Genomic DNA, 57,671 nt, shown 5'->3' with positions numbered 1-57,671 from the left:
CGATCCCGTGATATCCCCAATGCACTCTGCCCGCCCTCGGCGAGTTCGACCTGCCCGAATACCGTACACGCCAACTGCTCGTACTGAATGACCGGCAACAAGCGGGTGCTACGAAACGAACGGGCGAGCCCCAGCAAGTGGATGGCTTCCAGAACACTGGTTTTTCCGCTGCCGTTGGCGCCGTAAAGAATATTGATTCGGGGGGAGGGGGAGAAGGTCACCGGGTGCAGATTGCGCACCGCGGTGACCGAGACGCGACTTAAGGACATCTAGCTTCTGCTGAACATGATTACAGACGCATCGGCATGACAACGTAGGCCGAGTCGTCGTTGTCGGACTCTTGGACCAGCGCGCTGCTGTTGGAGTCGGACAGGATCAGACGAACCTGCTCAGTGGTCATCACGCCCAATACGTCGAGCAGGTAGCTCACGTTGAAGCCGATTTCCAGGGAGCCGCCGTTGTACTCAACGCCCACTTCTTCTTCAGCCTCTTCCTGCTCCGGATTGTTCGCCTGGATTTTCAGCTGACCCGCCGCCAGTTGCAGACGGATACCGCGGTACTTCTCGTTGGACAGAATCGCAGTACGGCTGAACGCTTCACGCAATGCCTGACGGTCGCCCAGTACGAGCTTGTCGCCACCCTTCGGCAGAACGCGCTCGTAGTCCGGGAATTTACCGTCGACCAGTTTCGAGGTGAAGGTGAATTCGCCGGTGGTGGCGCGAATGTGATGCTGACCCAGCACGATGCTGACGTTGCCATCGGGCTCGGTGAGCAGGCGTGCCAGTTCAAGGATACCTTTGCGCGGCACGATGACCTGGTGACGATCCGGCTGACCGATATCCGCCTGCATCGAGCACATGGCCAGACGGTGACCGTCGGTGGCCACGGCACGAATCACGCCAGCGGAAACTTCCAGCAGCATGCCGTTGAGGTAGTAACGCACGTCCTGCTGGGCCATGGCGAAGCTGGTGCGTTCGATCAGGCGGCGCAGCTTGCTTTGCTCAAGGCTGCACGTCAGCGAACCCGGGCCTTCTTCCACCGTCGGGAAGTCATTGGCTGGCAGGGTCGACAGGGTGAAACGGCTACGACCGGCTTTCACCACGAGCTTCTGCTCATCGACCTTGATGTCGATCAGCGCATCATTTGGCAGGCTCTTGCAGATGTCCATCAGCTTGCGCGCCGGCACGGTGATGGAACCTGGATCTGCCGGCTCTTCGAGTTGAACACGACCGACCAGCTCGACTTCCAGGTCGGTACCGGTCAGCGACAATTGCTGGCCTTCGACAACCAGCAGCACGTTGGAGAGCACCGGCAAGGTCTGTCGGCGTTCGACGACGCCTGCGACCAGTTGCAGGGGTTTCAACAGGGCTTCGCGTTGAATGGTGAAATGCATGGTCTAGTCCCTTGCCTTAATAAGCTGCGCTGGTCATCAAGTGGTCAGCGTGCGCAGCAGGTTCTTGTAGTCCTCGCGGATGTCCGCGTCGGATTCCTTAAGTTCATTGATCTTGCGGCAGGCGTGCAAAACCGTCGTGTGGTCTCGCCCACCAAACACATCGCCGATTTCCGGCAGGCTGTGGTTGGTCAGTTCCTTGGACAACGCCATGGCGACCTGACGCGGACGGGCGACCGAACGCGAACGGCGTTTGGACAGCAAGTCGGAGATCTTGATCTTGTAGTACTCGGCGACGGTGCGCTGAATGTTATCCACAGAGACCAGTTTATCCTGTAGCGCCAAGAGGTCCTTCAGGGATTCGCGGATCAACTCGATGGTGATGTCGCGACCCATGAAGTGCGAGTGGGCGATCACGCGTTTCAGCGCGCCTTCCAGTTCACGGACGTTGGAACGAATGCGCTGGGCAATGAAGAACGCGGCGTCGTGAGGCAGTTCGACTTTGGCCTGGTCGGCCTTCTTCATCAGAATCGCTACGCGGGTTTCCAGCTCCGGCGGCTCGACGGCGACCGTCAGGCCCCAGCCGAAGCGGGATTTCAGGCGCTCTTCAAGGCCTTCGATTTCTTTCGGGTAGCGGTCACTGGTGAGAATGACCTGCTGACCACCTTCAAGCAGGGCGTTGAAGGTGTGGAAAAACTCTTCCTGGGAACGCTCCTTACGGGCGAAAAACTGAATGTCATCGATGAGCAATGCATCCACCGAACGGTAGAAGCGCTTGAACTCGTTGATTGCGTTCAGTTGCAGGGCCTTGACCATGTCCGCAACGAAACGCTCGGAGTGCAGGTAAACAACCTTCGCGTTCGGGTTCTTCTTTAACAGGTGGTTACCCACAGCATGCATCAAGTGGGTTTTACCCAGACCGACGCCGCCATAAAGGAAGAGCGGGTTGTAACCATGCTTCGGGTTGTCCGCCACTTGCCAGGCTGCGGCCCGGGCCAATTGGTTGGACTTGCCTTCGACGAAGTTCTCGAAGGTAAAGGTGCGATTCAGGTAGCTGGTGTGCTTGAGCGCACCCTCAACCTGCACCGTGCGCTGTTCCGAACGGACAGGGGCCTGTTGCGAGCTCGCACCAGCCATCGGGTCGAAGCTGTCACGGGAAGGTTCTTCCTCGGCGACCTGAACGACTTTCGCCGGGGCGCGCTTCGCCGCAGCAGCGGGAGCGGGCGTTGGCGGACTGGCAGATGCCTGGGCCTGGGAAGCGGCTGCAGCCAAGGGAGCGTTAGGCGCAGCACGCGGTGCCGAACTGCGTTTGCTGCCTATTAATAAGGAGAGCGCAGGCGCCATGCCGTTGCCGTGCTCATCAAGCAGTTCAAGGACGCGACCCAGGTACTTTTCGTTGACCCAGTCCAGCACGAAGCGATTCGGTGCGTAGACACGCAACTCGTCGCCTTCGGCTTCGACCTGTAGTGGACGGATCCAAGTGTTGAATTGTTGGGCAGGCAGCTCCTCGCGCAAAAGCTCCACGCACTGCTGCCAAAGTTCCACTGACACGGATATCCCCTAAGTTGAAAGCCGGTGAGGCAAAAACAAGCGGCCATTGTAGCGACCAGACGCCGACTTATCCACATGAAGGTGGGCTCTCCTTAGGGAAGAATCTGTGCTCCATGCTCAAAAAAGACGACCAATGGTCTGTGCATAAGCTCTGTGGATAACCGAGGTTAAGATCGTTGCACAAGTGGGGGCGAAACTCGGTGGATAACCAGCCTGTGGATAACAGCCCATTCCACACACAGGTTATCCGACAGCGCAGCACAGGCTGAACACTGTTTTCCACGGTAGTTGTCATTCTCTGTACATCAGGTAAAACAAGGCCTGAATTGAGTTATCCACAGCAGATGGCGTGCCTAGCTTTTATAAGCTTTACAGAAAAGCTTTAAATACTTTCCTTTCTAATTCTTATATCTAGGTCCGGATCAAACGCTGAAAAACCTCAGGAATCTATTTATAAGGAAACGTTGGTTGGAAATTGACCTAGAGGCTTGCTTTCTCTAGAATCCCCGGTCTCTTAAAACGGGGGCCATTCCGGCCCGTTGTGGACGAACCAGGTAACACGACAATGAAACGTACTTTCCAACCAAGCACTATCAAACGCGCTCGTACCCACGGTTTCCGTGCTCGCATGGCTACCAAGAACGGCCGTGCCGTTCTGTCGCGTCGCCGCGCCAAAGGTCGTGCGCGTCTGGCAGTTTGATAAGCCGGCACTGGAGGTGAGTCAGGACTTCAGTCGGGAAAAGCGTCTGCTTACCCCCCGGCATTTCAAGGCAGTCTTTGACTCCCCTACCGGCAAGGTTCCGGGGAAAAATCTCCTGCTCCTTGCGCGCAACAACGATCTTGATCACCCCCGTCTCGGGCTGGTTATCGGGAAAAAGAGCGTAAAGCTCTCCGTCGAGCGCAATCGCCTCAAACGTCTGATGCGCGAATCGTTTCGCCTGAACCAGGATTCACTGGTCGGTTGGGACATTGTTATCGTCGCGCGCAAAGGTTTGGGTGACGTAGAAAACCCCGAATTGATTCAGCATTTCGGCAAACTCTGGAAACGTCTGGCTCGCAGCACGCCGGTACCAGCAGTCAAATCCGAAACTGTAGGGGTAGACAGTCCAGATGCGTAAACTGGCACTCGTTCCGATCCAGTTTTATCGCTATGCCATTAGTCCCCTGATGGCCAACCACTGTCGTTTCTACCCCAGTTGTTCCTGCTACGCGTTAGAAGCCATTGAAAATCATGGCCTTCTTCGCGGTGGCTGGCTGACCTTTCGTCGTTTAGGTCGCTGTCATCCGTGGAATCCCGGTGGTTATGACCCGGTTCCACCTATCCCTACCTCCCGTTCTTCTTCGATGGCCGAGTAATCATGGATATCAAACGCACGATCCTGATCGTCGCCCTGGCAATCGTGTCCTACGTTATGGTTCTTAAATGGAACCAGGACTATGGCCAGGCTGCCCTGCCGACTCAGAATGTTGCTTCCAGTACGACTACATCCGGTTTGCCGGACACCGCCACTGGCAATAACGCTTCCGCCAATGACGATATTCCGCGTGCCGCAAGTGATACCAGCGCACCTGCCGAAACGCCGGTGGCCGCCAGCAAGGACCTCATCCAGATCAAAACGGATGTACTGGAACTCGCTATCGATCCACAGGGTGGTGATGTTGCCCAGTTGATGCTGCCGCTGTATCCGCGCCGCCAGGATCATCCGGAAATTCCGTTCCAGCTGTTCGATAACGGCAGCGAACGTACTTATCTGGCGCAAAGCGGTCTGATCGGCACCAATGGTCCGGATGCAAATCCAGCCGGTCGTCCGGTTTATTCCTCGGAGAAGAAGGTTTATCAACTGGCTGACGGTCAGGACCAATTGGTCGTGGACCTGAAGTTCAGCAAGGACGGCGTCAATTACATCAAGCGTTTCACCTTGAAACGCGGCCTGTATGACGTAACCGTTTCTTACCTGGTCGACAACCAGAGCGCTCAGCCCTGGTCCGGTGCGATGTTCGCGCAACTCAAGCGTGACGCCAGCGCCGATCCATCTTCGACCACCGCCACCGGCACCGCGACTTACCTGGGCGCTGCCCTGTGGACAAGTTCCGAGCCGTACAAGAAAGTGTCCATGAAGGACATGGACAAGGCGCCGTTGAAAGAAACCGTTACTGGCGGTTGGGTTGCGTGGTTGCAACACTACTTCGTGACGGCGTGGATTCCGGCCAAGGGCGAAAACAATATCGTCCAGACCCGCAAAGACAGCAAAGGCAACTACATCATCGGTTACACCGGTCCTTCGCTGACCGTTGCTCCGGGTGCCAAAGCGGAAACCAGTGCTGTTCTGTACGCCGGCCCGAAAAGCCAGGCTGTGCTGAAAGAGTTGTCCCCAGGTCTGGAACTGACTGTCGACTACGGCATTCTGTGGTTCATCGCTCAACCGATCTTCTGGTTGCTGCAACATATCCACGCCATTGTGGGTAACTGGGGCTGGTCGATCATCTTCCTGACCATGCTGATCAAAGGGATTTTCTTCCCGCTGTCGGCTGCCAGCTACAAATCCATGGCGCGCATGCGTGCAGTGGCACCAAAACTGGCTGCGCTGAAAGAGCAACATGGCGATGACCGGCAGAAAATGTCGCAAGCCATGATGGAGCTGTACAAGAAAGAGAAGATCAATCCGCTGGGTGGTTGCTTGCCAATCCTCGTGCAGATGCCGGTTTTCCTCTCGCTGTACTGGGTTCTGCTGGAAAGCGTTGAAATGCGCCAAGCGCCATTCATGCTGTGGATTACTGACCTGTCGATCAAGGATCCGTTCTTCATTCTGCCGATCATCATGGGTGCAACCATGTTCATCCAGCAGCAGTTGAACCCGACACCGCCGGATCCGATGCAGGCCAAGGTGATGAAGCTGATGCCAATCATCTTCACCTTCTTCTTCCTGTGGTTCCCGGCCGGTCTGGTGCTGTATTGGGTAGTGAACAACTGCCTGTCGATCGCCCAACAGTGGTACATCACACGTAAGGTCGAAGCCGCCGCTAATGCAGCTGCCTGATTTACACTGTGGATAACCACTCAAAACGCCCCCTAGTGGGGCGTTTTGCTATCTGTCACTTTTGTCTGGATACCGGTTTATGAGCGCTCCTCGTGAAACCATCGCCGCTGTCGCGACTGCCCAAGGTCGTGGTGGTGTGGGCATCGTCCGTATTTCCGGGCCGTTGGCCAGCGTTGCGGCCAAGGCCTTCAGTGGTCGCGAACTCAAGCCGCGATACGCCCATTACGGCCCTTTTCTCAGTGAAAACGACGAGGTGCTTGACCAGGGCATCGCGCTGTATTTTCCGGGACCGAACTCGTTCACTGGCGAAGATGTGCTGGAACTGCAGGGCCATGGCGGCCCGATTGTTCTCGATATGTTGCTCAAGCGTTGCCTGGAATTGGGTTGCCGTCTGGCCCGGCCAGGTGAATTCAGTGAACGCGCCTTCCTGAATGACAAGCTCGATCTAGCCCAGGCCGAAGCCATCGCCGACTTGATCGAAGCCAGTTCTGCACAGGCTGCGCGCAATGCGCTGCGCTCACTGCAGGGCGCGTTCTCGACACGTGTGCATAACCTCACCGAACAACTGATCGGTCTGCGCATCTACGTCGAGGCTGCGATCGACTTCCCGGAAGAAGAAATCGACTTCCTTGCCGATGGCCATGTCCTGAGCATGCTCGACAAAGTACGCGACGAGTTATCCACCGTGATGCGTGAAGCCGGACAGGGCGCCTTGCTACGTGACGGTATGACGGTAGTGATTGCCGGTCGTCCGAATGCCGGGAAATCCAGCCTGCTCAATGCCCTGGCCGGGCGCGAAGCGGCGATCGTGACAGAAATTGCCGGGACTACCCGGGATGTACTTCGCGAACATATCCACATCGACGGCATGCCGTTGCACGTGGTTGATACCGCCGGTCTGCGCGATACCGATGATCATGTGGAAAAAATCGGCGTCGAACGTGCATTGAAAGCCATCAGTGAGGCGGATCGCGTGCTGCTGGTCGTTGATGCCACGGCTCCTGAAGCGCTCGATCCCTTCGCATTGTGGCCGGAGTTTCTCGAAACCCGCCCGGATCCTGCGAAAGTCACCCTGATCCGCAACAAGGCTGACCTGACCGGCGAAGCCATCGCCCTGGAAGTCAGCGATGACGGGCACGTCACTATCAGCCTGAGCGCAAAATCAGGCGGTGACGGCCTGGATCTATTGCGTGATCACCTCAAGGCCTGCATGGGTTATGAACAGACATCGGAAAGCAGCTTCAGCGCACGCAGGCGTCACCTGGACGCACTGCGTCATGCCAGTGCAGCCCTTGAACATGGTCGCGCTCAGCTGACTCTGGCCGGTGCCGGCGAGTTGCTGGCGGAGGATTTGCGACAGGCTCAGCATTCCCTGGGGGAAATTACCGGCGCATTCAGCTCCGATGATCTGTTGGGGAGGATTTTTTCCAGCTTCTGCATCGGTAAATAACGCCCTCCGTTGTCCACAGACAGGCCATTCGAGCCTGTCTGTTTTCTCCTTTTCTTGATCAAACACCGAGTGCCGAGCGAATTCTTTCTGCTTGAGCGGCATTTGTGTGCCCGGATTTTGATCATTCCGACGCTATTCTGTGGATTAAGCCCTGTGAATAACAGCGGTTAAGGTCAGTTGATAACAGGGCTCGAAAACTGAATATAATTGCCTCTGTGGATAACCACCCCTTTCATCCACAGGCTTACACCGGTTATCCAAGGGCCTCATTGGCACATGAACACAGGGTTTTGAATCTCTGTACACATTGAAAACAAAGGGCTGCATCAATCTATCCACAGAAATGTAGCTACATAGAAATAAACATAAAAACAAAGATTTAATAAATTTCTCTCTTTTTAATTTCTATAACCCCGACTTTTCCACAGCTGGTTAATTTTTGTGCAAAGGGTTCTTTAGGAACGGCGAAGTCCCTATACTTGTCGACCAGGTCCAAAAACCTGAGCTCAAACTATTCCTGAATTACCTACTTAAGCAGGCACGAGGTGCGTGGTGGATTTCCCTTCCCGTTTTGAAGTGATCGTCATCGGCGGCGGTCATGCCGGTACCGAGGCAGCACTGGCCTCAGCACGTATGGGGGTGAAAACCCTGTTGCTGACGCATAACGTGGAAACCCTCGGTGCCATGAGCTGCAACCCGGCTATTGGCGGGATCGGCAAAAGCCACCTGGTCAAGGAAATCGATGCCCTCGGCGGCGCGATGGCCATGGCTACCGATAAAGGCGGCATCCAGTTTCGCGTATTGAACAGCCGCAAAGGCCCCGCCGTGCGTGCAACCCGCGCCCAGGCAGACCGGATTCTGTACAAGGCCGCTGTCCGCGAAATCCTGGAAAACCAGCCGAACCTGTGGATATTTCAACAGGCTGCTGATGACCTGATCGTCGAGCAGGAACAAGTCCGTGGTGTTGTCACGCAAATGGGTCTGCGTTTCCTCGCCGATTCCGTGGTGTTGACCACCGGTACGTTCCTCGGTGGACTTATCCACATCGGTTTGCAGAATTTTTCCGGCGGTCGCGCCGGTGATCCGCCGTCGATCGCCCTGGCTCACCGTCTGCGTGAACTGCCATTGCGTGTGGGCCGTTTGAAAACCGGTACTCCACCGCGTATCGACGGCCGGTCTGTGGATTTCTCTGTGATGTCCGAACAAGCGGGCGATACGCCGATCCCGGTGATGTCGTTCATGGGGTCCAAAGAGCAGCATCCGAAGCAAGTCAGCTGCTGGATTACCCACACGAATGCGCGCACCCACGAAATCATTGCCGCGAACCTCGACCGTTCGCCGATGTATTCCGCTGCCGGTGAGATCGAAGGCATTGGCCCGCGTTACTGCCCGTCGATTGAAGACAAGATCCATCGCTTTGCCGACAAGGAAAGCCATCAGGTGTTTATCGAACCGGAAGGTTTGACCACCCATGAGCTGTATCCGAACGGGATATCCACAAGCTTGCCGTTCGACGTGCAATTGCAGATCGTGCAATCGATTCGCGGCATGGAAAACGCGCACATCGTGCGTCCGGGCTACGCGATCGAGTACGACTACTTCGATCCACGGGATTTGAAATACAGCCTGGAAACCAAAGTCATCGGCGGCTTGTTCTTCGCCGGGCAAATCAACGGCACCACCGGTTACGAAGAAGCCGGCGCCCAGGGTTTGCTTGCCGGGACCAACGCGGCGCTGCGTGCACAGGGCAAAGACGCCTGGTGCCCGCGTCGCGATGAAGCGTACATCGGCGTGTTGGTCGACGACCTGATTACGCTCGGTACCCAAGAGCCCTACCGGATGTTCACGTCCCGTGCCGAATACCGTCTGATTCTGCGCGAAGACAACGCCGACCTGCGCTTGACCGAAAAAGGTCGCGAACTGGGCCTGGTGGATGACGCGCGTTGGGCGGCTTTCTGCAAAAAGCGCGAAAGCATTGAGCTGGAAGAGCAGCGTCTGAAAAGTACCTGGGTACGCCCGGGCACCGAGCAAGGCGATGCGATCGCCGAAAAATTCGGCACGCCGCTGACTCACGAATATAACCTGCTCAACCTCTTGAGCCGTCCGGAAATCGACTACGCTGGTCTGATCGCCGTGACCGGTGGCGGCGCAGAAGATCCACAGGTCGCCGAGCAGGTCGAAATCAAGACCAAGTACGCCGGTTACATTGATCGTCAACAGGATGAAATCGCCCGTCTGCGCGCTAGCGAAGACACGAAACTGCCTGTGGATATCGATTACACGAATATTTCCGGTCTCTCCAAAGAGATCCAGAGCAAACTCGGCGCGACCCGACCAGAGACTTTGGGCCAGGCGTCACGTATCCCGGGTGTTACGCCGGCAGCCATTTCGCTGTTGATGATTCATTTGAAAAAACGCGGCGCGGGCCGTCAGTTGGAGCAAAGCGCTTGAGTTCGTTGGTCACTTCGCAACACGCAGAAGAGTTATCCACAGGTGCTCGCCAGCTTGGTGTCACGCTGACAGAAACCCAGCACGCGCAGCTGCTGGGTTACCTGGCCCTGTTGATCAAATGGAACAAGGCTTACAACCTCACCGCCGTGCGTGATCCGGACGAAATGGTGTCCCGTCATTTGCTCGATAGTCTGAGCGTCATGTCGTTCATCGAAAATGGCCGCTGGCTGGATGTTGGCAGCGGTGGCGGCATGCCGGGTATTCCGCTGGCCATCCTGTTTCCAGAGTCCCAGGTGACTTGCCTGGACAGCAACGGCAAGAAAACCCGCTTCCTGACCCAGGTCAAACTCGAACTCAAACTGGATAACCTGCAAGTTATCCACAGTCGCGTCGAAGCCTTCCAGCCTGAACTGCCATTCAACGGGATTATTTCCCGGGCGTTCAGCAGCATGGAGAACTTCAGCAACTGGACTCGCCACCTCGGCGATACCGAAACACGTTGGCTGGCAATGAAGGGCGTTCATCCCGCCGATGAGCTGGTAGCATTGCCGGCAGACTTCCACCTCGATAGCGAACACGCCCTGGCCGTACCCGGTTGCCAAGGCCAACGCCATCTGCTGATACTGCGCCGCACGGCATGATTGGGAACACAAGCAAGAATGGCTAAGGTATTCGCGATAGCGAACCAGAAGGGTGGTGTGGGCAAGACCACCACCTGCATCAACCTCGCAGCATCCCTGGTTGCAACCAAGCGCCGGGTGTTGTTGATCGATCTCGATCCACAGGGCAACGCCACCATGGGTAGCGGTGTGGATAAACATGGCCTGGAAAACTCGGTCTACGACCTGTTGATCGGTGAATGTGACCTGGCCCAGGCCATGCACTACTCCGAACACGGTGGTTACCAGCTGTTGCCGGCCAACCGCGACCTGACCGCGGCCGAAGTGGTTCTGTTGGAAATGCAGATGAAGGAAAGCCGTCTGCGCAGCGCGCTGGCGCCGATCCGGGAAAACTACGATTACATTTTGATCGACTGCCCGCCGTCGCTGTCGATGCTGACATTGAACGCGCTGGTGGCCGCCGATGGGGTGATTATCCCCATGCAGTGCGAGTACTTCGCGCTGGAAGGTTTGAGCGACCTTGTGGATAACATCAAGCGCATCGCTGAACTGCTGAACCCGAACCTCAAGGTCGAAGGCTTGCTGCGTACGATGTACGACCCGCGCCTGAGCCTGATGAACGACGTGTCCGCGCAGCTCAAGGAACACTTCGGCGAGCAGCTCTACGACACCGTCATCCCGCGCAACATTCGTCTGGCCGAAGCCCCGAGCTACGGTATGCCGGCGCTCGCATACGACAAAGCATCGCGGGGCGCCATCGCCTATCTGGCATTGGCTGGCGAGATGGTTCGCCGCCAACGCAAAAACTCACGCATCGCCGCCGCTCAGGCAACTTAAGGAATCCCCATGGCCGTCAAGAAACGAGGTCTCGGACGTGGACTGGATGCACTGCTGAGTGGTCCGACAGTCAGCTCGCTGGAAGAACAGGCGGCGCATGCCGACCACCGTGAGCTGCAGCACCTGCCACTGGACCTGCTCCAGCGCGGTAAGTATCAACCGCGCCGTGATATGGATCCTCAGGCGCTCGAAGAGCTGGCGCAGTCGATCAAGGCACAAGGCGTTATGCAACCGATCGTGGTTCGCCCGATCGGTGGCGGTCGTTTCGAGATCATCGCCGGTGAGCGCCGCTGGCGCGCCAGCCAGCAAGCCGGGCAGGAAACCATCCCGGCAATGGTGCGCGATGTGCCGGATGAAACCGCGATCGCCATCGCACTGATCGAGAACATCCAGCGCGAAGACCTGAATCCGATCGAGGAAGCGGTCGCCCTGCAGCGTTTGCAGCAGGAGTTCCAGCTGACCCAGCAACAGGTGGCCGAAGCCGTGGGCAAGTCGCGGGTTACCGTGGCGAACCTGTTGCGCCTGATTTCGTTACCGGAAGTCATCAAGACCATGTTGTCCCACGGTGACCTGGAAATGGGCCATGCCCGTGCTTTGCTCGGGTTGCCGGAAAATCAACAGGTTGAAGGGGCGCGACATGTTGTCGCACGCGGGCTCACCGTGCGCCAGACTGAAGCACTGGTTCGCCAGTGGTTGAGTGGCAAACCGGAGCCTGTCGAACCCACAAAACCGGACCCGGATATCGCCCGTCTCGAACAGCGTCTGGCCGAGCGCCTAGGCTCTGCGGTGCAGATTCGCCATGGGAAGAAGGGTAAAGGGCAACTGGTGATTGGCTACAACTCCCTGGATGAACTCCAGGGCGTACTCGCACATATTCGCTGAAACATTTACTCATGTAGCGCGCAGTCGGAAATCACTACCTGACAGTTGAATAGGGGCTGAACCGCCCCTATACTCTGCGCGCATTTTGTCGGCACAAATTATGCCAAGTTATTGCATTTCGGCAGCCGACCATTGGAGAGTAAAAGTGATGGAAACCCGCACGCCAAACCGCTTGCCCTTCCATCGTCTGGCAGTTTTTCCGGTGTTAATGGCTCAATTTGTCGTGTTGCTGATCGCCGCTTTGGCGCTCTGGTACCGATATGGAGTCGTTGCCGGGTACTCGGGACTCTGCGGAGGCCTGATAGCCTTGCTACCCAATGTTTATTTTGCTCACAGGGCATTTCGGTTTTCCGGCGCCCGAGCAGCCCAGTCCATCGTCCGGTCATTTTATGCCGGCGAGGCAGGCAAACTGATTTTGACGGCAGTGCTGTTTGCACTGGTGTTTGCAGGTGTGAAGCCACTGGCGCCGATTGCAGTATTCGGTGCCTTCGTGCTGACTCAGTCGGTCAGCTGGTTCGCTCCCCTGCTGATGAGAACAAGACTTTCGAGACCTTAGGGCGTTTGAGGCAACCATGGCAGAAACAACCGCTTCGGGCTATATCCAGCACCACTTGCAGAACCTGACCTTCGGTCAGCACCCTACCGGCGGCTGGGGCTTTGCCCACACCGCAGCAGAAGCCAAGGAAATGGGCTTCTGGGCTTTCCACGTCGATACCCTCGGCTGGTCGGTCGCATTGGGTCTGATCTTCGTTCTTCTTTTCCGCATGGCGGCGAAGAAAGCGACCTCCGGTCAGCCAGGTGCTTTGCAGAACTTCGTTGAAGTATTGGTCGAATTCGTCGATGGCAGCGTGAAAGACAGCTTCCATGGCCGTAGCCCGGTGATTGCACCGCTGGCACTGACCATCTTCGTCTGGGTGTTCCTGATGAACGCCGTCGACCTGGTACCGGTCGACTGGATTCCTCAGCTGGCCATCCTGATCTCCGGCGATGCACACATCCCGTTCCGCGCCGTGTCGACCACCGACCCGAACGCGACTCTGGGCATGGCCATCTCGGTTTTCGCACTGATCATTTTCTATAGCATCAAGGTCAAGGGCATCGGCGGCTTCATCGGCGAACTGACCCTGCACCCGTTCGGCAGCAAGAACATCTTCGTTCAGGCCTTGCTGATCCCGGTGAACTTCCTGCTGGAATTCGTGACCCTGATCGCCAAGCCGATCTCCCTGGCTCTGCGTCTGTTCGGCAACATGTATGCCGGCGAGCTGGTCTTCATTCTGATTGCTGTGATGTTCGGCAGCGGTCTGCTCTGGCTTAGTGGCCTGGGCGTTGTTCTGCAGTGGGCGTGGGCTGTGTTCCACATCCTGATCATCACCCTGCAGGCGTTCATCTTCATGATGTTGACCATCGTTTACCTGTCGATGGCACACGAAGAAAACCATTAAGACCAGTCTCGACTAGTCTGATGTCCTTCCCGGTAAAACGGGAAGGTGCTCCTTACGGGGCATCTGAAACGATTTGTTTTACCGCTTTAATCTAAAAAACCTAAACCATACGACGTAAAAGTCGGGAGGAAAGATGGAAACTGTAGTTGGTCTAACCGCTATCGCTGTTGCACTGTTGATCGGCCTGGGCGCACTGGGTACCGCAATTGGTTTCGGCCTGCTGGGCGGCAAGTTCCTGGAAGGCGCAGCGCGTCAGCCAGAAATGGTCCCAATGCTGCAAGTTAAAATGTTCATCGTTGCCGGTCTGCTCGACGCCGTAACCATGATCGGTGTTGGTATCGCTCTGTTCTTCACCTTTGCGAACCCGTTCGTTGGTCAAATCGCTGGCTAATTACTCGGATCTTCCGGGTAATTTGGTGTGATGGACAACGTAACTGCGAGGTGTTGGCGTGAACATTAATGCGACCCTGATTGGCCAGTCCGTTGCGTTCCTGATTTTTGTACTGTTCTGCATGAAGTTCGTATGGCCTCCGGTCATTGCGGCACTGCACGAACGTCAAAAGAAGATCGCTGATGGTCTGGACGCTGCCAGCCGTGCAGCTCGCGACCTGGAGTTGGCCCAAGAGAAAGCGGGTCACCAACTGCGCGAAGCGAAAGCTCAGGCAGCTGAAATCATCGAGCAAGCCAAGAAACGCGGTAACCAGATTGTCGAAGAGGCTGTTGAAAAAGCCCGTGTCGACGCTGACCGTGTGAAGGTTCAGGCTCAAGCCGAGATCGAACAGGAACTGAACAGTGTCAAAGACGCGCTGCGTGCCCAAGTGGGCTTGCTGGCAGTCGGCGGCGCCGAGAAGATCCTGGGTGCCACAATCGATCAAAACGCGCACGCAGAGCTGGTTAACCAACTGGCTGCTGAAATCTAAGCGAGGGCGATCATGGCAGAACTGACCACGTTGGCCCGACCTTACGCTAAGGCGGCCTTCGAGCACGCTCAGGCCCACCAGCAACTGGCCAATTGGTCAGCCATGCTCGGCCTGGCTGCAGCGGTGTCGGAAGACGACACCATGCAGCGCGTGCTCAAGGCCCCGCGACTGACGAGCGCAGAAAAGGCCGCCACGTTTATTGACGTGTGCGGCGACAAGTTTGATGCCAAGGCACAGAACTTCATCCACGTCGTTGCCGAAAACGACCGTCTCCCGCTATTGCCGGAGATTGCCGCTCTTTTCGACCTGTACAAGGCCGAGCAAGAGAAGTCGGTAGACGTTGAAGTCACCAGTGCTTTTGCATTGAACCAAGAACAGCAAGACAAACTCGCCAAGGTTCTCAGTGCACGACTCAACCGGGAAGTGCGCCTGCAAGTTGCGGAGGACGCTGCCCTTATTGGTGGTGTCGTCATCCGCGCCGGCGACCTGGTTATCGATGGCTCGATTCGCGGCAAAATCGCGAAACTTGCCGAAGCATTGAAATCTTGAGTTTGAAGGGGCAGCAGAGCAATGCAGCAACTCAATCCTTCCGAAATAAGTGAAATTATCAAGGGCCGCATCGACAAGCTCGATGTGACCTCCCAAGCCCGTAACGAAGGCACTGTCGTCAGCGTATCTGACGGTATCGTGCGGATTCACGGTCTGGCCGACGTAATGTACGGCGAGATGATCGAGTTTCCGGGCGGCGTCTTCGGTATGGCACTCAACCTGGAGCAAGACTCCGTAGGTGCCGTTGTATTGGGCGCATACCAGTCTTTGGCTGAAGGCATGAGCGCCAAGTGCACCGGCCGCATCCTGGAAGTTCCGGTTGGTAAGGAACTGCTGGGTCGCGTAGTCGACGCACTGGGTAACCCTGTTGACGGCAAAGGTCCACTGGGCAACACCGAGACCGACGCGGTCGAGAAAGTTGCTCCAGGCGTGATCTGGCGTAAGTCGGTAGACCAGCCTGTACAGACTGGCTACAAGGCTGTCGATGCCATGATCCCTGTCGGCCGTGGCCAGCGTGAGCTGATCATCGGTGACCGTCAGATCGGTAAAACCGCTCTGGCGATCGACGCGATCATCAACCAGAAGAACAGCGGCATTTTCTGCGTCTACGTAGCCATCGGTCAGAAACAATCGACCATCGCCAACGTGGTTCGCAAGCTGGAAGAAAACGGCGCCCTGGCCAACACGATCATCGTGGCTGCCAGTGCTTCGGAATCTCCTGCACTGCAATTCCTGGCACCGTACTCCGGTTGCACCATGGGTGAATTCTTCCGCGACCGCGGTGAAGACGCGCTGATCGTTTATGACGATCTGTCCAAGCAAGCAGTGGCTTACCGCCAGATTTCCCTGCTGCTGCGCCGTCCACCAGGCCGTGAAGCTTACCCAGGCGACGTGTTCTATCTCCACTCCCGTCTGCTGGAGCGCGCATCCCGCGTTTCGGAAGAATACGTAGAGAAGTTCACCAACGGCGCAGTGACCGGCAAAACCGGTTCCCTGACCGCACTGCCGATCATCGAAACCCAGGCTGGCGACGTTTCCGCGTTCGTTCCGACCAACGTGATTTCCATCACCGACGGTCAGATCTTCCTGGAATCGGCCATGTTCAACTCGGGCATCCGTCCTGCAGTGAACGCCGGTGTTTCGGTATCCCGTGTGGGTGGTGCCGCTCAGACCAAGATCATCAAGAAGCTCTCCGGTGGTATCCGTACCGCTCTGGCTCAGTACCGTGAACTGGCGGCATTCGCCCAGTTCGCTTCTGACCTGGACGAAGCGACCCGTAAGCAACTTGAGCATGGTCAGCGCGTTACCGAGCTGATGAAGCAGAAGCAATACGCACCAATGTCGATCGCTGACATGGCGCTGTCGCTGTATGCCGCTGAGCGTGGGTTCCTGACTGACGTTGAAATCGCCAAAATCGGCAGCTTCGAGCAAGCGCTGATTGCTTTCTTCAACCGCGATCACGCCGATTTGATGGCGAAGATCAACGTGAAAGGTGACTTCAATGACGAAATCGACGCTGGCATGAAAGCCGGTATCGAGAAGTTCAAGGCCACCCAAACCTGGTAAGCCGCAGCGGGAGCCGCAAGGCTCCCGCTTGCTAACCTGATAGGTGTTACATGGCAGGCGCAAAAGAGATTCGCAGTAAGATTGCGAGCATCAAAAGCACGCAAAAGATTACCAGCGCCATGGAAAAAGTGGCGGTCAGCAAAATGCGCAAGGCACAAATGCGCATGGCTGCTAGCCGTCCTTATGCGGAGCGTATCCGCCAGGTAATTGGGCATCTGGCCAACGCCAACCCGGAATACCGCCACCCGTTCATGATCGACCGCGAAATCAAGCGCGTTGGTTATGTCGTAGTGAGCAGTGACCGTGGTTTGTGCGGCGGCTTGAACACCAACCTGTTCAAGGCCCTGGTCAAGGACATGGCGGTAAACCGCGAAAACGGCGTCGAGATCGATCTGTGTGTCGTTGGTAGCAAGGGTGCGGCCTTTTTCCGCAACTTCGGCGGTAACGTCGTTGCAGCTATCAGCCACCTGGGTGAAGAGCCGTCGATCAATGATCTGATCGGCAGCGTCAAGGTGATGCTGGATGCCTACCTGGACGGCCGTATTGACCGCCTGTCCGTGGTGTCCAACAAGTTCATCAACACCATGACGCAACAGCCTACCGTGGAGCAATTGATTCCACTGGTGGCAACCCCGGATCAGAACCTCAAGCACCACTGGGACTATCTCTACGAACCGGATGCCAAGGAGCTGCTAGACGGCTTGATGGTCCGTTACGTGGAGTCGCAGGTCTACCAGGCGGTGGTCGAGAACAACGCGGCTGAACAAGCTGCGCGGATGATCGCGATGAAGAACGCTACCGACAACGCCGGTGATTTGATCAGCGATTTGCAGCTGGTCTACAACAAGGCGCGTCAGGCTGCGATCACCCAAGAGATCTCGGAAATCGTCGGCGGCGCTGCCGCGGTTTAACGGTTCAAATATTCAGAGGATCCAGCTATGAGTAGCGGACGTATCGTTCAAATCATCGGCGCCGTTATCGACGTGGAATTTCCACGCGACAGCGTACCGAGCATCTACAACGCGCTGACTGTACAAAGCGCGGCCGGGACCACCCTGGAAGTTCAGCAGCAGCTGGGCGATGGCGTGGTTCGTACCATTGCGATGGGTTCCACCGAAGGCTTGAAGCGCGGTCTGGACGTTATCGACTCTGGCGCAGCCATCTCCGTACCGGTCGGTAAAGCGACTCTGGGCCGGATCATGGACGTTCTGGGCAACCCGATCGACGAAGCTGGTCCAATCGCTACTGAAGAGCGTTGGGGCATTCACCGTCCAGCGCCTTCGTTCGCTGAACAGGCAGGCGGCAACGACCTGCTGGAAACCGGCATCAAGGTTATCGACCTGGTTTGCCCGTTTGCCAAAGGCGGTAAAGTCGGTCTGTTCGGTGGTGCCGGTGTAGGCAAAACCGTAAACATGATGGAACTGATCCGTAACATCGCCATCGAGCACAGCGGTTATTCCGTGTTCGCCGGTGTGGGTGAGCGTACTCGTGAGGGTAACGACTTCTACCACGAGATGAAGGATTCCAACGTTCTGGACAAAGTGGCACTGGTTTACGGTCAGATGAACGAGCCGCCGGGTAACCGTCTGCGCGTAGCACTGACCGGCCTGACCATGGCCGAGAAGTTCCGTGACGAAGGTAACGACGTTCTGCTGTTCGTCGACAACATCTATCGTTACACCTTGGCCGGTACTGAAGTATCCGCACTGCTGGGCCGTATGCCTTCCGCAGTAGGTTACCAGCCGACCCTGGCTGAAGAGATGGGCGTTCTGCAAGAACGTATCACTTCGACCAAGGAAGGTTCGATCACTTCGATCCAAGCGGTATACGTACCTGCGGATGACTTGACCGACCCGTCGCCAGCGACCACCTTCGCCCACTTGGACGCTACCGTCGTTCTGTCCCGTGACATCGCTTCCCTGGGTATCTACCCAGCGGTCGATCCACTCGACTCGACTTCGCGCCAGCTGGACCCGAACGTAATCGGCCAGGACCACTACGACACCGCTCGCGGCGTTCAGTACGTTCTGCAGCGTTACAAAGAACTGAAGGACATCATTGCGATCCTGGGTATGGACGAGCTGTCGGAAGCCGACAAGCAGTTGGTAAACCGTGCTCGTAAGATCCAGCGCTTCTTGTCGCAGCCGTTCTTCGTGGCTGAAGTCTTCACCGGTGCATCGGGTAAATACGTTTCCCTGAAAGACACCATTGCTGGCTTCAAAGGCATCCTCAACGGTGACTACGACCACCTGCCAGAACAAGCGTTCTACATGGTTGGCGGCATCGAAGAAGCGATCGAAAAAGCCAAGAAACTGTAATCCCGGCGCCCGGCAACGGGCGCTAATTTAGGTTGAGGCAATCAGATGGCTATGACAGTCCATTGCGATATCGTCAGCGCGGAAGGGGAAATCTTTTCCGGTCTGGTCGAGATGGTGATTGCGCACGGTGCACTGGGTGATCTTGGTATCGCTCTGGGTCACGCGCCGCTGATCACTAATCTGAAGCCAGGGCCGATCCGCCTGGTCAAGCAGGGCGGGGAAGAGGAGGTGTTTTACATCTCCGGTGGTTTCCTCGAGGTTCAGCCGAACATGGTCAAGGTTCTTGCCGACACCGTGCAACGTGCTGCCGACCTGGATGAAGCCTCCGCTCAGGAAGCCGTCAAGGCTGCCGAGAAGGCCTTGCATGAACGTGGCGCAGAATTCGATTACGGTTCTGCTGCCGCACGTCTGGCCGAGGCCGCAGCTCAGCTGCGCACCGTCCAGCAGATCCGCAAGAAGTTTGGCCACTAAGGCTGCGCTTGTTGTGTGATTGATTAAAAAGGGTAGCCTCGGCTACCCTTTTTTCTTTTCCGATTTTTAAACCCGGTCGCAGCCGCTGACCACCCAGGATTGGTAGCCAGTCATGTCTCTTGAAATCGTTATCCTCGCTGCTGGCCAAGGCACGCGCATGCGCTCGGCTTTGCCAAAAGTATTGCACCCGATTGCCGGCAACTCGATGCTGGGTCATGTTATCCACAGCGCCCGGCAACTTGATCCACAGCGCATTCATGTGGTGATCGGTCACGGCGCCGATGCTGTGCGTGAACGTCTGGCAGCGGATGATCTGAATTTCGTTCTGCAGGACAAGCAGCTGGGTACAGGCCACGCGGTGGCTCAAGCGGTGCCATTTATTGAATCCGACACGGTGCTGGTGCTCTACGGTGACGTGCCGTTGATCGAAGTCGAAACGCTTCAGCGTCTGCTCAAGCAGGTAAGCCCACAACAGCTGGGTCTGTTGACCGTCGATCTGGATGATCCGACCGGGTACGGCCGTATCGTTCGTGATGGCGATGGCAAGGTCACCGCCATCGTCGAGCAGAAAGATGCCAACGAAGCCCAACGCAAAATCACCGAAGGCAACACCGGCATCCTGGCGTTGCCTTTCGCACGCCTCGGCGACTGGATGAGCCGCTTGTCCAACAACAATGCGCAGGGCGAGTACTACCTGACCGACGTGATCGCCATGGCGGTGAGTGACGGTCTGATCGTCGCCACCGAACAACCCCACGACGCGATGGAAGTGCAGGGCGCCAACGACCGCAAGCAGCTGTCCGAGCTGGAGCGGCATTATCAACTGCGCGCCGGTCGCCGTTTGATGGCGCAAGGTGTGACGCTGCGCGATCCGGCACGTTTCGATGTTCGCGGCGACATTACGGTAGGCCGTGATGTGCTGATCGATATCAACGTCATCCTCGAAGGCAAAGTGATCATCGAAGACGACGTGATCATCGGCCCGAACTGCGTGATCAAGGACAGCACCCTGCGCAAAGGTGTGGTCATCAAGGCCAACAGCCATATCGACGGTGCGATTCTGGGCGAAGGCAGCGATGCCGGTCCGTTCGCTCGGTTGCGTCCGGGCTCCGTGCTGGATGCCCGAGCGCATGTGGGTAACTTTGTCGAGCTGAAGAACGCGCACTTGGGAGAAGGCGCCAAGGCTGGTCATTTGTCGTATCTGGGCGATGCCGAAATCGGCGCGCGTACCAACATTGGTGCCGGCACCATCACTTGCAACTATGACGGCGCCAACAAGTGGAAAACCGTGTTGGGCGAAGATGTGTTCATCGGTTCCAACAACTCATTGGTGGCGCCTGTGGATATCTTGGACGGTGCAACCACGGCGGCCGGTTCGACGATTACCTCAACTGTGGATAAAGCGCAGTTGGCAGTCGGGCGTGCTCGGCAGAAGAACATCGACGGCTGGAAGCGGCCGGAGAAAATCAAGAAGTCGTAAGTTATACACAGCCCTCTTGCTCGCGATGGACGTGAACGATGACGCTATTTTTCTGAATAGATGCATCGCTTTCATCGCGAGCAAGTTCGCTCCTACAGGTTATCCACAGCTCTTTTTATCGCCTCGCCCTTGACGAAGTTTCACCGATAGGTTTTTATTGCTTTCGTTATCTTTCGAATCGAAACTTATCCAGCATGTCAAAGCGCAATACACCTCAACGCCGCCACAACATCCTCACCTTGCTCAACGAGCAGGGTGAAGTGAGTGTGGACGAGTTGGCCAAGCGTTTCGAAACGTCTGAAGTTACGATTCGCAAGGATCTGGCGGCACTAGAAACCAACGGCCTGTTGCTGCGTCGTTATGGCGGGGCGATCACCATGCCTCAGGAACTGGTGGCCGATGTCGGCGAGCCAGTCTCCAAATACAAACAAGCTATTGCCCGCGCTGCCGTTGCGCGAATTCGCGAACATGCGCGCATCATCATCGACAGCGGCAGTACAACCGCCTCCATGATTCCCGAGCTCGGCCAACAACCGGGTCTGGTGGTGATGACCAACTCCCTGCATGTCGCCAATGCTTTGAGCGAACTTGAGCACGAGCCGGTGCTGTTGATGACCGGCGGCACCTGGGATCCGCATTCCGAGTCCTTTCAGGGGCAGGTGGCGGAGCAGGTTCTGCGCTCTTACGACTTCGACCAGTTGTTCATTGGTGCCGATGGCATCGATCTGGTTCGCGGTACCACCACCTTCAATGAATTATTGGGGCTTAGCCGGGTCATGGCTGAAGTGGCCCGTGAAGTGGTGGTGATGGTCGAGGCCGACAAAATCGGCCGCAAAATTCCCAACCTGGAGCTGCCCTGGAGCAGCGTCCATACCCTTATTACCGATGATCGCCTGCCCCTTGAGGCACGGGATCAGATTCAGGCCCGCGGTATCACGTTGATTTGCGCGGCTGTCAGTCAGGAGAAATAGTATGTGTGGCATTGTCGGGGCAGTCGCAGAACGTAACATCACCGCCATCCTGGTCGAAGGCCTGAAGCGTCTGGAATACCGTGGGTATGACAGCGCCGGTGTGGCGGTCTATTCCAATGATGAAAAGCTCGAGCGTCGTCGCCGCCCGGGCAAGGTCAGCGAGCTGGAGCAGGCTCTGGCCGAAGAAGCGCTCGTCGGTCGTCTGGGTATTGCTCACACCCGTTGGGCCACCCATGGCGCGCCGTGCGAGCGCAATGCGCACCCACATTTCTCGGGTGATCTGGCCGTAGTGCACAACGGCATCATCGAAAACCATGAAGCCCTGCGCGAACAACTCATAGCCTTGGGTTATGTCTTCACGTCGGACACCGACACTGAGGTCATCGCGCACCTGCTGAACCACAAGCTCAAGGACCTGCGCGACCTGACCGTGGCCCTCAAGGCAACCGTCAAAGAACTGCATGGCGCGTATGGTCTGGCGGTCATCAGTGCACAACAGCCTGATCGGCTGGTGGCGGCACGTAGTGGCAGCCCGCTGGTCATCGGGCTTGGCATGGGTGAAAACTTCCTCGCGTCCGACCAGTTGGCCCTGCGCCAGGTCACTGATCGCTTCATGTACCTGGAAGAAGGCGATATCGCCGAGATTCGTCGTGACAGCGTGCAGATCTGGGACGTGACCGGCAAAGCGGTCGAGCGCCAGTCGGTGCAATACAGCGATGGCGCCGAAGCCGCCGACAAAGGCGAATACCGTCACTACATGCTCAAGGAAATCCACGAGCAACCGTCCGTGGTGCAACGCACCCTGGAAGGTCGCCTGAGCCAGAGTCAAGTCTTGGTGCAGGCGTTCGGTCCACAGGCGGCCGAGTTGTTCGCCAAAGTGCGCAATGTACAGATCGTGGCCTGCGGCACCAGCTATCACGCCGGTATGGTTGCCCGTTACTGGCTTGAAGAGCTGGCTGGCATCCCGTGCCAGGTCGAAGTGGCCAGCGAGTTCCGCTATCGCAAGGTGGTGGTGCAGGCAGACACCCTGTTTGTGACCATTTCCCAGTCCGGCGAAACCGCCGACACCCTCGCAGCGCTGCGTAACGCCAAGGAACTGGGCTACCTCGCCAGCCTGGCCATCTGCAACGTGGGTATCAGTTCGCTGGTGCGTGAATCCGACCTGACCTTACTGACCCAGGCCGGGCGCGAAATTGGCGTGGCGTCGACCAAAGCCTTTACCACTCAACTGGTTGGCTTGCTGTTGCTGACGCTGTCCCTGGGCCAGGTTCGCGGCACACTGGCCAAAGGCGTCGAAGCTACATTGGTCGAAGAGCTGCGTCGCTTGCCGACTCGCCTTGGCGAGGCATTGGCGATGGACAGCATCGTGGAAAAAGTTGCCGAGCTGTTCGCCGAGAAGAACCACACACTGTTCCTCGGTCGTGGTGCGCAGTTCCCGGTCGCAATGGAAGGGGCGCTCAAGCTCAAGGAGATTTCCTACATCCACGCTGAAGCTTATCCGGCCGGCGAGCTGAAACATGGCCCGTTGGCGCTTGTGGATAACGACATGCCGGTGGTTACCGTGGCGCCGAACAACGAGCTGCTGGAAAAGCTCAAGTCCAACCTCCAGGAAGTCCGCGCCCGTGGCGGCCAGCTTGTCGTCTTCGCTGACGAGAAGGCCGGCATGACCAATGGTGAAGGCACCCACGTCGTACAGATGCCGCACATCCACGACATCCTGTCGCCGATCCTCTACACCATTCCGCTGCAATTGCTGTCGTATTACGTTGCCGTGCTCAAAGGCACCGACGTTGACCAGCCGCGTAACCTGGCGAAGTCGGTGACTGTGGAATAAGTTATCCACAGGCCAGTTCATGCATATGAAAAACCCCCGATCAACGGGGGTTTTTTGTTTTCAGAGAACAGGCTCGTCAGTTGCGTTCGGTATTAACGTTGAGGGACCTGGCGCTTTTCCCGCCGTGTATCGAGCAAATGCACCATCGCACAGGCATACAAGGTGACCAGAATGAACAGGCCCATGCGGATGGCGAATGCGGTGTAGACATCTTTGCCCGCTGCGCTGTCTTGTACCGATTGGCCGAGCAGAATGATCAGCGTCGCCAGGCTATTGAGCCAGAAACTCGGCGGTTGCCGGGTGATGGCCAGGCCATAGAGCTTTCGGGCCACCAGCAAGCCGAACAGCAGCATCCACAGAAAGTACATCCACAAGTTGACGAACAGGCTCAGCGCGCACCAGAACAGTATCGCCATCAGGCCGCCCAACAGGGTCGAGCCGAGCAATTCCTGGCCGGCGTTGCGGGCGTTGGTCGCGCAGCTCTGCTGGCCGAGACCGACCGCTTTCATGATGATTGGCATGTAACTGGCCGGGTCAATCATGGCCAACAGGAAGGCTGGCAGCACCACCAGAGTGGCGCGCATTGCCAGCCAACCGCTTTCGGTGGGCGTGAGGGCTGGCTTGGGTTTTGGCGGGGGAGCACTGGCGGGCTCTGGAAACAGAAAGTGGCTGATCGTCAACGTCGTCACGGCCAGGAACAGTCCCTTGACCAGGGCGACGATCACCTCAAGCGCCAGGCCGAATTCAGCGGTTCCGGCTGAACTGATCAAAGTCAGCCCCACCACCAGAAAAGTCGCTACCAGCGGGTTGCCGCCGCGCAAGCCATAACCGAAGGCCATGAACAGGCAGAGTCCGACCAACAACACGCCGCTGAACGGGTAATAGCGCAACAGGGGAATCAGCAGCAGGCCGCTCCCGGTGGTCAACATCAGTATCAGGATCAGACCCAGGCTGGCCTTGAACGGCAGTGGCCGGTTCATTGCCGCCAGCATCATCATCGCCAACATCGGCGCGAGGAACGGGATAGGCAGGGCCAATCCATAACTCGCCGCCAGGCACAGCGCCGTGCCGAAGCTCAGGCGCAGGGCGCGCTGGACTCGGGGCGAGCGCTCAATAGGCATAGGACAGCCAGCTCATCATTCGCAGGAACACGCGCCCAAGAAGGTTCAGCGGGCTGTTGTCGCTAGGGAACGCCATGATTTCGGCCTGACCGCCAGAGCGGATGCCCTGGGGACCGGTCAACTCACCGGGCTCGAATTCGATGATGACTTGAAACCGCTGTGCCGGACGCAGCCAGTCGCGGCTGTTCTCTACCGTTGGCAGGCTTCCGGGCGGGGTGGTCTGGCCAACATCGACGCCATAGCCGACGCTGCGAACATGGCCTTTGAAAATTTCCCCCGGGATTGCGTCGAGGATGATCGACACCGGTGTGCCTGGCTTGACGTCGCCCAGGTTGTTTTCGGTCATGTCGGCGCTGATCCAGACATCGTGGATAGCGATCAGGGTCATCACCGGCGCCCCAGCGGCGGCGAACTGGCCGACGTCGGTGCGCAGATCGGTGATCAGGCCGGCCGAGCGGGCGTGGACCTTCGTATTGCTCAAGTCCAGTTCGGCTTTTTCCAGGTTACTGGCGGCGCTGAGCAATTGGGCGTTTTCGTCTCCGCTACCGCCCTGTGTTTCGCGCGCGCGTTGTACTTCGGCCTTGGCGGCGGCGACCTGGCTGATGGACTCTGACAGCGTGGCGCGGGAGATTTCCAGACGACGCAGAGAGATAGTGCCAGGGTCTTCGCTGTACAGGCGTTCAAGCCGCTGGATGTCCTGACGTGCCTTGAGCTCATTGGCCTGGGATGCACGCAGTGACGCTTGCTTGGAGTCGACGCCGGCCGTGTTGGCCCCGACCTGGCGACGCGTCGTCTCGAGGTCGGAGCGGGCACGATCAACCGCAATCTGGTACTGCTCCGGATTGACCTCAAACAGCAATTCGCCGGCCTTGACGTCCTGGTTATTGCGAACGTGCACCTTGGTCACCCGACCGGACACCTCCGCCGCCACCGGCACCACGAAGGCCTGCACCCGGGCCTGCTGCGTGTAGGGCGTGTATCGATCGGCCAACAGGTACCAGACCAGACTCAGGATGATCAGCAATACCACCCAATTGACCGCTTTTTTGGCCGGGTCGGCAGCGGGCTCGGTGGCGTTCACATCGGCCTGTTGTGGGCTGTCACTCATGGGGTACCTTCCTTCGGTTCATCGAGCAGATCGCCCCAATCGGTTCGTTGCTGCATCTGTTGGCGGGTCGCCGCATCAATCATCGGTCTGTCGCTGTACCAGCCTCCGCCCAACGCCTTGTACAGGGCGATCAGGTTGTTGACGGCGGTGCCGCGATTGACCAGATAGATATCCTGCTGGGCAAACAAGGCGCGCTGGGCATCCAGCACGCGCTGGAAATCTGAATAGCCTTCGCGATATTGAGCGTTGGCCAGGGTCACCGAACGGTCGGCTGCGATTGATGCTTCGCTGAGGATACGGTCGCGTTCCAGCGCCTTGATCAGGCCGGTTGCGGCATCGTCGGCCTCGCGCGCCGCCTGGCGCACGCTGTCCTGGTAAACAACGATCAACTGCTGCAGGCGCGCGTCCTGCACGCGCACATTGTTGGTGATTCGGCCATGGTCGAAGATGTCCCAGCGAAAGCTCGGACCGCCCACCAGGTCGAGGGTGTCGGAAGCGCCCTTGAGCGAACTGGCGGACCAGACGATGCTGCCCACCAGGCTGACCGAAGGGTACAGATCGGCTTCGGCCACACCGATCAACGCCGACTGTGCCGCCACTTGCAGCTCGGCCGCGCGAACATCCGGGCGTCGTACCAGCAAGTTGGCGGGCACATCCTGCAGCACGGCCGTGTCGAGCAGTGGCACCAGCCCCGTGTTGTTGTTCAGCTCGGGGAATGCACCGGGTGGTCGGCCGACCAGGGTGGACAACGCATTGCGAAAGCTTGCGACCTGGCTTTCAAATTCGGGGATGGTGCTCAGGGTGCCCAGGTACTGGGTCTTGGCCTGTTGCAGGTCGAGTTCGGCTTCGGCCCCGCTTTTGAACAGGCGTTCGGTGATCTCGTAGCTGCGTTTTTGTAATTTGGCATTGTTACGCGCGATGTACAGGCGTGCTTCGGCGGTGCGCAAGGCGTAATAGGTTTGCGCCAATTGCGCGTGCAACAGCACCAGGACGTTTTCATAGTTGGCCTGGGCGGCAAACCAGGATGCGTCGGCCGACTCGATGGCACGGCTGAAACGACCCCAGAAATCCAGTTCCCAGCCGATATCGACACCGGCGCTGTGTTGCCAGAAGTTCGTGTCCTGAGGGTTCGTACCACCCGATTGATTACGGTCCAGGTACAGGCTGTCGGCGCTGGCCTGTTGCAGTTGCGGATAGCGACCGCTCTGGGCGATACCCAGTTGTGCGCGGGATTCCATGACCCGCAGGCCGGCGACCAGCAGGTCGGCGTTGTGGGCGTCGGCCTCGGCGATCAATTGATTGAGCACCGGGTCTTCGAACACTTGCCACCATTGACGGCTGTCGGGTTGCGTGTGTTTCTGGTTGGTGAGCTCCAGGGCCGGAGTGTTCCAGTGCTCAACCCAAGGTTGGGCTGGCGACTGGAAATCCGGACCCAGCTGTACGCAACCGCCGAGAACGGCGGTGCTACACAGGAGCAACCGGTTGATGCGAGCAAGGCAAGGCATCAAACGCAAACTCCTCAGACAGGATGTTGATCGTTCATTGCCTCGAGTTGCACAGTCTCGCTTACGACCTCGGCCGGTTTGTCATCGACCCACTGCCAGAACAGTTGGTAGCCCACTGCGAGCGCAACCGGCCCGATGAACAAACCGATGAAACCGCCACTGACCATGCCGCCCAGCGCGCCAATCAGAATCACCGGCATAGGCACATCGACACCGCGTCCCAGCATGAGTGGCTTGAGGATGTTGTCGGCCATGCCGGCGATCAGGCTGTAGATACAAAATATGATAGTACCCAGGGTCGTACCGTCGACAGCGAAGACATACGCGATCACCGGAAGGGTTATCAGCACCACCGGTAACTGCATGATGCCCATCAACAGGGCAACCATGGCCAGCAGCCCGGCACCCGGGACGCCCATGAGTACGAAACCGACACCCACCGCGAGCATCTGGATGAAGGCGATACCCACCACGCCCTGAGCAACAGCGCGGATGGTGGCGGTGCACAGTTCGGTGATGCGCGGCCCACGTTCAGGACCGGAAAGACGCGAGGTGATGGCCAGGGCGCTTTTTTCACCGTTTTCGCCATAGGCCATCAGTACACCGGCAATGATCAAGGCACCGATGAACAACAGGAAGCCCACGCCCACGTCGGCCATTTTACCCAACAGGGTCAGCCCGATGGACTTGATGTAGGGCATCAACTTCATCAGTACGCTGCTCATGTCGGTGGCAGCTTGCATCCAGTAGGTGTAAAGCGGCTTGCCGATGAGCGGCAGGGACGCGATTTTTTCGTTTGGCAGCGGAACCTCTAGCGTTTCGGACTTGAGGATCGCCAGGGTGCCTTCAATCGACTCGCTGATCGAGGTACCCAGCAGGTAGATCGGCACCATCAGCAAGGCCAGGGCGACGACCACGATCAGGGTGGCGGCACGACCGTCCTTGTTGCCAACCTTGCGCTTGATCATGGTGTGCAGTGGGTAAAGGGTGATGGCCAGGATCACTGCCCACAGCATGAGGTTGAGGAAGGGGTTGAAGATCTGGAAGCAGAACAGTACCAGCACCGCAATCAACCCGGCGCGAATCAGTACATCAAGAAAACCACCGGACAGTGCTCTAGCGGATATGTCTGTGCGTAACATTGTCGAACTCCTCGCGGTGTCACCAGGCTTGGCCATCTTGCTGCTGAAGTTTCAATTCATCCTTAACAAGTAAATCTTGTAAGTAAAAAGGATGTAAATCCGTTCAGATACCCACGACCAAGAGGGATTGATTTCATCTAGGGAAACAAAAATGGCACCTACTGAAGTTCAATAGGTCTAAGGGTGGTTTTGAGTATAGGGGGCAGTCTAGTTTTCTGCCTCACGAGATAGGCGAAATCGTGATTCCCATGGATAGCGATGCCGAAACCACCCTGTGGAGCGAGCTTGGCGCTGTACCAGGTTCATTTTCTTTCAGGTGGAAGCCCATGGCAGTGGGCAACTTCGGATGATTGCGAAAGGCTGAACGCCCCGCAAGACAATCCTCCTCAATAATTATCAAAAGACCCCCAGTTCGTTTTTTTCGGATGTTTTTTGCGTTCACAAAGCAATGTTGTCGCTCTCGAACAGGTGGCATTTGGGTAGCTCATTGATTTACTTGAGGGTTGTATGCCCAACTAGGTTATTGAAGACCACGCTGAAAAAACCGGCAACTGCGACTGCCCTTTTTTATCCTTAACAAGGACACATCCATGGACCGCTTCCAGGAAATGCAGATCTTCGCGGCCGTCGCCCAGGCGCAGGGTTTTTCCGCGGCAGCGCGGCGTCTGGGTGTGTCGGCGGCGAGCGTTACCCGGGCGGTGGCAGCCCTGGAGAAACGCATCGGCACCCCGTTGCTGACGCGCACCACACGCCGTGTGTATCTGAGTGAGGCGGGTCAGCGGTATCTGGAAGACTGTAGGAGAATTCTCAGCGAAGTACAGGAAGCGGAAGATTCTGCGGCGGGCAGTCATGCGCAACCTCGTGGGCAACTGACGATTACTGCGCCGGTCCTGTTTGGCGAGTTGTTCGTCACACCGCTGATGGTGAACTTTCTGACGCAATTTCCCGATGTTTCGATCAACGCCGTGCTGGTTGACCGGGTGGTGAGTGTGGTCGAGGAAGGCATCGACGTCGCTGTGCGCATCGGTGAACTGCCCGATAGCAACCAGCATGCGATTCGGGTGGGCGAAGTGCGGCGGGTGATCTGTGCATCCCCCCATTTTCTGGACCGTCATGGTCGGCCCGAGCACCCGGAAGCACTGGCACAGGCACCGATGATTGCGACGTCGGCCATCGGGCAACTCAGAAGTTGGCCATTCCTTGATCAGGGTGAGCCCGTGAGTGTCCGGGTGGAACCGCGACTGGTCGTGACAGCGAATCAGGCGGCGATTACGGCGGCGTGTCTGGGGCTTGGGTTCACCCGGGTGTTGTCTTATCAGGTCGCAGGCAAAGTGGCGGCCGGCGAGCTGGAAATCATTCTGGCTGACTTCGAGCTGCCGCCATTACCCATTCACGTGCTTTACCAGGGTGGGCGCAAAGCCCCGTCCCGGGTGCGCAGCTTTGTCGATTTCGCGGTGAAGACACTGCGCGAACATCCGGCGTTGCAGCGTTGAATTATTCCGCTGGGTGAAATAATGGATTGCGTTGGCTGGTTATTCTGTTGATTTGGTTGCGGGCGGAAGATAGGCCCCGTCTCTCCCCTGAACAGCGCCACTCAACCGAGGTGTCGACATGCAACCCATCAAACTCTACAACTTCCCACGTTCGGGTCACGCCCACCGTGTCGAACTGATGCTCTCCTTATTGAAGTTGCCGACCGAGCTGATCTTTGTCGACCTGGCCAAAGGCGAACACAAGCAACCGAAATTCCTCGCCCTCAATGCGTTTGGTCAGGTGCCGGTGATTGATGACCAAGGCGTGGTGCTGGCCGATTCCAATGCGATTCTGGTTTACCTGGCGCAAAAATACGGCAACGGCCGCTGGCTCCCAGCCGACCCGGTCGGTGCCGCCAGGGTCCAGCGCTGGTTATCGGTGGCTGCCGGTCCGATTGCCTTCGGCCCGGCCCGCGCAAGGCTGATCACGGTATTTGGTGCGCCATACAACGCTGAAGAAGTGGTTGCTTACGCCCACACCGTGCTCAAAGTCATCGATCACGAATTGGCCCATTCAACCTATCTGGCTGGCAGCGAGCCGACCATCGCCGACGTTGCGGCCTACAGTTACATCGCCCACGCCCCCGAGGGCAATGTCTGCCTCGACGACTACACCAGTATCCAGGCCTGGCTGGCCCGCATTGAAGCGCTGCCCGGTTTTGTCGGCATGCCGCGCACGGTCGCCGGGCTGCAAAAAACAGCCTGATACGGCTAACACTGCACATGTGGCGAGGGGAGAAGTCGTAATGGACCATTCACCATGGCATGCCGGCGAAAAACAATTGCAGGTGCACGTGGGTGTTGCCGAGCGCATGGAGGCGTTCGGGCGTAAGGTGATTCGCAATGAGATGCCGGATCAGCACCGCACCTTCTATCAGCAACTGCCGTTCATGTTGTACGCAGCGGTCGATGGGGAGGGGCATCCCTGGGCCAGCGTGCTTGAAGGTGAGCCAGGTTTCGCCCAATCACCGCAGCCCGGTCTTCTGCAACTGAGCAGCCTGCCGGCGGCTGACGACCCTGCACAGCTCACCGAGGGCGCGGCGATCGGTTTGCTGGGTATCGAATTGCACACCCGGCGACGCAACCGCATCAATGGTCATGTTCGTGCGTTATCGACGCAGGGCTTTGGGGTGACGGTGGATCAGTCATTCGGCAATTGCCCCCGGTACATTCAATTGCGACAGTTTCGATCAGTGCCTTTGGCGGACCCTTCGGCCCGTGTCGCTCAACGTTTCAACGGCCTGGATGACGCCGCCAAAGCCATGATCGCCGGAGCGGACACCTTCTTTGTCGCCAGCTATATAGAGGTTGAAGGCGAACGCTCGGTGGACGTTTCTCACCGGGGTGGTCAGGGTGGATTCGTACGAGTGGAAGGGAATCGCCTGACTATTCCTGACTTTGCCGGCAACCTGCATTTCAATACTCTGGGCAATCTGCTGCTCAATCCCCGCGCCGGTTTGCTGTTTATCGATTTCAATACCGGTGACTTGCTACAACTCAGCGGACGGACCGACATCATCCTGGAGGGCCCGCAGATAGAGGCATTCGAAGGGGCCGAGCGTCTGTGGACGTTTGAGGTCGAGCAAGCGGTGCGTCGCCCCGGTGCACTGGCGCTACGTTGGCGCTCTATATCAGAAGCGAACATTGCCCCCAGGGCATTCGCTGAGTAGGGTAGTGCGTAACACGAAAAAGGGCTGTGAGTCAGTGAGTACACGAAACCTGTGGGAGTTTGCTCCCACAGCGGTTGCAGTGTTCAAACCGTTAACGGACATAACAGGCCCTTTCTGCTTTTCAGGGACAGGCGTTTTTCATGGTTTTTCTCACTCGCGCGATCGTCTTGCTTTCGACGCTGGCGCTGCTCAGCGGTTGCGAACGACAAGACGCGCCACCGCTGGATCAACAACTCTACATCTGGCAACGGCAATGGACACCGGCCCATGACGCCGCTCTCAGCGACAGCCGCGCAGACTTTTCGACCCTGCGGGTGCTGGCGTTGCAGGCCTTCCCCAAGGCGGGCTGGAGTCGCGCGCGGATTGATCCGGGAATGCTCAGGCAGGATGGTCGGCCGCTGATTGCGGTGATTCGTCTCGACGGGCAACTCCCATCGCTGGACCAGGCTGAAGTCACCGCCCAGGTGCAGCAACTGATCAGCGATTGGCAGGCACAAGGGTTGACCCTTTCTGGTGTGGAAATCGACCACGATGCAGGTAGCGCACGGCTACCGGCTTATCGCCAATTTCTTGCCCAACTGCGTGCCGCTCTGCCGGCGTCTGTGCCACTGAGCATCACCGCTTTGCCGGCCTGGCTCGACAGTGCCGAACTGCCTGCGTTGTTATCCACCGTCGACAGCAGCGTTTTGCAAGTGCATGCGGTCAGTGATCCGCGCCTTGGGTTGTTTGACGCCGATCAGGCTCGAAAATGGGCGAATGCCTGGAGTCGCGTCACGACGAAACCCTTTTATCTGGCACTACCCGCCTATGGCGTTGCGTTACTGCCGGGGGGCAGCGGCGCACCGGTTGTTGAAAGTGAAGTCCCCGTTGAACGTGACGGTCAGCGCCGTGAACTGCTCGCTGACCCGCAACAACTGAAGGCACTTGGAGCCACCTTGCGCGCTGATCCTCCCAAACACCTGGCAGGACTGATCTGGTTTCGTCTGCCATTGGCCAACGACCGCCGCGCCTGGAGCCTGACGACGTTGCGTGCGGTGGCCCGCGGTGATGTGCTCGAAAGTCAGCTGACGTTGAAACTATCGGTCGACAACGGCCTCTATGACATCGCCATCAGCAACCAGGGCAACCTCGACAGCGCGTGGCCTGAGCGCTTGACGCTGGCGGTGCAAGGTTGCGATGGCGCCGATGCGCTGGCCGGTTATGCATTGCAACAGAGCCCCGACCTGCTTACCTTCACCCGCCTGCACGACGGTCGAATACCGGCCGGCGGACAGCGCGCCATCGGTTGGGCTCGCTGTGCACACATTGATCAAGGAGGTTCGAATGTTTCCCCGTAACTGGCCGCGTCATCTGCTTTGCCTGAGTCTCAGCCTGCCGCTGGGTTCGGCGCTGGCCTGCGGCCCGGACTTTCCCATGCGCTTGCTGGACAACCGCGAGCAGTCGCTGGCGGAGTTGCCGGAAGGCAATTTCAGCTTCGAGGTGAGTCGCCTCGGGCAGGCGATCGCCGGGCTCAAGCACGCGACGGCCGCGACACTGGGCCCCGGCGATGGCTATGGTGAGACGCCGGGCTATTCCGAACAGCGGGATCTGGCCGAGCAGACGGATTTGACGGCGGAACAGCAGGTACTGGTCAAACAATTGCGTGGCTTGACCGACGCTCGCCAGGTGGAAGTGCAGGGCGCGAGCCTGCCCGCCGAGTTCAGGTTCTATCTGGCCGGGGCCGTGGCGTTCAGCGCGGGTGACCATGGCTTGGCGGCCGAGTATTTCCAGAAAGTGCTGGCGTTGCCGGCGGATCAACGTGCCTTGCGCAGTACTTGGGCAGCCTACTCACTGGGGCGGGCGATGTTCGCGATGAGTTCCGAAGCCGACGCGAGCCCTGATCGACTGGAACAATCGCGCAAAGCGTTCGAGCAGACACGACAACTGAGCATCGATGGCTTCAGTGATCCTTTGGAACTGGGCATTGCCAGTCTCGGCGAAGAAGCCCGGGTAGTGCGCACCGCCGGCGATTGGAACCGCGCCATCGAACTCTATGCCGCGCAAAACCTGCATGGGTCGGCGGTGGGCTACACCTCCCTGAAGCTGTTGATGGCCGATCTGGCGGCAATGCCAGAAGATCAACTGGCTGAACTGCTCAAGGGCAAACCGGTGCAGCAATTGGTGACGGCGTCGCTGATCAGCCGGCTGGGCTGGTCATTCGGCGATCAAGCGCCAAACGAACAGAAAATGATCAAGCTGCTGCAAAACAGCACCCGTGGCAGCCTCGATAACGCCGATCGATTGGCGGCGATGAATTATCAACAGGGCGACTACGCCAGCGCCAAAGCCTTCCTCGAACACGCCGGTGACGGCGGTCTGGCGTGGTGGCTACGGGCAAAACTGGCGCTGCGCGAGGGCGATAAATCTACTGCCGCCGGGGCTTACGCCAAGGCTGCCCAAGCCTTCCCGCAGAATGAGTCCTGGGGCGAACGACGCACGCCAGACTTCGATTACGAAACGGTGCAGCCTAAATGCCGGGTCGAGGGCGAGAGCGCGATTCTGGCGCTGCAACGCGGCGATTACCTGCAAGCCTTCGATCAGCTCTATCGCAGTCAAAGCATCTATTGGTTCGACGCGGCGACGGTGGCCGAGCGCGTACTGACCCTCGAAGAACTCAAACACTACGTCGACACCCAAGTCCCGGCGCCACCGCCGCTCACTCAGCAGGAGCGCGATAACTATGTGCCCCTGCCGGTTGCAGCCAACCTGCGCAATTTGCTTGGGCGGCGTTTGTTGCGCGAGGGGCATTACGAGGAGGCACCGGCCTACTTCGATAACGCCGGTTTGCAGAACAAGGCCAGGTTGTATGGCCAGCAGCGGCTAGCGGCTGATTCGGCATGGTGGCCGACTCGGCGGGCCGCTGCGTTGTTCAATGCAGCGTGGACTGCACGGGAGTGGGGCATGGACATTCTGGGCTACGAATTGGCCCCGGATTACGCCACTTTCGGCGGCAACTATGTTTTGGCAAACGCTGAGCTGAAGGTCGGTCCGCTAGTGGCCGAGGCCGAAGTAAAACGCCAGCAGGCCAGCGCCGCGCAACCGGATGAGCGTTACCACTACCGTTTTGTAGCCACGGCGCTGGCCAACCGCGCGGCGGACAATCTGCCGCACACCAGTCAGGCATTCGCGGCGGTGCTGTGTGAGGCTTCGGGCTGGAACAGCAGCCTGTCCGAGCAAAGTGCGATTTATCAGCGTTATGTCAAAGAAGGGCCTTACGTGGAATGGGCGGCTGATTTTGGTCATCAATGCCCGTATCCCGACTTCGAAAACGCTGACAAACGCTATGTGACGCAAGTGACTGACGGGGCGCGTTCAGCCCTTCGTCCGTACAAGTTGCCCTTGCAGATTGGCGGTGTCCTGGTGGTCGCGGCAGCGGCGCTGTTGCTGATCATTCGTCGCCGCCGCAAGGCGCAGTAAGGCTTACGCCTGTTGAACAAAGGTCAGTCGCACGGCGAAACCGATCAACAGGCTGCCGAACAACCATTGCTGCAAGCGTTGGGCTGAAGGACTGCGTTGCAGCCAGCGGCCCAGTGCAGCACCGATGAGTGCGTAAGCACTGTCGAACAGCAAGCCGACGCCGACCAGCACCACTCCCAGGGTCGCGAATTGTTCAAGCACCGGCCCGGCCTGTGGATAAATAAACTGCGGCAGCAACACTGAGCAAAACAGCAAAGCCTTGGGGTTGAGCAGATTGGTCAGCAAACCGCGACGAATCGCTGTGCTCCAGCGTGTTTTTTCGCTCATGAGCTGATCGGTCAGGCTCGGCAACATCGTGGTTCTCAAACACTGAATGCCGAGCCACAGCAGGTACGCGGCACCCGCCAGACGCACCCCATCGAAGGTCCACGGCGCCGCTTTGAATAATGCCGCCAGCCCCAAAGCCGCCAATGCCACGTGACAACCCCGGGCGATGGCCAGGCCGACAGCCGTGGCCAGTGCTGCGCCCTTGCCCTGGCGGGCTCCGGTTTGCAACAGCAGGATCATGTCAGGTCCCGGCAACAGGTAGACCACTGCCAGCGCCATGAAAAACAGCCCAAGTCCTGCCATGTCGTACCCCATTCGTTGTCGATTCGGTAGGGCCAGTCTAGGGCGCAGAGGCGGGGCAGGTGCTTGCGTAGTTCGCTTCTATTAGGTTTGTGATTGGCATAATCTGCTGGATAACTCAGCTGTAACCATCAGGATCTGCCAAATCATGAAACTGGACGCCTACGACCGCAAAATTCTCGCCGCACTGCAACGGGACGGGCGCCTGAGCAATGTACAATTGGCGGACGAGATCGGGCTGTCCGCGTCACCTTGCTTGCGTCGGGTGCGAATGCTCGAGGAGGCCGGGGTGATTCGCGGTTACCAGGCCAATCTCGATCGCGACGAAGTGGGCCTTGGGCTGACGGTGTTTGTCGGGGTCAAGGTTGAACGCCATAACGACGAACAGGCCGAAGCATTTCGCTTGGCGGTGACGGCGTTGCCGGAAGTGATCTCGGCGTTTCTGGTGTCGGGGGAGTCGGATTTTCTACTGCAAGTGGTGGTGCCAGACCTGCGTGCATACGACCGTTTTCTCACCGGAAGTTTGCTGAAGTTGCCGGGTGTGAGCGACATCCGCAGCAACTTTGCGATTCACACGGTGAAATCGCCGGGGGCGTTGCCGTTGGAGCATTTGCCAACCTGAAAGCAAAAAAATCGCAGCCATCATAGGCGCTGCCGAAGGCTGCGATCTTTTGATCTTCTACATCTGCGTCGCCATCCCTTCGACATTCATCGCCGCCTGGCGCAACGCCTCCGAGCGAGTCGGGTGAGGATGACAAGTCAGGGCAATGTCCTCGGCCGAGGCGCTGAACTCCATGGCAACGCAATACTCGCCAATCATTTCGCTGACGCTCGGGCCCACCAGGTGCACGCCGAGAATTTCGTCGGTGCGCTCGTCGGCCAGCACTTTGGCGAAGCCTTCGGTCTCGTGGTTGATCTTCGCCCGGCTGTTGGCGGTGAAGGGAAACTTGCCAACCTTGTAGGCGCGACCTTCCGCCTTGAGCTGCTCTTCGGTCTTGCCGACGCTGGCCAGTTCGGGTTTGGTGTAGATCACGTTGGGAATCAGGTCGTAGTTGACCTCGCCAGCATTGCCGACGATCTGCTCGACGCAGGCCATGGCTTCGTCTTCAGCCTTGTGCGCGAGCATCGGCCCGGACGTCACGTCGCCAATCACCCACACGCCCGCCGCCTCGGTGCGGTGGCCCTTGTTGGCGAGCATGCCGCGTTTGTCCGTGGCGAGGCCGACGTTTTCCAGGCCCAGGCCCTGTGTATAAGGACGGCGACCGATGGCCACCAGCACGTAATCTGCCTCCAGCAGCTCGGCAGTACCGCCAGCAGCGGGCTCGACGCTGAGCTGGACACCGGAGGTGGATGCCTTGGCGCTGGTCACTTTCGAACTCAACTTGAATTTGATGCCTTGCTTGCTCAGTGACCGTTGCAGTGTTTTGCCCGCTTCGCCGTCAACACCGGGGCAGATTCGGTCGAGGAATTCGACCACCGTCACCTCTGCGCCAAGGCGTCGCCACACTGAGCCCAGCTCCAGGCCGATCACCCCGGCGCCGATCACCACCAGATGTTTTGGCACTTCGCTCAGAGACAGCGCGCCGGTTGAATCGAGGATGCGCTGGTTGTCGATGTTTACGCCGGGCAGGGGAGTGGGCTCGGAGCCGGTGGCGATGATGATGTCCTTGGCGCTCAGATCGGTCTTGCCCCCCGCACTGTCTGTCACCGTGACTTTGCCCGGTCCGTCGATGTGGCCCCAGCCCTTGATCCAGTCGACCTTGTTTTTGCGAAACAGAAACTCGATACCCTTGGTCAGCCCGGTCACGCTTTCATCTTTCTGCTTCATCATTTGGGCGAGGTTAAGGGTGGGTTTGACCTCGATGCCCAGGTTGGCGAATTCCGTACCCATGGCCGCGTCGTAGAGTTCGGAGGCATGCAGCAAGGCTTTGGATGGCATGCATCCGACGTTCAGACACGTGCCACCGAGGGTGGCGCGTCCTTCCACGCAGGCCGCTTTCAAACCCAGTTGCCCGGCACGGATTGCCGCGTTGTACCCGCCGGGACCACCGCCGAGAATCACGACGTCATAGGTGCTCATGGATGTTCTCCTGAATGAAAAGACGGAATGGGTAAAAGTAGTTCGCAGGTAAAATTACGAGCGTAATATGTGTGTTCTGTACCTTTTCGGTCAAGGCTTCGGATTGAGCAATTCTGGATAGCGCGATTAAATACGAAAATTTCACCGCTTTCGTTATATCGTAACGAATTGCCATGTGAGCAAAACCAACGCTGGGGTGATATGCAAGTCGATCTCGATGTGGATGAGGCGCCGGTTACAGGGTTGCCGCGCTTTCAACAGGCCCTTTTTCAGGGACGACGCTTGCGCCAGTTTGCGATTGGCGCAGGCGTGCTTGCAGCGACAGGTGTGTTGCTGGCGTTAGTTGTCGGGCTGTTTGCGCCGCAATCGCTTTGGCCTGCTTTGCTGGTCAATCAGAGCGCGGCTTTTCTGGTGTTGATTGCGGGCCTGCAATCGGCCTGGTGGGTGGCGCAGTGGCGTGAGCGGGCGATGAATCCGGTGGTGCCGGTGGTTGTCATCGATGAACCTGAGGCACCGTCGGATTGGTATGAGCGCTTGCTCGATCGAATCAGTCGCCGCTGGCAGCACGGGGTCACGCAAATCGGCGCCCCCACGTTGTGGCTAGGCGGGTGGGCGCTGCTGGCGCTGTCCGGCGTCGAACAGGTTTGGAACCTCACATTGCCGCCCGCGGCATTGGGCATGTCGGCGACCGTTGGCGCGGCGATTTCGTTACTGCTGGCTTTCGGGCTGCTGGTGCTGGAGCGTCACCTCGTGCAGGAAAATACCGCGCAATGGCCAGAAGCCAATTCGCTGGCGCAACTGACCCGCGTCGCGATTATCAGCCTGGTGCTCGGCGCCGTCTGTTTGTTGTTCGCCAACGAGTCCTCGGTCTGGCCCGTTCGCCTGGCGGTATTGATCGGCCTTTTGCCGGGGTTGGTGGCCGCTGAGTTGCTGTTGCGCGCGGTCCTGTCATTGTTCAGCCCGCGCCGTGAGCGTCTCGAACCCGAGCTGCTGGCCCGCAGTTTTGTCGCCGACATGCTGCGCTGGCCGCCACAACCCTTGCTGGCGTTGCAGCATGAATTGCACAACCGTTTCGGCATCGATTTGCGCCAGATTTGGGCGTTCACTTACATGCGTCGGGCATTCGTGCCGGTGCTGGCGGTGGTGGCGATCATCGGTTGGGCCCTGACCGGCATTCACGAAATTCCGCTGCAAGCTCGCGGCATTTACGAGCGATTCGGTAAGCCGGTTGAAGTATTCGGTCCTGGCTTGCACGCGGGATTACCGTGGCCATTGGGACGGGTATTGAGCGTTGAGAACGGTGTGGTTCACGAGTTGGCGACCAGCGTCGGCGAAACCTCTGCACCCCTTCAGGCCGAGCCCGCCGAAGGCCCGGCACCTGCCATCGCCAATCGCTTGTGGGATGCCAGCCATGTGAACGACAAGTCTCAGGTGATTGCCAGCAGCCGTGGCGACAAACAGAGCTTTCAGGTCGTCAACATGGACGTGCGTTTCATCTACCGCATTGGCCTGAGTGATCAAGCCGCGTTGGCGGCAACGTACAACAGCGCTGACGTGCCGATGCTGATTCGCAGCACCGCGAGCCGGATTCTGGTTCACGATTTTGCTTCGCGCACCCTCGACGGATTGCTCGGCGAAGACAGGGTAGGGCTGGCCGAAGAGATCGGTCGAGCCGTGCAGGCCGATCTGCAAACACTCGACAGTGGCGTAGAGATTCTGGCCACGGTGGTCGAAGCCATTCATCCACCCGCCGGCGCCGCCAATGCGTATCACGGCGTGCAAGCGGCGCAGATTGGCGCGCAGGCGTTGATTGCCCGCGAACGCGGAGCAGCGGCCGAAGCTACCCATCAGGCGCAATTGCAGGCCAGCATCGCTCGCGACCAGGCGACGGCCGGGGCGCGTGAAATCAACGCCAGCGCTCAGGCGGCAGACTTGAAGTTCAACGCCGAACAGAAGGCCTATGCGAGCGCCGGCCAGGCCTTTGTGCTCGAACAATATTTGAGCCAATTGTCCCAAGGCCTGGCCAACGCCAGGTTGCTGATTCTTGACCATCGACTGGGTGGCAGCAGCAATGCGCCGACCATCGACCTCCGTACGTTTACGCCGCCGGTTGACCCTGCGCCGTCGCGCAAAACCGCTCAGCCAGGAGCTGCCAATTGAGCCAGTCCCACACTCACGATCACGATGACCACGCCGGCCACAACCACGGCCATGGCGGGCACCACCACGGTCATCATCACCATCATCACGGTGATCCCCAGGAAGCGGGGCCGTTCCCATGGCGACGCATGGGCTGGGCGGCTTTGCTGGTGGCATTCGCGGTGGCCGCCGCGAGCCTGGTGCAAGTGCGTTCGGGTGAGGCCACGGTGATCACGCGTTTCGGCAATCCGTCGCGGGTCCTGCTGGAACCGGGACTTGGCTGGCGTTGGCCGGCACCGTTCGAAGCCGCGATCCCGGTGGACTTGCGGCTGCGCACCACCTCCAGCGGTTTGCAGGATGTCGGCACGCGGGACGGTTTGCGCATCATCGTTCAGGCCTACGTGGCCTGGCAGGTGCAGGGTGATCCTGAAAACGTGCAGCGATTCATGCGCGCGGTGCAGAACCAGCCGGATGAAGCAGCGCGGCAGATTCGTACTTTTGTGGGGTCGGCGCTGGAAACGACCGCGAGCAGTTTTGATCTGGCGAACCTGGTGAACACCGACGCCAATCAAGTGCACATCGCCGATTTCGAGGCGCAATTGCGTCAGCAGATCGATCAGCAGTTGCTCACCACTTATGGGGTACGTGTGCTGCAAGTCGGTATCGAGCGCCTGACCTTGCCGTCGGTGACACTCACCGCGACGGTCGACCGAATGCGTGCCGAGCGTGAAACCATCGCGACGGAGCGGACGGCGATTGGCAAACGTGAAGCGGCGCAAATCCGTTCCGCCGCCGAGCGCGATGCGCGAATTGTGCAGGCCGATGCCACGGTCAAAGCGGCAGATATCGAAGCTCAGTCTCGGGTTGAAGCTGCGCAAATTTACGGTCGTGCGTACGCGGGTTCGCCACAGCTTTACAACTTGCTGCGCTCACTCGACACCTTGGGCACAGTGGTGACGCCGGGCACCAAGTTGATTTTGCGTACCGACGCCGCACCGTTCCGAGTGTTGGTTGACGGTCCTCCGAACCTTGAACACAAGTCCGGATCGCAGCCATGAGTTTGGTTCCACGTGGAACAAATGAGTTGAGCAGTCCGTGGATTCAGGCCGGGCGCTTGGCATTTCTCGCCCTGTACGCGGTGACCGTTCTGGCGGCGTTGGCGTGGGCAGTCTCCAATGTGCGACAGATCGATCCGCAGAATCGAGCGGTCGTTTTGCACTTCGGCGCGCTGGATCGAATCCAGAATGCGGGGTTGTTGTTGGCTTGGCCACGACCGTTCGAACAGGTGATTTTGTTGCCGGCGGCGGATCGCGTAGTCGAGCGTCGGGTGGAAAACCTGCTGCGCAGTGGGGCCGCTGTACAGGCGGATCGCGTCGCCAGTTTCGCCACGCCCATCAGCGATGCGTTGGCGGGCTCCGGTTACCTGCTGACGGGTGATGCGGGCGTGGTTCAACTTGAAGTGCGGGTGTTCTACAAAGTCACTGAGCCCTATGCCTTTGTGCTTCAGGGTGAACATGTGTTGCCGGCGCTGGATCGTCTTGTCACCCGAAGCGCCGTAGCGCTCACCGCTGCACGCGATCTGGACACCATTCTGGTCGCCCGTCCGGAGCTGATCGGTGCCGACAGCCAAGCGGCAGAGCGGCGTGAACGCTTGCGGGGTGATCTGGTGCAAGGGATCAATCGGCGCTTGGCGGAGCTCACCGCGACGGGGCAGGGGTTAGGCATCGAAGTGGCACGGGTCGATGTGCAATCGAGCCTTCCGGGCCCTGCGGTCAATGCGTTCAACTCGGTTCTGACGGCCAGCCAGCAAGCGGACAAAGCCGTGGCCAATGCGCGAACCGAAGCCGAGAAACTCACTCAGTCCGCCAACGAACAAGCCGACCGCACGCTGCAAGTTGCCCATGCGCAGGCCAGCGAACGGTTGGCAAAAGCGTCTGCTGACACAGCCACGGTGTTGAGTCTGGCCAAGGCGCAACAACAGGGCACCGACCCGCAAATGCTCCTGCGCATTTACCGTGAACGAATGCCGGACATTCTCCGCCAGGCCGGTTCGGTGACGACGGTCGATCCTAAAGACGATTCCCGCCTGATCATTCAGGGAGCTGCACAATGACCGCTCAAACCGCTGCCGCCCCGAGCATGTTGTCTTCGGCAGAACAACGCAGTGCTGCGCGCCAGTTGACCCTGGCAATGCTCGCCTTGGGCTTTTTGGCGCTGGGTTTGATCTGGCGCTGGTTGTCGCCGGAGCAGGCCGGCGTCAGTCAGTTGTTGCTCGGGTTCGCTTCGTTGTTGGTCGCCGTGCCGGTCATGCGCTCAGCCTGGTACAGCTTGCGGTATCCGAGCCTGCACGGCATCACCGATCAATTGATCGCCCTGGCGATGCTTGGGGCATGGGCCACCGGCGATCTGCTGACTGCGGCATTGTTGCCGATCATCATGATCTTCGGCCATGTGCTGGAAGAGCGCAGTGTGATCGGTTCCCAGGAAGCAATTCACGCCCTCGGCAAACTGACCCGTAGCCACGCACGCAAAGTGCAAGCGGACGGCACCATCCTCGAAGTCGACAACGGCACACTTCTGCCGGGGGATCTGGTCGAAGTCCGTGCCGGTGATCGGGTGCCGGCCGATGGCCGGGTGTTGTCTGGCCAGGCGAGTCTGGACACTGCGTCCATCACCGGCGAGTCGGTGCCGATGGAGGCGGGTGTCGGCATGTCGGTGTTCGGCGGTGCTATCAACCTGGATGGTTTGCTGCGCATCGAAGTGACCCGCACCGGCAACGAGTCGACCCTCGGGAAAGTCATCGCCTTGATGCAAAACGCCGAGCGTTCCAAGCCACCGATTACGCGGTTGCTCGAACGTTACGCCGGCAGTTACATGGTGTTGGTTTTGTTGCTGGCGGCAGTGACCTGGTTCGTCACCAACAATGCCCAGGCGATGCTCGCGGTGTTGGTGGCGGCGTGTCCTTGTGCGTTGGTGTTGTCGGCACCTGCCACGGCGATTGCCGGGGTGGCAGTGGCGGCGCGGCACGGGATTCTGATTCGCAGCTCAGCGTTTCTGGAAGAGTTGGCAGACCTTACGTCGTTGGTCGTCGACAAGACCGGGACCCTGACCTTTGGCACGTTGCGACTGCAATCCATCGACAGCCCGCTGCAGGATCACGGTCATCTGTTGAAGCTCGCCGCGAGCCTCGGCTCGGCCAGCAGCCACCCGGTGAGTCGCGCCCTGGCAGGGTTGGTTTCCCAGGAACATTTCCTGCTGCTTTCGGACATTCATGAGCGCCAAGGCCTGGGCGTTGTGGCGATGACCGAGCAAGGCGAAGCCGCACTCGGCCGTCCGGAATTGTTCAGTCAGCTAGGCATCACCACGTCTACCGTTCCCGACCACGATGGCCCGATTGCCGGGCTGGCGCTCAACGGTGAGTTTCTCGCCTGGCTGTTGCTGGCCGACACCGTCAAGCCCGAAGCCCAGTTTGCGCTGAGTGAACTGCGTGACCTTGGGTTGGGTCGGCAGCTGTTGCTGACGGGTGACCGTCAAAGCGTTGCGCAAACGCTCGCCCGTGATGTCGGAATCAGTGACGTCGAAGCGCAGGCCTTGCCTGAAGACAAACTCAACCGCGTGCTCAAGGAAATCGACAGCGGTTTTCGGCCGATGGTGGTCGGTGATGGCATCAACGATTCCCTCGCGCTCAAGGCCGGCGTGGTCGGTGTGGCCATGGGCGCTGGTGGCGCGGATATCGCCTTGGCCTCGGCAGACATCGTGTTGATCGGCAGCGACTTGCGTCGGCTCGGCACCTGCGTGCGTCTGAGTCGTCAGTGCCGTCGGACGTTGCAGGTCAACGTGATCATCGGTCTGGGCTGGACCCTGGCGATTGTGGCCTTTGCTGCCTTCGGCTGGCTCGGCGCCGCCGGGGCGATGGTGGCGGCATTGCTGCATAACCTCAGCACGTTACTGGTGCTGGGTAATGCCGGGCGTTTGCTAAGGTTTCAGGAGCCGTTGCTCAAACTCAAGGACGAAGCCTGAATGGCATCCGGGACCGGCGCTAACCCCCACGTTAAAGGCTTATACGCTTTTTAGAACTGTGGCGCCGGTTCGTAGTCATTTGTAATAAGGGCGCACCATTTTGCGTGTTCACGGCGGCTGAATGGGCGTCGTGAATCCATGGGAAACGGCTATTAATTCGATAGCCCGCGATTTTTCCAACATGGTCTACCCTCTGATCAGACGTCTGAAACAAGGGGTATTCCCATGCTCGCGCATCTACCACCGGCCTTACAGAATCTGCAATTACCGCTTCGCTTGCGACTCTGGGACGGCCATGAATTCAATCTGGGGCCGACGCCCAGCGTCACGATTGTGGTCAAGGATCCACAAATGGTCACCCAGTTCACCCATCCCAGCCTGGACTCGCTAGGCGCGGCGTTTGTCGAAGGAAAACTGGAACTCGAAGGTTCCATCAGCGACGTGATCCGCGTCTGTGATGAGTGGAGCCAGGCGTTGCTCGACGAAAATGACGACAACCAGCCCGTGCGTACCCTCCACGACAAAGACACGGACGCCAAGGCGATTTCCTACCATTACGACTTGGGCAATGCCTTTTATCAGCTGTGGCTCGACAGCGACATGGCCTATTCCTGCGCCTACTTCGAGACCGGCAGCGAAACCCTTGAGCAGGCCCAGCAAGCCAAATTCCGTCATCTGTGTCGAAAACTGCGTTTGCAGCCTGGCGAATATTTGCTGGATGTCGGTTGTGGTTGGGGCGGGTTGGCGCGCTTTGCGGCCCGAGAGTTCGGCGCGAAAGTGTTCGGTATTACCCTCAGCAAAGAGCAACTGGCCCTGGCTCGTGAGCGCGTTAAAGCGGAAGGGCTGGAGGACCTGGTCGAGCTGCAATTGCTCGACTATCGCGATCTACCGCAGGACGGTCGTTTCGACAAAGTGGTCAGCGTCGGCATGTTCGAACATGTCGGGCATGCGAACCTGGCGGAGTACTGCAAGACCCTGTTCGGCGCGGTGAAAGAGGGCGGTCTGGTGATGAACCACGGCATCACCGCCAAACATATCGACGGCCGTCCGGTGGGACGCGGTGCCGGTGAATTCATCGAGAAGTATGTGTTCCCCAACGGTGAGCTGCCGCACCTGTCGATGATCTCTGCCGAGATCAGCGACGCCGGGCTGGAAATCGTCGATGTCGAGAGCCTGCGCCTGCACTATGCGCGCACGCTGGACCATTGGAGCGAGCGCCTGGAGGACAACCTCGATGCAGCGTCCAAACTGGTGCCGGGTCAGGCCTTGCGGATCTGGCGTTTGTACCTGGCGGGCTGTGCTTACGCGTTCGCTCGAGGCTGGATCAACCTGCACCAGATTCTCGCGGTGAAAGCCCATGCCGATGGCAGTCATGAACTGCCATGGACACGGGACGACATTTACATTTAGAGGACCGGTGAAATAAGCCGGGCGACCCGCATGCCGAGGTGTTGCAGGCGGTGGGTCTCCCGGCTTTCTCCTTTGGCGATTTCGTGGGCCTGGGCGAAGTCATCGGTGAGCATCCGGTCCACCTCGGCGGCAAACGCGCGGTCAACCGTCAGCAGCATCACTTCGAAGTTCAGCCGGAACGAACGGTTATCCATGTTGGCACTGCCAATGGCGCTGATTTCGCTGTCGATCAATACCACTTTCTGATGCAGGAACCCGGGCTCGTAGCGGAATACCCGCACGCCCGCACTCACCGCTTCAAAGGCATAGAGACTGGAAGCGGCGTAGACCACGTGATGGTCGGCTCGGGAAGGCAGCAGAATCCGCACATCCACACCGCGCAGCACTGCCAATCGCAGTGCCGCGAACACGGCTTCATCGGGGATGAAGTAGGGGGTGGTGATCCACACTCGTTCCGTCGCCGCGTGGATGGCGTCGACGAAGAATAAGGAACAGGTCTCGTAGGCGTCCGCCGGGCCGCTGGCGAGCAATTGGCACAGCACGCCGTCTTCTGGATAAACCTGCGGCAGAATCAGCGGCGGTAACGCACGTGCGGCCCAGAACCAATCTTCGGCAAAGGATTCCTGCATGCAGGCCACCACGGGTCCACGGACCCGCACGTGGGTATCGCGCCAGGGCGCCAGGGGGGGCTTTTCTCCCATGTATTCATCGCCAACGTTGTGCCCGCCGACGAATCCGAGGAAGCCGTCCACAACGACGATCTTGCGATGGTTGCGGAAGTTCACTTGAAAGCGATTGAGCCAGCCGCTGCGGGTGGCGAAGGCTTTGACCTGGACACCGCCATCGCGCAACGCCTGTACATAACTGTGAGGCAGAGAGTGGCTACCGATTCGGTCGTACAACAGATAAATCGCCACGCCTTCGGAAGCTTTCTTGAGCAGCAACTTTTGCAGGCGTTGGCCGAGGCGATCATCGTGGATGATGAAGAACTGTACCAGCACGGCCTGTTTCGCTTGATCGATGGCTTCGAAAATGGCGTCGAAGGTTGCCTGCCCGTTGATCAGCAGTCGCACCTCGTTGTTGGCCAGGCACGGCATATGGCCCAGCTTCGGCATCGCTCTTAATGAGTCGTATGCGGTGGACGCACGGGCGGTGAGCGCCTCCTCTACCCAGGGGCGCCAGTTGAGCTCAGAGATGGCCTTGCGCATTTCCTCGTTGGCTTGGCGCCTTGCCTTGATATAAGCGTCGAAAGAACTGCGACCGAATATCAGATACGGAATGAGCATCAGGTAGGGCATGAAAAAAAGTGACAGCGCCCACGCAATCGAGCCTTGCGCGGTTCGAACGGTCAACACGGCGTGTATCGCGGCGATCATGCCCAGCGTATGCAGCAGGGCGATGGTATAGCCGAAAATATGCGGTCCGAAGTAATCCATGTGGGGCAGCCTTACTCCTGAAGATTCAGTGCCTAACAGACCATGTTCTGTGCAAAATGTCGCTAATTAATTGGCCCATGAACCGAAGCGAGCGGCTGACGTCTAACGGCCACTATTGATCAGGAGTTACTCGATGAACGTTCGTCTGCTGGGTTTGGCCGTGGCGCTTGGTTTGGCACTTCCTGTGGCAGCTCAGGCGCAAATGCTGCAACCGGGTTTATGGGAATTGACCACGAGCAACATGAAGGTCGATGACCAGAACATGCCTGATCTGCAATTGATCCTCGGCCAGATTCAGAACCAACTCACACCTGAGCAACGTGCGCAGTTGGAGAAGCAGGGCATCACCATGGGCGGCAAAGGGATTCGGGCTTGTCTGACCCCCGAGCAGGTCAAGTCCGACGACATTCCGCTGACGGATCCGCAATCGGGTTGCAAACAGGAAATCACCGATCGCACGGGTAACCAGTGGAAGTTCCGCTTCAGCTGCCCGAAAGCCCAAGGGGCCGGTGTCGCCACGTTCCTGAGTGATCGCGAGTTCACCACCAAGGTCAATGGCACGTTCAATGCCACCGGTCTTCAACAGAAGGGCAGCCTCGAATCTCGTGCCGTATGGTTGGGTCAAGATTGCGGCACGGTTAAACCGCGCGCTTAAAAGCTAGAACGTTCCCCAGTTAAAAAGACTCTCGGCAACAGCGTCATGAGCATGAAGGCTTTCCGCGTGGATGACACGAACATGAAAAGCCTTGATGCCTGGGGAACGTTTCAGCGTCAGGTTCAAGCGCCGTGCAGCGTCTTCGCAGAACATCAGGTTCTGCCCATTGGCCAAGGCAAAGGCTTGTTCATCGGCGCGTTTCACCGCGGTTTGAACGGCTGTGCCTAGCGCCGCTTCTGCGTCATTGATGATCGCAATAAACGGTAAATCCTCTAGGTACTCGTCCAGTCTCAAGCGCAATTGCGCCGAGCTACGTTGGCTGTGGGGCGTCGCAATGATGCCCTTGGTCGAGCCCAACCACTGCAAAACATCAGCGTGTTGCAGCGAGCGGTTGGCGAAGTCCTGGACGAATTGCTGCTGAATCAACTGGCGTGAAAGGGCCGCTGAACAAGGGCAGGTTGAGGAATAAAGAAGCTCTGTTTTTAGTTCCACGTGGAACATGTCGTTTTTCAAGCGCGCTTCGATGCTGATTGGATAGCTTTTCCAGCCTTCCAAAGGACTGATCAGCGCTGGCCGTTTCAGCAACAATTCCCCATGTATTTTCAAGTAAGCACTCGCGGACATTCCGGTATGGCTGTCCAGAAAACTGCGCAGCACCCGACGTAATAAATCAGGCGAAAGGGTTTCTCGTTCGAGCAGTTCAAGCGCCAGGTACAGTCGTGACATGTGTATGCCCCGCGCATTTCCATCATCCAGGCTCACGCCTGCGTCGGCTTTTGCACTCAGCCGTTGGCCATCGAATAGAACAGGAAGGGCGATACCGCACATCCCCACCCATTCCAGTGGAAAGGCGTGGGGTGAGGCTTGCGCGGCGATATCCGGCAAAGTCAGCGCATTCATGAGCAGGTCCATCGTAGAAGTTGTTAAGTGTTATAGTATAACAATACAATCGACGATACCTTTTCTTGTGCGAGCTTTCGCGAGGAACATCCTGATGCCAAATCGCCTTCCTGTGACCGTCCTCTCCGGCTTTCTAGGTGCTGGAAAAAGTACACTTCTTAATTACGTACTACGTAATCGTGAAAATCTTCGCGTCGCTGTGATCGTTAATGACATGAGCGAGATCAACATCGATGGCAGTGAAGTCCAACGCGATGTCAGCCTCAATCGTGCCGAAGAAAAACTCGTCGAGATGAGCAATGGCTGCATCTGCTGCACGTTGCGCGAAGACCTGCTGGAGGAAGTCAGCAAGCTCGCCAGGGACGGCCGCTTTGATTACCTGTTGATCGAATCCACAGGTATTTCCGAACCGCTGCCGGTGGCGGAAACCTTCACCTTTCGCGATGAAACCGGGCAGAGCCTCGCCGATATCGCCCGGCTCGATACGATGGTCACGGTCGTCGACGGCATGAATTTTTTGCGCGACTACCAGGCAGCAGAAAGCCTGGCCTCCCGTGGCGAAACACTTGGAGAAGCGGACGAGCGCTCAATTACCGACCTGCTGATCGAACAAATTGAATTCGCCGATGTGATTCTCGTGAGCAAGATCGATCTGATCAGTCGCTGCGAGCGCGAGGAGTTGATCGCCATACTCGAGCGACTCAACGGTCAGGCGGCCATCATTCCGATGGTGATGGGTGAGATTCCCTTGGAGAAAATCCTCAACACCGGCCGCTTCGACTTCGAAAAAGCGGCCCAGGCGCCAGGCTGGTTGCAGGAAATGCGTGGCGAACATGTACCGGAAACCGAAGAGTACGGCATTGCCTCCAGCGTTTACCGTGCGCGTCGACCGTTCCATCCCCAGCGTTTTTTCAGCTTCATCGACGGGGAATGGATCAACGGCAAGTTGCTGCGCTCCAAAGGGTTTTTCTGGTTGGCGAGCAAACACATGGACGCGGGTAGCTGGTCCCAGGCCGGAGGAATGATGCGTTACGGTTTCGCCGGGCGCTGGTGGCGTTTCGTACCGAAGAACCAATGGCCGCAGGACGTGGAAAGTACGGCCGCAATCATGGAGAACTGGAGCGCTGCTGCCGGAGATTGCCGGCAGGAACTGGTCTTCATCGGTCAAAACATCGACTTCGTAAAACTGAATGCCGAGCTTGATAGTTGCCTGCTGACGGAGGATGAAATGGCGCTGGGCGTCGAGGGCTGGAGTGTGTTTGCGGACCCGTTTGGCCCTTGGTATGAAGAGGCCGCCTGATTATCGGTCTGCGCGTTGAGGCGTGAGCCAGGTGCCCTGGCTCTGAGCCTCGCAATAAGGCTTCAAATACGCCGCGTCGCTGGCAACGCCGTAATAGTGAATATCCTGCCGGTAAGGCATATTGGCGACTTGAGCGTTGCTGCAAGCACCGAAGGCGCCACCCGGGCATTGATCGACATATTCCACTGAGACCTTCTGCCCGGGCAGGGTTGGTTGGCAGAAACCATCGGCGAACAGTTTTTCCGGGATATTACGATTTTGCTGGCAGACTTTCACATCAAGGCGTTCAGCCTGACTGTGAACCACGCAGGCCTGGGCCAGTGCTTCACCGCAGGCAAGCGCCCACAGCAACGAAAAAATCCACCGCATCCATTACCTCCTTAGAAAACCTCGACCATGTTGCAGAACATTCCCACGCACGTCATTGCTGGCCCGTTGGGCGCCGGCAAGACCAGCCTGATCAAGCACCTGCTGGCTCAACGGCCGGTCGATGAGCGGTGGGCGGTGTTGATCAACGAGTTCGGCCAGATCGGCCTCGACGCAGCGCTGCTGACCTCGCCGAGCGATGGTATCGCACTGGGCGAAGTGGCCGGCGGTTGCGTGTGTTGTGTCAACGGCGCGCCGTTTCAGATCGGCCTTGGGCGCCTTTTGCGCAAGGCGCAACCGGATCGCCTGTTCATCGAGCCCTCCGGGCTGGGGCATCCGGCGCAATTGCTCAGACAACTGAGCGCGGCGCCGTGGCAAGGGGTGTTGGCCGTTCAGCCCAGCGTGTTGGTGCTGGATGCCCAGGCGCTCGCGGATGGCAAGCCACTGCCTGTGACACAACAGGAGGCGCTGAACGGCGCCGGATTGTTGTTGCTGAACAAGTCTGAGAATCTCGACGAAGAACACCGCACGCAGATTGCCGCTCGACTGCCTGCGCGTCCGATGTATTGGACGCAAAATGCCGTTTTACCCTTGGTTGAGTTGCCGGGTTTGGCCGCTCAGGCCGTGGCAGGTGTGGATAACTTCGTTGCGCCCAAGGGGTTGGCGCAGATGCCTGCGGTTTGGCCTGATCCCGCGTTGCCCATTTGCTTGAGTCAGCAGCAGGACAGCGGCTGGAGCATCGGTTGGCGTTGGCACCCGAGCCAGATATTCGATGCGACGCTGATCGAGTGGTGGCTGTCAGGGCAGGTCTGGCGTCGTGCGAAGCTGGTTATCCACAGTGACGCGGGATGGGTTTCAGCGAATGCAGTGGATAACTCGGCGCTGGATTGGCAGCCCATCGAGTGGCGGCAGGATTCGCGCCTGGAGCTGATTTTCAGTGAGCCGCAGGATGTCGATGTCCTGCAATGCCAGTTGAAGGGGTGCCGTACGACGCCGGGTTAACGGCTCAAGGCCGCCACTTGGTGTGTTCCTGGCGCCACTGGCTCAACTCAATCACTTCGGCTCGAGGCTTCACCACATCAACGACAGCTTCTGTCTCTGCATGCGGCATAGGATAGGGCGCCAATTCGATGTGCGCGCTGTGCGCGCCAAACTGGGTGATGGTGCCGTTGTGGCGGGTTTCGCCGGTCACGGTGAATTCGAAGTTATACACACGCCCCAGACGTCGACGACCGTTGGCGTCTTTGATGAACGCGATTTTTTTCAGAGCCACGTTGCCATCCAGCAACTCGACGCCGAGTTTGCTGCAATGCTGCTTGACCCGCTCCAGCGCCCGCTCGCGCAAGCCGTGGTTGTGCCACAGCCATGCGCCCGCGGTGGCGAACAGCATCAGCACGAAAATATTTCCAAGGGTCAGCATCGACAGGTTGCTCCAACAATAGAGTGTCAGCTTAACTGCGTCGCCGGTCTGTCGTACAGACTGCGTTTAGTCGCATACTGCGCGGCTAGAATTTCAATCGTTTTACGGAAACTCACCGCATGAAACGTACGCCTCATTTGCTCGCTATCCAGTCCCATGTCGTGTTCGGTCACGCCGGCAACAGCGCCGCGGTATTCCCGATGCAGCGGGTCGGTGTGAATGTGTGGCCGCTCAACACCGTGCAGTTCTCCAACCACACCCAGTACGGCCAGTGGACCGGGGACGTGTTGGCACCCCATCAGATTCCTGACCTGGTCGAAGGCATTGCCGCGATTGGCGAGCTGGGCAACTGCGATGCCGTACTCTCCGGTTATCTTGGCAGTGCGGCCCAGGGCCGGGCGATTCTGACGGGTGTGGCGCGGATCAAGGCGATGAATCCCAAGGCGCTGTACTTGTGTGATCCGGTCATGGGCCATCCGGAGAAGGGCTGCAGTGTGCCGGCCGAAGTCAGTGACTTCCTGCTGGAAGAAGCCGCTGCCGTGGCGGACTTCATGTGCCCGAATCAACTGGAACTGGATAGTTTCTCGGGGCGCAAGCCGCAGTCGCTGTTCGATTGCCTGGCGATGGCCCGAGCGCTGTTGGCGCGTGGTCCGAAGGCCGTGTTGGTGAAACATCTGGATTATCCCGGCAAATCCTCGGATGTCTTTGAAATGCTGCTGGTGACGGCTGAAGGCAGCTGGCATCTACAGCGTCCGCTGTTGGCGTTTCCGCGTCAGCCAGTGGGCGTTGGCGACCTGACTTCCGGGTTGTTCCTGGCCCGCGTGCTGTTGGGCGACAGCCTGGTGGCGGCCTTCGAGTTTGCCGCCTCGGCGGTGCACGAAGTACTGCTGGAAACCCAGGCTTGCGCCAGTTACGAGCTTGAACTGGTGCGCGCTCAGGACCGGATTGCCCATCCGCGAGTGCGCTTCGAAGCGACGTCGATCAGTTTGTAATCAGATTTAGGCAAAAAGATCGCAGCCTGCGGTAGCTCCAAGCTGCGGCAGGCTGCGATCTTTTTTTGCTTTAAGCGTCGCCCTTGATCTCTTGATAACGCTTTTCCAGTTCCTGACGAATCTGGCGGCGTTGCTGAGCCTGGATATAGCGGCGCTTGCTCTCGCTGTTGTCCGGTTGCAGCGGCGGTACCTGGGCCGGTTTGCGCTGGTCATCCACCGCGACCATGGTGAAGAAGCAGCTGTTGGTGTGACGCACCGAACGCTCGCGGATGTTCTCCGTCACCACCTTGATGCCCACTTCCATGGAGGTATTACCGGTGTAGTTCACCGAGGCCAGGAAGGTCACCAATTCGCCGACATGGATCGGCTCGCGAAAAATCACCTGGTCCACCGACAGGGTCACCACATAGCGTCCGGCATAACGGCTGGCGCAGGCGTAGGCCACTTCGTCGAGGTATTTGAGCAGGGTGCCACCGTGAACATTGCCAGAGAAATTGGCCATGTCGGGGGTCATCAATACCGTCATCGACAGCTGGGCGTTTCCGGGTTCCATAGCATTCTCACGGGGCAAGGCAACGTTTGAGGGGGGCACCTCTGCGGGTGCCTCAGCGGTTTTTTCAAACCAACAGTTATCGGGACGCCGTGCGCCTGTCCGCCGTCACGCCGAATCGATCTGTTTCCATATATTGCACCGCCTTTCTGCTTCAAGTCGCGGTGTTACCCTGCCAAAAGCCCGGTTTCGAGGGCAATTCCTACGCGGCACGCAGATTTTTACTCGCCTCAGTCAGACCGTTCTTACGGTCGGCTTATGGTCAATGACATCCAGGGAGCGCCACGCCATGCATGCCATCAGTTTTATCCAGGATCTGGCAGTGATCATGTTGATCGCAGGTGTGGTGACCGTGGTGTTTCATCGCCTCAAGCAACCGGTGGTACTGGGTTATATCGTCGCCGGCTTCATCATCGGTCCGCACACCCCCCCTTTCGGGCTGATCCACGACGAAGAGACCATCAAGACCCTGGCGGAACTCGGGGTGATTTTCCTGATGTTCTGCCTGGGCCTGGAATTCAGCCTGCGCAAGCTGTTCAAGGTCGGTGCCACGGCCTTCATCGCCGCGTTCCTGGAAATCGTGCTGATGATCTGGATCGGCTACGAGATCGGTCGCTGGTTCGACTGGAACACCATGGATTCGCTGTTCCTGGGCGCGATCCTGGCGATTTCGTCGACCACCATCATCGTCAAGGCGCTCAATGACCTGAAGCTGAAGAACGAGCGTTTTGCGCAGCTGATTTTTGGTGTGCTGATCGTCGAAGACATCCTGGGCATCGGCATTATCGCTTTGCTGTCGAGTATCGCGGTCAGCGGTACGGTCAGCTCCGGCGAGGTGTTTTCCACCGTCGGCAAGCTCTCGCTGTTCATGATCGTTGCGTTGGTCCTCGGCATTTTGATGGTGCCGCGGTTGCTGGCCTACGTGGCCAAATTCGACAGCAACGAAATGCTCCTGATCACGGTGCTGGGTCTGTGTTTCGGCTTCTGCCTGCTGGTGGTCAAGCTCGAATACAGCATGGTGCTGGGGGCATTCCTGATTGGTGCGATCATGGCCGAGTCGCGACAATTACTGAAGATCGAGCGATTGATCGAACCGGTTCGCGACCTGTTCAGTGCCATTTTCTTTGTGGCGATCGGGCTGATGCTCGATCCGAAGATCCTGCTGCAATACGCCTGGCCGATTGCGGTGATTACGGTAGCCGTGGTGCTCGGCAAGATGTTGTCCTGCGGCCTCGGTGCCTTTATCGCCGGTAACGACGGACGGACCTCGCTGCGCGTCGGGATGGGGCTTTCACAGATTGGCGAGTTTTCTTTCATCATCGCGGCGTTGGGCATGACCTTGCAGGTCACCAGCAACTTTCTGTATCCCGTGGCGGTGGCGGTCTCGGTAATCACCACCTTGCTGACGCCATATCTGATTCGCGCGGCCGATCCATTGTCGATCAAGCTTGCGCACGTCATGCCCGAACGCCTGGGACGGGTCCTGGGAATGTACGGCGAGTGGCTGCGCAGCATTCAGCCGCAGGGAGAGGGCGCCTTGCTGGCGTCGATGATTCGACGGATTTTGCTGCAGGTGGGGGTCAATCTGGCGTTGGTGATTGCGATCTTCTTCTCAGGTGCATTCTTCGCCGAGCGCATGGCTGCTTACGTGCAAGCCTGGATCAGCGACCCGAGCTGGCAAAAAGCACTGATCTGGGGCGGTGCACTGTTGTTGTCGTTGCCATTCCTGATCGCGGCGTATCGCAAGCTCAAGGCGCTGTCGATGTTGCTGGCGGAAATGGGCGTGAAGCCGGAGATGGCCGGGCGCCACACGCAGCGAGTGCGAAGGGTGATCGCCGAAGTGATCCCGATCCTGTCGCTGCTGGTGATCTTCCTGCTGTTGGCAGCCTTGTCGGCCAGTATTCTGCCGACCAACAAGTTGCTGCTGCTGATCGCCATCGTCGCGGCCGCCGTGGCGGCGCTGCTGTGGCGTTGGTTCATTCGCGTGCATACGCGGATGCAGGTGGCGTTGCTGGAAACACTCGACAACCACAAGGAGTCGTCCGGGCATTGACCACCGGCATCGGCTGAATCAGCTTTCCAGCCAGACGTCCCGCGCCCAGTGCCACACCGATTCCCAGGTTTCTTCGGCAATCAGCTCTTCTTCGGCCTGCCAAAGCACCACGGTGCCGTCTTCTTCGACGCAGTAGTAGTCGTCACCGTCCTGGCAGATCGGAATCAGGCTGCGTTCAACGCCGGCATCCCAGGCATTGGCGGCAACGTCCGGCAGATAGGTGTGAGATTGCGGGTCGGTGACGGTCACCGGCTCCAGGCTGCCGTAGACCACGTCGCTGACGGTCAGCAGAAACTCTCTGAAGACGAATGGAATGTCGATGAACAGTTGTTCCTCGATTTCCACCAGCATGTCTTCGTCAGGCAGCTCCAAGGGGACCGGTACCGGTTCGTTGGCTTCACGCAGTTGTTCGATGATTTCTTCCACGTCCGGGATCCTCTTGCTTGAATGGCGCGGTTTATATGGGGCGGTTTATACAGTAGCTTGCTATAGATGCAACCGCGAAATAGAAAACCCCAGCCGAGGCTGGGGTTTTTATTGCAGCAAGTGAAGCGCGGAGGGGGATCAGCCGTTCTGGCGGATACCGGCCACCAGCCAAGGCTGGTTCTCGCCCTGTGCACGTTCCATGTTCCAGCTTTCGCTGAAGGCTTCACCCTGGTCGAAACGTGAAGTTTTCGATACACCGTTGAAGGTCAGGGTAGCGATGGTCTTGTCGGCGCGATCATCCACACCGTCCAGTTGCACATTGAGGTTATCAATGTAGGTGGACTGGAAACCGTCACCCAGGTCGGCACGCTCACGCTTGAGGAACTCGAGCATTTGCGGGGTCACGAACTCGGCAATCTTGTCCATTTCGTTCGCGTCCCAGTGCTGTTGCAGGGACTGGAAGTGATTGCGCGCGGCTTCGATGAAGTTGTGTTCGTTGAACCAGGCCGGAGCGTTGATTACCGGACGAGCGGCGACCGGTGCTGCCGCGCCGCCAAAGATCGAACCGCCAGCCGGCTTCTGTTCGAAAGCTTCACGCTGCATCGGCGGCGCGTAGCCTGCCGGAGCCATTTGTGGCTGCTGCTTGCGGCGACGAGCGGCGATGAAACGGAAGACCAGGAAAGCGATGACCGCCATGATCAGGATGTCGAAGATCTGCATGCCCTGGAAGCCGTCGCCCATGAACATGGACGCCAGCAGGCCACCGGCGGCGATGCCGGCCAGAGGGCCGAGCCAGCGCGAAGCGCCACTGGCCTTGGCAGCGGCGCCAGCGGCACCGGCAGCACCAGCGGTCGCCGCAGCGCCGCCCATGCCTGGAGAAGAAGGAGCCATCTGGCTGGTTTGGTGAGTCGGCGCAGCGCCTGCGCTTTTGCCACCACCGAAGCGCTTGGCGGCATTGACGTCGAGACTCATCGTCAGGCCGATGCACAACGCCATGGCGATGCTAAGAAAACGTTTCATAAAGGGAATTCCCATTTGTGGAAGGCACGCGCGCCATGTTGCACAGGTGAAGTGTTACTGGCTAGCGGCAGAGTGTTTCCGGCTTTTGCCTGACAGGTTGAGTTCAGCTCTGTCGGCGCAAGTGGGCCCGTGTACTTTGGGCTGTAGGACTTGTGATTTAGTTCGGAAGGAAATGATCCCTGTAGGAGCGATCTTGCTCGCGAAAAAACCAAGGGCAGCGCGTTCATTTAGAAAAACGCGCCATCGTTGACGACCTTCGCGAGCAAGCTCGCTCCTACAGAAAGTCTTGTTATATGGCTTCCAGCTTGGCGTAACCCAGCATCAACCACTTGCTTCCTTCGCTGAAGTTCACCTGTACCCGCGCCTGAGCGCCGGCACCTTCGAAGTTCAGGATCACGCCATCGCCAAACACCGAATGCCGTACAGTCTGGCCCAGGCTGAAACCTGTATCCGGAATGGCACTGCCGCCGAACAGGTTGCCGCCACTCATCGACTGGTTGCCACTGAACGGACGACTGACGCTATTGGAAAGCCTTACTTCCTGAATCAGACCTTTCGGCACTTCGCGTACGAAGCGTGAGACCTTGTTGTAGGTTTCACTGCCGTACAGGCGTCTGGTTTCAGCATAAGTCATCACCAGGTTCTGCATGGCCCGGGTAATGCCGACGTAGGCCAAGCGACGTTCCTCTTCAAGACGGCCGGGTTCTTCCAGGCTCATCTTGTGCGGGAACAGGCCTTCTTCCATGCCGACGAGGAACACGTAGGGGAATTCCAGGCCTTTGGCGCTGTGCAGGGTCATCAACTGAATGCTGTCTTCGTGCTCGTCGGCCTGGGTATCACCGGCCTCCAGCGACGCATGACCGAGGAACGCCGCCAGTGGCGTCAGGTCTTCGTCCTCTTCGCTGTTCTCAAAGTTGCGCGCGGCGCTGACCAGTTCCTCAAGGTTTTCTACCCGGGCCTGGCCTTTCTCGCC

General features: G+C 58.4%; 53 protein-coding genes and 1 pseudogene (2 of these 54 cut by a window edge). 37 read left to right on the top strand and 17 right to left on the bottom strand.

Annotated elements, in window-relative coordinates:
• The 3 genes in view from recF to dnaA are tightly spaced (at most 36 nt apart) and all read right to left on the bottom strand, a layout consistent with a single transcriptional unit that may run on beyond the window.
• Positions 1-269, bottom strand: partial view of a DNA replication/repair protein RecF gene (recF, locus tag QYH43_RS12485; protein WP_095057937.1) — the 5' portion only. It extends 835 nt beyond the left edge of the window; the window shows 269 of its 1,104 coding nt (coding positions 1-269); its start codon is at positions 267-269; the stop codon falls past the left edge of the window.
• Between the two features lie 20 nt (positions 270-289).
• Positions 290-1,393 (bottom strand): DNA polymerase III subunit beta, encoded by a 1,104-nt coding sequence (gene dnaN, locus QYH43_RS12480; RefSeq protein ID WP_053164067.1) that lies wholly within the window; start codon positions 1,391-1,393, stop codon positions 290-292.
• Positions 1,394-1,429: 36 nt separating this feature from the next.
• Positions 1,430-2,941, bottom strand: a complete 1,512-nt coding sequence (gene dnaA, locus QYH43_RS12475; protein WP_301157129.1) for a chromosomal replication initiator protein DnaA — start codon at positions 2,939-2,941, stop codon at positions 1,430-1,432.
• 565 nt (positions 2,942-3,506) lie between these two features.
• On the opposite strand from dnaA, the gene rpmH reads away from it, so the two are divergent.
• The 21 genes from rpmH to glmS all read left to right on the top strand — a co-directional run bounded on the left by rpmH (position 3,507) and on the right by glmS (position 23,770).
• Positions 3,507-3,641: a 50S ribosomal protein L34 gene (rpmH, locus tag QYH43_RS12470; RefSeq protein WP_003213577.1), complete on the top strand. Its 135-nt coding sequence runs from the start codon at positions 3,507-3,509 to the stop codon at positions 3,639-3,641.
• A gap of 16 nt (positions 3,642-3,657) precedes the next feature.
• Complete coding sequence (gene rnpA / locus QYH43_RS12465) at positions 3,658-4,059, top strand: ribonuclease P protein component (protein ID WP_218232067.1); 402 nt, start codon at positions 3,658-3,660, stop codon at positions 4,057-4,059.
• Entirely contained in the window at positions 4,052-4,297 is a 246-nt protein-coding gene (gene yidD, locus QYH43_RS12460) for a membrane protein insertion efficiency factor YidD (RefSeq protein ID WP_003213574.1), read from the top strand. The genes rnpA and yidD overlap by 8 nt, the downstream gene beginning before the upstream one ends.
• A 2-nt stretch (positions 4,298-4,299) precedes the next feature.
• The gene (yidC, locus tag QYH43_RS12455) at positions 4,300-5,979 is read left to right on the top strand and encodes a membrane protein insertase YidC (RefSeq protein ID WP_095057934.1); all 1,680 of its coding nucleotides are present in this window, start codon (positions 4,300-4,302) and stop codon (positions 5,977-5,979) included.
• 79 nt (positions 5,980-6,058) lie between these two features.
• Positions 6,059-7,429: a tRNA uridine-5-carboxymethylaminomethyl(34) synthesis GTPase MnmE gene (gene mnmE, locus QYH43_RS12450; protein ID WP_095057933.1), complete on the top strand. Its 1,371-nt coding sequence runs from the start codon at positions 6,059-6,061 to the stop codon at positions 7,427-7,429.
• 552 nt (positions 7,430-7,981) lie between these two features.
• The gene (gene mnmG, locus QYH43_RS12445) at positions 7,982-9,880 is read left to right on the top strand and encodes a tRNA uridine-5-carboxymethylaminomethyl(34) synthesis enzyme MnmG (RefSeq protein ID WP_095057932.1); all 1,899 of its coding nucleotides are present in this window, start codon (positions 7,982-7,984) and stop codon (positions 9,878-9,880) included.
• Entirely contained in the window at positions 9,877-10,521 is a 645-nt protein-coding gene (rsmG, locus tag QYH43_RS12440; protein WP_095057931.1) for a 16S rRNA (guanine(527)-N(7))-methyltransferase RsmG, read from the top strand. Before mnmG ends, rsmG begins: the two co-directional genes overlap by 4 nt.
• Positions 10,522-10,539: 18 nt before the next feature.
• Positions 10,540-11,337: a ParA family protein gene (locus tag QYH43_RS12435; RefSeq protein ID WP_053164056.1), complete on the top strand. Its 798-nt coding sequence runs from the start codon at positions 10,540-10,542 to the stop codon at positions 11,335-11,337.
• 9 nt (positions 11,338-11,346) lie between these two features.
• Complete coding sequence (locus tag QYH43_RS12430) at positions 11,347-12,219, top strand: ParB/RepB/Spo0J family partition protein (RefSeq protein ID WP_095057930.1); 873 nt, start codon at positions 11,347-11,349, stop codon at positions 12,217-12,219.
• 148 nt (positions 12,220-12,367) lie between these two features.
• Positions 12,368-12,775 (top strand): F0F1 ATP synthase subunit I, encoded by a 408-nt coding sequence (locus QYH43_RS12425; protein WP_008045685.1) that lies wholly within the window; start codon positions 12,368-12,370, stop codon positions 12,773-12,775.
• A 16-nt stretch (positions 12,776-12,791) separates the two neighbouring features.
• Complete coding sequence (atpB, locus tag QYH43_RS12420) at positions 12,792-13,661, top strand: F0F1 ATP synthase subunit A (RefSeq protein WP_053164051.1); 870 nt, start codon at positions 12,792-12,794, stop codon at positions 13,659-13,661.
• Between the two features lie 133 nt (positions 13,662-13,794).
• Positions 13,795-14,052 carry a F0F1 ATP synthase subunit C gene (gene atpE / locus QYH43_RS12415; protein ID WP_003097235.1) on the top strand — a complete coding sequence of 86 codons (258 nt, stop codon included), beginning with the start codon at positions 13,795-13,797 and terminating at the stop codon, positions 14,050-14,052.
• A 58-nt stretch (positions 14,053-14,110) separates the two neighbouring features.
• Entirely contained in the window at positions 14,111-14,581 is a 471-nt protein-coding gene (locus QYH43_RS12410; RefSeq protein WP_008045681.1) for a F0F1 ATP synthase subunit B, read from the top strand.
• 12 nt (positions 14,582-14,593) lie between these two features.
• Entirely contained in the window at positions 14,594-15,130 is a 537-nt protein-coding gene (locus QYH43_RS12405; RefSeq protein WP_008045680.1) for a F0F1 ATP synthase subunit delta, read from the top strand.
• Positions 15,131-15,151: 21 nt separating this feature from the next.
• Positions 15,152-16,696: a F0F1 ATP synthase subunit alpha gene (gene atpA / locus QYH43_RS12400; RefSeq protein ID WP_030132553.1), complete on the top strand. Its 1,545-nt coding sequence runs from the start codon at positions 15,152-15,154 to the stop codon at positions 16,694-16,696.
• Positions 16,697-16,746: 50 nt separating this feature from the next.
• Positions 16,747-17,607, top strand: coding sequence for a F0F1 ATP synthase subunit gamma (gene atpG, locus QYH43_RS12395; protein ID WP_095057929.1), 861 nt, complete (start codon positions 16,747-16,749; stop codon positions 17,605-17,607).
• Between the two features lie 27 nt (positions 17,608-17,634).
• Complete coding sequence (gene atpD, locus QYH43_RS12390) at positions 17,635-19,014, top strand: F0F1 ATP synthase subunit beta (protein ID WP_095057928.1); 1,380 nt, start codon at positions 17,635-17,637, stop codon at positions 19,012-19,014.
• Positions 19,015-19,059: 45 nt separating this feature from the next.
• Positions 19,060-19,485 (top strand): F0F1 ATP synthase subunit epsilon, encoded by a 426-nt coding sequence (locus tag QYH43_RS12385; protein ID WP_059403770.1) that lies wholly within the window; start codon positions 19,060-19,062, stop codon positions 19,483-19,485.
• 112 nt (positions 19,486-19,597) lie between these two features.
• The gene (glmU, locus tag QYH43_RS12380) at positions 19,598-20,965 is read left to right on the top strand and encodes a bifunctional UDP-N-acetylglucosamine diphosphorylase/glucosamine-1-phosphate N-acetyltransferase GlmU (RefSeq protein ID WP_095057927.1); all 1,368 of its coding nucleotides are present in this window, start codon (positions 19,598-19,600) and stop codon (positions 20,963-20,965) included.
• A 194-nt stretch (positions 20,966-21,159) separates the two neighbouring features.
• A complete protein-coding gene (locus QYH43_RS12375) occupies positions 21,160-21,936 on the top strand; it encodes a DeoR/GlpR family DNA-binding transcription regulator (protein WP_301157128.1) in 777 nt (258 codons plus the stop codon).
• 1 nt (position 21,937) lies between these two features.
• Positions 21,938-23,770 (top strand): glutamine--fructose-6-phosphate transaminase (isomerizing), encoded by a 1,833-nt coding sequence (glmS, locus tag QYH43_RS12370; protein WP_095057925.1) that lies wholly within the window; start codon positions 21,938-21,940, stop codon positions 23,768-23,770.
• Between the two features lie 92 nt (positions 23,771-23,862).
• Here the strand turns inward: glmS and QYH43_RS12365 are convergent, their stop codons facing one another.
• Genes QYH43_RS12365 through QYH43_RS12350 form a run of 4 tightly spaced genes read right to left on the bottom strand, consistent with a single transcriptional unit; the run spans position 23,863 to position 28,646 of the window.
• A complete protein-coding gene (locus tag QYH43_RS12365; protein ID WP_095057924.1) occupies positions 23,863-24,891 on the bottom strand; it encodes a DUF2955 domain-containing protein in 1,029 nt (342 codons plus the stop codon).
• Entirely contained in the window at positions 24,881-25,999 is a 1,119-nt protein-coding gene (locus QYH43_RS12360; RefSeq protein WP_301157127.1) for an HlyD family secretion protein, read from the bottom strand. Before QYH43_RS12360 ends, QYH43_RS12365 begins: the two co-directional genes overlap by 11 nt.
• On the bottom strand, positions 25,996-27,504 hold the full coding sequence (locus QYH43_RS12355) for an efflux transporter outer membrane subunit (protein ID WP_095057922.1): 1,509 nt from the start codon (positions 27,502-27,504) through the stop codon (positions 25,996-25,998). Before QYH43_RS12355 ends, QYH43_RS12360 begins: the two co-directional genes overlap by 4 nt.
• 14 nt (positions 27,505-27,518) lie before the next feature.
• Positions 27,519-28,646, bottom strand: a complete 1,128-nt coding sequence (locus tag QYH43_RS12350; protein ID WP_095057921.1) for an AI-2E family transporter — start codon at positions 28,644-28,646, stop codon at positions 27,519-27,521.
• Positions 28,647-29,236: 590 nt separating this feature from the next.
• Between QYH43_RS12350 and QYH43_RS12345 the strand changes: the two genes are divergently transcribed.
• From QYH43_RS12345 to QYH43_RS12325, 5 genes and pseudogenes are all read left to right on the top strand, one after another.
• Complete coding sequence (locus QYH43_RS12345; protein WP_095057920.1) at positions 29,237-30,139, top strand: LysR family transcriptional regulator; 903 nt, start codon at positions 29,237-29,239, stop codon at positions 30,137-30,139.
• Positions 30,140-30,257: 118 nt separating this feature from the next.
• The gene (locus QYH43_RS12340) at positions 30,258-30,884 is read left to right on the top strand and encodes a glutathione S-transferase family protein (protein ID WP_301157126.1); all 627 of its coding nucleotides are present in this window, start codon (positions 30,258-30,260) and stop codon (positions 30,882-30,884) included.
• A 40-nt stretch (positions 30,885-30,924) separates the two neighbouring features.
• Positions 30,925-31,803: pseudogene (locus QYH43_RS12335) on the top strand (pyridoxamine 5'-phosphate oxidase family protein); the annotation flags it as partial.
• A gap of 185 nt (positions 31,804-31,988) precedes the next feature.
• Entirely contained in the window at positions 31,989-33,185 is a 1,197-nt protein-coding gene (locus QYH43_RS12330; protein WP_301157125.1) for a DUF3142 domain-containing protein, read from the top strand.
• Positions 33,172-35,304, top strand: coding sequence for a hypothetical protein (locus QYH43_RS12325; protein ID WP_095057916.1), 2,133 nt, complete (start codon positions 33,172-33,174; stop codon positions 35,302-35,304). Before QYH43_RS12330 ends, QYH43_RS12325 begins: the two co-directional genes overlap by 14 nt.
• 3 nt (positions 35,305-35,307) lie before the next feature.
• On the opposite strand, the gene QYH43_RS12320 is transcribed toward QYH43_RS12325, so the two are convergent.
• Positions 35,308-35,934 carry a LysE family translocator gene (locus tag QYH43_RS12320; RefSeq protein ID WP_095057915.1) on the bottom strand — a complete coding sequence of 209 codons (627 nt, stop codon included), beginning with the start codon at positions 35,932-35,934 and terminating at the stop codon, positions 35,308-35,310.
• A 145-nt stretch (positions 35,935-36,079) separates the two neighbouring features.
• Between QYH43_RS12320 and QYH43_RS12315 the strand changes: the two genes are divergently transcribed.
• Positions 36,080-36,553: an Lrp/AsnC family transcriptional regulator gene (locus QYH43_RS12315; protein WP_095057914.1), complete on the top strand. Its 474-nt coding sequence runs from the start codon at positions 36,080-36,082 to the stop codon at positions 36,551-36,553.
• A 57-nt stretch (positions 36,554-36,610) separates the two neighbouring features.
• Here QYH43_RS12315 and lpdA read toward each other — a convergent pair whose 3' ends face one another.
• A complete protein-coding gene (gene lpdA, locus QYH43_RS12310) occupies positions 36,611-38,011 on the bottom strand; it encodes a dihydrolipoyl dehydrogenase (protein ID WP_095057913.1) in 1,401 nt (466 codons plus the stop codon).
• A gap of 201 nt (positions 38,012-38,212) precedes the next feature.
• Between lpdA and hflK (QYH43_RS12305) the strand changes: the two genes are divergently transcribed.
• The 5 genes from hflK (QYH43_RS12305) to cfaB all read left to right on the top strand — a co-directional run bounded on the left by hflK (QYH43_RS12305) (position 38,213) and on the right by cfaB (position 45,580).
• The gene (gene hflK / locus QYH43_RS12305; RefSeq protein ID WP_301157124.1) at positions 38,213-40,171 is read left to right on the top strand and encodes a protease modulator HflK; all 1,959 of its coding nucleotides are present in this window, start codon (positions 38,213-38,215) and stop codon (positions 40,169-40,171) included.
• Positions 40,168-41,208, top strand: coding sequence for a protease modulator HflC (hflC, locus tag QYH43_RS12300; protein WP_095057911.1), 1,041 nt, complete (start codon positions 40,168-40,170; stop codon positions 41,206-41,208). Before hflK (QYH43_RS12305) ends, hflC begins: the two co-directional genes overlap by 4 nt.
• Positions 41,205-42,263 (top strand): protease modulator HflK, encoded by a 1,059-nt coding sequence (gene hflK, locus QYH43_RS12295; RefSeq protein WP_301157123.1) that lies wholly within the window; start codon positions 41,205-41,207, stop codon positions 42,261-42,263. Before hflC ends, hflK (QYH43_RS12295) begins: the two co-directional genes overlap by 4 nt.
• Complete coding sequence (locus tag QYH43_RS12290) at positions 42,260-44,170, top strand: cation-translocating P-type ATPase (RefSeq protein ID WP_301157122.1); 1,911 nt, start codon at positions 42,260-42,262, stop codon at positions 44,168-44,170. Before hflK (QYH43_RS12295) ends, QYH43_RS12290 begins: the two co-directional genes overlap by 4 nt.
• Before the next feature lie 225 nt (positions 44,171-44,395).
• Complete coding sequence (gene cfaB, locus QYH43_RS12285) at positions 44,396-45,580, top strand: C17 cyclopropane fatty acid synthase CfaB (RefSeq protein ID WP_095057908.1); 1,185 nt, start codon at positions 44,396-44,398, stop codon at positions 45,578-45,580.
• On the opposite strand, the gene cls is transcribed toward cfaB, so the two are convergent.
• Positions 45,577-47,016 (bottom strand): cardiolipin synthase, encoded by a 1,440-nt coding sequence (gene cls, locus QYH43_RS12280; protein WP_095057907.1) that lies wholly within the window; start codon positions 47,014-47,016, stop codon positions 45,577-45,579. The genes cfaB and cls overlap by 4 nt on opposite strands.
• Before the next feature lie 133 nt (positions 47,017-47,149).
• On the opposite strand from cls, the gene QYH43_RS12275 reads away from it, so the two are divergent.
• Positions 47,150-47,671 carry a DUF3617 domain-containing protein gene (locus QYH43_RS12275; protein WP_095057906.1) on the top strand — a complete coding sequence of 174 codons (522 nt, stop codon included), beginning with the start codon at positions 47,150-47,152 and terminating at the stop codon, positions 47,669-47,671.
• 3 nt (positions 47,672-47,674) lie between these two features.
• Here the strand turns inward: QYH43_RS12275 and folE2 are convergent, their stop codons facing one another.
• Complete coding sequence (folE2, locus tag QYH43_RS12270; protein WP_095057905.1) at positions 47,675-48,571, bottom strand: GTP cyclohydrolase FolE2; 897 nt, start codon at positions 48,569-48,571, stop codon at positions 47,675-47,677.
• Positions 48,572-48,665: 94 nt separating this feature from the next.
• Here folE2 and zigA point away from each other — a divergent pair, with 94 nt between their 5' ends.
• On the top strand, positions 48,666-49,871 hold the full coding sequence (zigA, locus tag QYH43_RS12265) for a zinc metallochaperone GTPase ZigA (RefSeq protein WP_095057904.1): 1,206 nt from the start codon (positions 48,666-48,668) through the stop codon (positions 49,869-49,871).
• Here zigA and QYH43_RS12260 read toward each other — a convergent pair whose 3' ends face one another.
• On the bottom strand, positions 49,872-50,240 hold the full coding sequence (locus QYH43_RS12260; RefSeq protein ID WP_095057903.1) for an NADH:ubiquinone oxidoreductase: 369 nt from the start codon (positions 50,238-50,240) through the stop codon (positions 49,872-49,874). It lies immediately after the preceding gene.
• Between the two features lie 27 nt (positions 50,241-50,267).
• Between QYH43_RS12260 and QYH43_RS12255 the strand changes: the two genes are divergently transcribed.
• Entirely contained in the window at positions 50,268-51,239 is a 972-nt protein-coding gene (locus QYH43_RS12255; protein ID WP_095057902.1) for a CobW-like GTP-binding protein, read from the top strand.
• Positions 51,240-51,243: 4 nt separating this feature from the next.
• On the opposite strand, the gene QYH43_RS12250 is transcribed toward QYH43_RS12255, so the two are convergent.
• Positions 51,244-51,657 carry a DUF3301 domain-containing protein gene (locus QYH43_RS12250; protein WP_095057901.1) on the bottom strand — a complete coding sequence of 138 codons (414 nt, stop codon included), beginning with the start codon at positions 51,655-51,657 and terminating at the stop codon, positions 51,244-51,246.
• A 119-nt stretch (positions 51,658-51,776) separates the two neighbouring features.
• Between QYH43_RS12250 and pdxY the strand changes: the two genes are divergently transcribed.
• The gene (gene pdxY, locus QYH43_RS12245) at positions 51,777-52,649 is read left to right on the top strand and encodes a pyridoxal kinase PdxY (protein ID WP_095057900.1); all 873 of its coding nucleotides are present in this window, start codon (positions 51,777-51,779) and stop codon (positions 52,647-52,649) included.
• Between the two features lie 70 nt (positions 52,650-52,719).
• Here pdxY and QYH43_RS12240 read toward each other — a convergent pair whose 3' ends face one another.
• On the bottom strand, positions 52,720-53,202 hold the full coding sequence (locus QYH43_RS12240; RefSeq protein WP_095057899.1) for an acyl-CoA thioesterase: 483 nt from the start codon (positions 53,200-53,202) through the stop codon (positions 52,720-52,722).
• Positions 53,203-53,488: 286 nt separating this feature from the next.
• On the opposite strand from QYH43_RS12240, the gene QYH43_RS12235 reads away from it, so the two are divergent.
• The gene (locus QYH43_RS12235) at positions 53,489-55,252 is read left to right on the top strand and encodes a cation:proton antiporter (RefSeq protein ID WP_095057898.1); all 1,764 of its coding nucleotides are present in this window, start codon (positions 53,489-53,491) and stop codon (positions 55,250-55,252) included.
• An 18-nt stretch (positions 55,253-55,270) separates the two neighbouring features.
• Here the strand turns inward: QYH43_RS12235 and QYH43_RS12230 are convergent, their stop codons facing one another.
• From QYH43_RS12230 to uvrD, 3 genes are all read right to left on the bottom strand, one after another.
• Positions 55,271-55,678 (bottom strand): SMI1/KNR4 family protein, encoded by a 408-nt coding sequence (locus QYH43_RS12230; RefSeq protein ID WP_095057897.1) that lies wholly within the window; start codon positions 55,676-55,678, stop codon positions 55,271-55,273.
• Between the two features lie 138 nt (positions 55,679-55,816).
• On the bottom strand, positions 55,817-56,698 hold the full coding sequence (locus QYH43_RS12225) for a TIM44-like domain-containing protein (RefSeq protein WP_095152598.1): 882 nt from the start codon (positions 56,696-56,698) through the stop codon (positions 55,817-55,819).
• A 289-nt stretch (positions 56,699-56,987) separates the two neighbouring features.
• Positions 56,988-57,671 carry the final stretch of a DNA helicase II gene (uvrD, locus tag QYH43_RS12220; RefSeq protein ID WP_095057895.1) on the bottom strand. 1,500 nt of this gene lie beyond the right edge of the window, so only the last 684 of its 2,184 coding nucleotides appear in the window; its start codon lies off the right edge, out of view — the gene reads right to left on this strand; it ends in the stop codon at positions 56,988-56,990.

The sequence above is a fragment of the Pseudomonas sp. C32 genome (genome assembly GCF_030417915.1).
GTDB lineage: Bacteria > Pseudomonadota > Gammaproteobacteria > Pseudomonadales > Pseudomonadaceae > Aquipseudomonas.
The sequence above is the reverse complement of the archived record's forward strand: the minus strand, read 5'-3'. Positions and strand labels throughout refer to the sequence as shown.

Coding starts and splice junctions, on each gene's coding strand:
- QYH43_RS12225 (WP_095152598.1), bottom strand. CDS start 56,698: ATGAAACGTTTTCTTAGCATCGCCATGGCGTTGTGCATCGGCCTGACG.
- QYH43_RS12435 (WP_053164056.1), top strand. CDS start 10,540: ATGGCTAAGGTATTCGCGATAGCGAACCAGAAGGGTGGTGTGGGCAAG.
- QYH43_RS12315 (WP_095057914.1), top strand. CDS start 36,080: ATGAAACTGGACGCCTACGACCGCAAAATTCTCGCCGCACTGCAACGG.
- QYH43_RS12385 (WP_059403770.1), top strand. CDS start 19,060: ATGGCTATGACAGTCCATTGCGATATCGTCAGCGCGGAAGGGGAAATC.
- QYH43_RS12355 (WP_095057922.1), bottom strand. CDS start 27,504: ATGCCTTGCCTTGCTCGCATCAACCGGTTGCTCCTGTGTAGCACCGCC.
- QYH43_RS12320 (WP_095057915.1), bottom strand. CDS start 35,934: ATGGCAGGACTTGGGCTGTTTTTCATGGCGCTGGCAGTGGTCTACCTG.
- atpA (WP_030132553.1), top strand. CDS start 15,152: ATGCAGCAACTCAATCCTTCCGAAATAAGTGAAATTATCAAGGGCCGC.
- QYH43_RS12405 (WP_008045680.1), top strand. CDS start 14,594: ATGGCAGAACTGACCACGTTGGCCCGACCTTACGCTAAGGCGGCCTTC.
- pdxY (WP_095057900.1), top strand. CDS start 51,777: ATGAAACGTACGCCTCATTTGCTCGCTATCCAGTCCCATGTCGTGTTC.
- cfaB (WP_095057908.1), top strand. CDS start 44,396: ATGCTCGCGCATCTACCACCGGCCTTACAGAATCTGCAATTACCGCTT.
- QYH43_RS12365 (WP_095057924.1), bottom strand. CDS start 24,891: ATGCCTATTGAGCGCTCGCCCCGAGTCCAGCGCGCCCTGCGCCTGAGC.
- QYH43_RS12275 (WP_095057906.1), top strand. CDS start 47,150: ATGAACGTTCGTCTGCTGGGTTTGGCCGTGGCGCTTGGTTTGGCACTT.
- hflK (WP_301157123.1), top strand. CDS start 41,205: ATGAGTTTGGTTCCACGTGGAACAAATGAGTTGAGCAGTCCGTGGATT.
- folE2 (WP_095057905.1), bottom strand. CDS start 48,571: ATGAATGCGCTGACTTTGCCGGATATCGCCGCGCAAGCCTCACCCCAC.
- QYH43_RS12325 (WP_095057916.1), top strand. CDS start 33,172: ATGTTTCCCCGTAACTGGCCGCGTCATCTGCTTTGCCTGAGTCTCAGC.
- yidD (WP_003213574.1), top strand. CDS start 4,052: ATGCGTAAACTGGCACTCGTTCCGATCCAGTTTTATCGCTATGCCATT.
- mnmE (WP_095057933.1), top strand. CDS start 6,059: ATGAGCGCTCCTCGTGAAACCATCGCCGCTGTCGCGACTGCCCAAGGT.
- lpdA (WP_095057913.1), bottom strand. CDS start 38,011: ATGAGCACCTATGACGTCGTGATTCTCGGCGGTGGTCCCGGCGGGTAC.
- QYH43_RS12240 (WP_095057899.1), bottom strand. CDS start 53,202: ATGGAACCCGGAAACGCCCAGCTGTCGATGACGGTATTGATGACCCCC.
- atpG (WP_095057929.1), top strand. CDS start 16,747: ATGGCAGGCGCAAAAGAGATTCGCAGTAAGATTGCGAGCATCAAAAGC.
- atpE (WP_003097235.1), top strand. CDS start 13,795: ATGGAAACTGTAGTTGGTCTAACCGCTATCGCTGTTGCACTGTTGATC.
- cls (WP_095057907.1), bottom strand. CDS start 47,016: ATGGATTACTTCGGACCGCATATTTTCGGCTATACCATCGCCCTGCTG.
- QYH43_RS12255 (WP_095057902.1), top strand. CDS start 50,268: ATGTTGCAGAACATTCCCACGCACGTCATTGCTGGCCCGTTGGGCGCC.
- QYH43_RS12430 (WP_095057930.1), top strand. CDS start 11,347: ATGGCCGTCAAGAAACGAGGTCTCGGACGTGGACTGGATGCACTGCTG.
- QYH43_RS12360 (WP_301157127.1), bottom strand. CDS start 25,999: ATGAGTGACAGCCCACAACAGGCCGATGTGAACGCCACCGAGCCCGCT.
- QYH43_RS12350 (WP_095057921.1), bottom strand. CDS start 28,646: ATGTTACGCACAGACATATCCGCTAGAGCACTGTCCGGTGGTTTTCTT.
- zigA (WP_095057904.1), top strand. CDS start 48,666: ATGCCAAATCGCCTTCCTGTGACCGTCCTCTCCGGCTTTCTAGGTGCT.
- QYH43_RS12330 (WP_301157125.1), top strand. CDS start 31,989: ATGGTTTTTCTCACTCGCGCGATCGTCTTGCTTTCGACGCTGGCGCTG.
- QYH43_RS12425 (WP_008045685.1), top strand. CDS start 12,368: ATGGAAACCCGCACGCCAAACCGCTTGCCCTTCCATCGTCTGGCAGTT.
- yidC (WP_095057934.1), top strand. CDS start 4,300: ATGGATATCAAACGCACGATCCTGATCGTCGCCCTGGCAATCGTGTCC.
- glmU (WP_095057927.1), top strand. CDS start 19,598: ATGTCTCTTGAAATCGTTATCCTCGCTGCTGGCCAAGGCACGCGCATG.
- QYH43_RS12260 (WP_095057903.1), bottom strand. CDS start 50,240: ATGCGGTGGATTTTTTCGTTGCTGTGGGCGCTTGCCTGCGGTGAAGCA.
- QYH43_RS12250 (WP_095057901.1), bottom strand. CDS start 51,657: ATGCTGACCCTTGGAAATATTTTCGTGCTGATGCTGTTCGCCACCGCG.
- QYH43_RS12345 (WP_095057920.1), top strand. CDS start 29,237: ATGGACCGCTTCCAGGAAATGCAGATCTTCGCGGCCGTCGCCCAGGCG.
- glmS (WP_095057925.1), top strand. CDS start 21,938: ATGTGTGGCATTGTCGGGGCAGTCGCAGAACGTAACATCACCGCCATC.
- dnaN (WP_053164067.1), bottom strand. CDS start 1,393: ATGCATTTCACCATTCAACGCGAAGCCCTGTTGAAACCCCTGCAACTG.
- QYH43_RS12340 (WP_301157126.1), top strand. CDS start 30,258: ATGCAACCCATCAAACTCTACAACTTCCCACGTTCGGGTCACGCCCAC.
- atpB (WP_053164051.1), top strand. CDS start 12,792: ATGGCAGAAACAACCGCTTCGGGCTATATCCAGCACCACTTGCAGAAC.
- QYH43_RS12235 (WP_095057898.1), top strand. CDS start 53,489: ATGCATGCCATCAGTTTTATCCAGGATCTGGCAGTGATCATGTTGATC.
- atpD (WP_095057928.1), top strand. CDS start 17,635: ATGAGTAGCGGACGTATCGTTCAAATCATCGGCGCCGTTATCGACGTG.
- QYH43_RS12375 (WP_301157128.1), top strand. CDS start 21,160: ATGTCAAAGCGCAATACACCTCAACGCCGCCACAACATCCTCACCTTG.
- QYH43_RS12290 (WP_301157122.1), top strand. CDS start 42,260: ATGACCGCTCAAACCGCTGCCGCCCCGAGCATGTTGTCTTCGGCAGAA.
- rpmH (WP_003213577.1), top strand. CDS start 3,507: ATGAAACGTACTTTCCAACCAAGCACTATCAAACGCGCTCGTACCCAC.
- hflK (WP_301157124.1), top strand. CDS start 38,213: ATGCAAGTCGATCTCGATGTGGATGAGGCGCCGGTTACAGGGTTGCCG.